This window comes from Klebsiella sp. BIGb0407, assembly GCF_024807845.1.
Taxonomy (GTDB): domain Bacteria; phylum Pseudomonadota; class Gammaproteobacteria; order Enterobacterales; family Enterobacteriaceae; genus JGM124.
Genome location: NZ_JANUEQ010000012.1, coordinates 57,672 through 109,447 on the forward strand (window position 1 = coordinate 57,672; position 51,776 = coordinate 109,447).

Annotated in this window: 39 protein-coding genes and 10 pseudogenes; 27 read left to right on the forward strand and 22 right to left on the reverse strand. The window is 44.1% G+C overall.

The window, feature by feature from the left end:
- The first annotated feature begins 41 nt into the window (after positions 1-41).
- From M2387_RS24170 to M2387_RS25980, 5 genes are all read left to right on the forward strand, one after another.
- Complete coding sequence (locus tag M2387_RS24170; RefSeq protein ID WP_259053171.1) at positions 42-371, forward strand: DUF1294 domain-containing protein; 330 nt, start codon at positions 42-44, stop codon at positions 369-371.
- A gap of 508 nt (positions 372-879) precedes the next feature.
- Entirely contained in the window at positions 880-1,197 is a 318-nt protein-coding gene (locus tag M2387_RS24175; RefSeq protein ID WP_409040398.1) for a transferrin-binding protein-like solute binding protein, read from the forward strand.
- A gap of 54 nt (positions 1,198-1,251) precedes the next feature.
- Positions 1,252-1,962 (forward strand): tetratricopeptide repeat protein, encoded by a 711-nt coding sequence (locus M2387_RS24180; protein ID WP_259053173.1) that lies wholly within the window; start codon positions 1,252-1,254, stop codon positions 1,960-1,962.
- Positions 1,959-2,666: a surface lipoprotein assembly modifier gene (locus tag M2387_RS24185; protein ID WP_259053174.1), complete on the forward strand. Its 708-nt coding sequence runs from the start codon at positions 1,959-1,961 to the stop codon at positions 2,664-2,666. The genes M2387_RS24180 and M2387_RS24185 overlap by 4 nt, the downstream gene beginning before the upstream one ends.
- Positions 2,667-2,905: 239 nt before the next feature.
- Complete coding sequence (locus M2387_RS25980; RefSeq protein ID WP_409040382.1) at positions 2,906-3,118, forward strand: hypothetical protein; 213 nt, start codon at positions 2,906-2,908, stop codon at positions 3,116-3,118.
- A gap of 403 nt (positions 3,119-3,521) precedes the next feature.
- Here the strand turns inward: M2387_RS25980 and M2387_RS24195 are convergent, their stop codons facing one another.
- The 5 genes from M2387_RS24195 to M2387_RS24215 form a co-directional block, all read right to left on the reverse strand.
- Positions 3,522-6,191 (reverse strand): autotransporter outer membrane beta-barrel domain-containing protein, encoded by a 2,670-nt coding sequence (locus tag M2387_RS24195; RefSeq protein WP_259053175.1) that lies wholly within the window; start codon positions 6,189-6,191, stop codon positions 3,522-3,524.
- Positions 6,192-6,820: 629 nt separating this feature from the next.
- Positions 6,821-7,132, reverse strand: coding sequence for a PTS lactose/cellobiose transporter subunit IIA (locus M2387_RS24200; RefSeq protein WP_259053176.1), 312 nt, complete (start codon positions 7,130-7,132; stop codon positions 6,821-6,823).
- Positions 7,133-7,142: 10 nt separating this feature from the next.
- A complete protein-coding gene (locus M2387_RS24205) occupies positions 7,143-8,522 on the reverse strand; it encodes a glycoside hydrolase family 1 protein (RefSeq protein WP_310572799.1) in 1,380 nt (459 codons plus the stop codon).
- A 30-nt stretch (positions 8,523-8,552) separates the two neighbouring features.
- Positions 8,553-9,881: a PTS sugar transporter subunit IIC gene (locus tag M2387_RS24210; RefSeq protein ID WP_259053177.1), complete on the reverse strand. Its 1,329-nt coding sequence runs from the start codon at positions 9,879-9,881 to the stop codon at positions 8,553-8,555.
- 18 nt (positions 9,882-9,899) lie between these two features.
- Positions 9,900-10,205: a PTS sugar transporter subunit IIB gene (locus M2387_RS24215; protein WP_259053178.1), complete on the reverse strand. Its 306-nt coding sequence runs from the start codon at positions 10,203-10,205 to the stop codon at positions 9,900-9,902.
- A 1,139-nt stretch (positions 10,206-11,344) separates the two neighbouring features.
- On the opposite strand from M2387_RS24215, the gene M2387_RS24220 reads away from it, so the two are divergent.
- The 5 genes and pseudogenes from M2387_RS24220 (at position 11,345) to M2387_RS24240 (ending at position 17,525) form a co-directional block, all read left to right on the forward strand.
- On the forward strand, positions 11,345-12,640 hold the full coding sequence (locus M2387_RS24220) for a carbohydrate porin (RefSeq protein WP_259053180.1): 1,296 nt from the start codon (positions 11,345-11,347) through the stop codon (positions 12,638-12,640).
- A gap of 118 nt (positions 12,641-12,758) precedes the next feature.
- Positions 12,759-13,643, forward strand: a complete 885-nt coding sequence (locus M2387_RS24225; protein ID WP_259053181.1) for a MalM family protein — start codon at positions 12,759-12,761, stop codon at positions 13,641-13,643.
- Between the two features lie 74 nt (positions 13,644-13,717).
- Positions 13,718-14,782, forward strand: coding sequence for a LacI family DNA-binding transcriptional regulator (locus M2387_RS24230; protein WP_259053182.1), 1,065 nt, complete (start codon positions 13,718-13,720; stop codon positions 14,780-14,782).
- Between the two features lie 442 nt (positions 14,783-15,224).
- A pseudogene (locus M2387_RS24235) lies at positions 15,225-15,963 on the forward strand (transposase); the annotation flags it as partial.
- Between the two features lie 164 nt (positions 15,964-16,127).
- Positions 16,128-17,525, forward strand: a pseudogene (locus M2387_RS24240) (IS1182 family transposase).
- Positions 17,526-17,776: 251 nt separating this feature from the next.
- On the opposite strand, the gene M2387_RS24245 reads toward M2387_RS24240, so the two are convergent.
- A complete protein-coding gene (locus tag M2387_RS24245) occupies positions 17,777-20,116 on the reverse strand; it encodes a glycoside hydrolase family 9 protein (RefSeq protein ID WP_259053183.1) in 2,340 nt (779 codons plus the stop codon).
- A gap of 447 nt (positions 20,117-20,563) precedes the next feature.
- On the opposite strand from M2387_RS24245, the gene M2387_RS24250 reads away from it, so the two are divergent.
- A complete protein-coding gene (locus tag M2387_RS24250; protein WP_259053184.1) occupies positions 20,564-23,284 on the forward strand; it encodes a glycoside hydrolase family 3 protein in 2,721 nt (906 codons plus the stop codon).
- A 254-nt stretch (positions 23,285-23,538) separates the two neighbouring features.
- Here M2387_RS24250 and M2387_RS24255 read toward each other — a convergent pair.
- Positions 23,539-24,639, reverse strand: a pseudogene (locus tag M2387_RS24255) (IS3 family transposase).
- Positions 24,640-24,756: 117 nt separating this feature from the next.
- Positions 24,757-25,326: pseudogene (locus tag M2387_RS25985) on the reverse strand (MDR/zinc-dependent alcohol dehydrogenase-like family protein); the annotation flags it as partial.
- 116 nt (positions 25,327-25,442) lie between these two features.
- On the opposite strand from M2387_RS25985, the gene M2387_RS24265 reads away from it, so the two are divergent.
- Positions 25,443-26,563 (forward strand): IS3 family transposase gene (locus tag M2387_RS24265; RefSeq protein ID WP_259053186.1). Its coding sequence is split into 2 segments (ribosomal slippage): positions 25,443-25,701 and positions 25,701-26,563, totalling 1,122 coding nucleotides; the frame shifts between segments, so codons are not numbered across the junction.
- A 512-nt stretch (positions 26,564-27,075) separates the two neighbouring features.
- Here M2387_RS24265 and M2387_RS24270 read toward each other — a convergent pair.
- Positions 27,076-28,209 (reverse strand): RepB family plasmid replication initiator protein, encoded by a 1,134-nt coding sequence (locus tag M2387_RS24270; protein ID WP_259053187.1) that lies wholly within the window; start codon positions 28,207-28,209, stop codon positions 27,076-27,078.
- A 1,014-nt stretch (positions 28,210-29,223) separates the two neighbouring features.
- Here M2387_RS24270 and M2387_RS24275 point away from each other — a divergent pair.
- Entirely contained in the window at positions 29,224-30,429 is a 1,206-nt protein-coding gene (locus M2387_RS24275; protein ID WP_259053219.1) for an AAA family ATPase, read from the forward strand.
- Entirely contained in the window at positions 30,426-31,391 is a 966-nt protein-coding gene (locus M2387_RS24280; RefSeq protein WP_259053188.1) for a ParB family protein, read from the forward strand. The genes M2387_RS24275 and M2387_RS24280 overlap by 4 nt, the downstream gene beginning before the upstream one ends.
- 382 nt (positions 31,392-31,773) lie before the next feature.
- Here M2387_RS24280 and M2387_RS24285 read toward each other — a convergent pair.
- Positions 31,774-33,066, reverse strand: a pseudogene (locus M2387_RS24285) (6-phospho-alpha-glucosidase).
- Positions 33,063-34,683 (reverse strand): annotated as a pseudogene (locus M2387_RS24290) (alpha-glucoside-specific PTS transporter subunit IIBC). Before M2387_RS24290 ends, M2387_RS24285 begins: the two co-directional pseudogenes overlap by 4 nt.
- Before the next feature lie 265 nt (positions 34,684-34,948).
- Here M2387_RS24290 and M2387_RS24295 point away from each other — a divergent pair.
- Positions 34,949-35,673 (forward strand): annotated as a pseudogene (locus tag M2387_RS24295) (GntR family transcriptional regulator).
- Between the two features lie 145 nt (positions 35,674-35,818).
- On the opposite strand, the gene M2387_RS24300 reads toward M2387_RS24295, so the two are convergent.
- From M2387_RS24300 to tnpA, 3 genes and pseudogenes are all read right to left on the reverse strand, one after another.
- Entirely contained in the window at positions 35,819-36,145 is a 327-nt protein-coding gene (locus M2387_RS24300; RefSeq protein WP_259053189.1) for a type II toxin-antitoxin system RelE/ParE family toxin, read from the reverse strand.
- The gene (locus M2387_RS24305) at positions 36,145-36,372 is read right to left on the reverse strand and encodes a type II toxin-antitoxin system Phd/YefM family antitoxin (RefSeq protein ID WP_259053190.1); all 228 of its coding nucleotides are present in this window, start codon (positions 36,370-36,372) and stop codon (positions 36,145-36,147) included. The genes M2387_RS24300 and M2387_RS24305 overlap by 1 nt, the downstream gene beginning before the upstream one ends.
- Positions 36,373-36,920: 548 nt before the next feature.
- Positions 36,921-37,226 (reverse strand): annotated as a pseudogene (gene tnpA, locus M2387_RS24310) (IS200/IS605 family transposase); the annotation flags it as partial.
- A gap of 66 nt (positions 37,227-37,292) precedes the next feature.
- Here tnpA and M2387_RS24315 point away from each other — a divergent pair.
- The 3 genes and pseudogenes from M2387_RS24315 to M2387_RS24325 form a co-directional block, all read left to right on the forward strand.
- Positions 37,293-37,445 carry a hypothetical protein gene (locus tag M2387_RS24315; RefSeq protein ID WP_259053192.1) on the forward strand — a complete coding sequence of 51 codons (153 nt, stop codon included), beginning with the start codon at positions 37,293-37,295 and terminating at the stop codon, positions 37,443-37,445.
- 48 nt (positions 37,446-37,493) lie between these two features.
- Positions 37,494-37,667: a hypothetical protein gene (locus M2387_RS24320; RefSeq protein ID WP_259053193.1), complete on the forward strand. Its 174-nt coding sequence runs from the start codon at positions 37,494-37,496 to the stop codon at positions 37,665-37,667.
- Between the two features lie 386 nt (positions 37,668-38,053).
- Positions 38,054-38,370: pseudogene (locus tag M2387_RS24325) on the forward strand (DNA cytosine methyltransferase); the annotation flags it as partial.
- A 39-nt stretch (positions 38,371-38,409) separates the two neighbouring features.
- Here M2387_RS24325 and M2387_RS24330 read toward each other — a convergent pair.
- The 6 genes and pseudogenes from M2387_RS24330 to M2387_RS24355 all read right to left on the reverse strand — a co-directional run.
- Positions 38,410-38,581 (reverse strand): annotated as a pseudogene (locus tag M2387_RS24330) (IS4 family transposase); the annotation flags it as partial.
- An 87-nt stretch (positions 38,582-38,668) separates the two neighbouring features.
- On the reverse strand, positions 38,669-39,142 hold the full coding sequence (locus M2387_RS24335) for a DUF1097 domain-containing protein (protein WP_259053195.1): 474 nt from the start codon (positions 39,140-39,142) through the stop codon (positions 38,669-38,671).
- Positions 39,139-40,410 carry a NupC/NupG family nucleoside CNT transporter gene (locus M2387_RS24340; protein ID WP_259053196.1) on the reverse strand — a complete coding sequence of 424 codons (1,272 nt, stop codon included), beginning with the start codon at positions 40,408-40,410 and terminating at the stop codon, positions 39,139-39,141. Before M2387_RS24340 ends, M2387_RS24335 begins: the two co-directional genes overlap by 4 nt.
- 130 nt (positions 40,411-40,540) lie before the next feature.
- Positions 40,541-41,479: a pseudouridine-5'-phosphate glycosidase gene (locus M2387_RS24345; protein ID WP_259053197.1), complete on the reverse strand. Its 939-nt coding sequence runs from the start codon at positions 41,477-41,479 to the stop codon at positions 40,541-40,543.
- A complete protein-coding gene (locus tag M2387_RS24350; protein ID WP_259053198.1) occupies positions 41,476-42,567 on the reverse strand; it encodes a PfkB family carbohydrate kinase in 1,092 nt (363 codons plus the stop codon). The genes M2387_RS24345 and M2387_RS24350 overlap by 4 nt, the downstream gene beginning before the upstream one ends.
- A 911-nt stretch (positions 42,568-43,478) precedes the next feature.
- Entirely contained in the window at positions 43,479-43,868 is a 390-nt protein-coding gene (locus M2387_RS24355; RefSeq protein ID WP_259053199.1) for a hypothetical protein, read from the reverse strand.
- Positions 43,869-44,003: 135 nt separating this feature from the next.
- Here M2387_RS24355 and M2387_RS24360 point away from each other — a divergent pair, with 135 nt between their 5' ends.
- Positions 44,004-44,510: an antirestriction protein ArdA gene (locus tag M2387_RS24360; protein ID WP_259053200.1), complete on the forward strand. Its 507-nt coding sequence runs from the start codon at positions 44,004-44,006 to the stop codon at positions 44,508-44,510.
- 43 nt (positions 44,511-44,553) lie between these two features.
- Positions 44,554-44,745, forward strand: coding sequence for a hypothetical protein (locus M2387_RS24365; RefSeq protein ID WP_259053201.1), 192 nt, complete (start codon positions 44,554-44,556; stop codon positions 44,743-44,745).
- A 142-nt stretch (positions 44,746-44,887) separates the two neighbouring features.
- Here M2387_RS24365 and M2387_RS24370 read toward each other — a convergent pair whose 3' ends face one another.
- Entirely contained in the window at positions 44,888-45,301 is a 414-nt protein-coding gene (locus M2387_RS24370) for a hypothetical protein (RefSeq protein ID WP_259053202.1), read from the reverse strand.
- Positions 45,302-45,644: 343 nt separating this feature from the next.
- On the opposite strand from M2387_RS24370, the gene M2387_RS24375 reads away from it, so the two are divergent.
- A complete protein-coding gene (locus M2387_RS24375; protein WP_259053204.1) occupies positions 45,645-46,025 on the forward strand; it encodes an META domain-containing protein in 381 nt (126 codons plus the stop codon).
- A gap of 417 nt (positions 46,026-46,442) precedes the next feature.
- Here the strand turns inward: M2387_RS24375 and M2387_RS24380 are convergent, their stop codons facing one another.
- Complete coding sequence (locus M2387_RS24380; protein WP_259053206.1) at positions 46,443-46,655, reverse strand: hypothetical protein; 213 nt, start codon at positions 46,653-46,655, stop codon at positions 46,443-46,445.
- 420 nt (positions 46,656-47,075) lie between these two features.
- Between M2387_RS24380 and M2387_RS24385 the strand changes: the two genes are divergently transcribed.
- The 6 genes from M2387_RS24385 (at position 47,076) to M2387_RS24410 (ending at position 51,459) form a co-directional block, all read left to right on the forward strand.
- The gene (locus M2387_RS24385) at positions 47,076-49,064 is read left to right on the forward strand and encodes a ParB/RepB/Spo0J family partition protein (protein ID WP_259053207.1); all 1,989 of its coding nucleotides are present in this window, start codon (positions 47,076-47,078) and stop codon (positions 49,062-49,064) included.
- Positions 49,065-49,109: 45 nt separating this feature from the next.
- Positions 49,110-49,541, forward strand: coding sequence for a conjugation system SOS inhibitor PsiB (psiB, locus tag M2387_RS24390; protein ID WP_259053209.1), 432 nt, complete (start codon positions 49,110-49,112; stop codon positions 49,539-49,541).
- Positions 49,538-50,266, forward strand: a complete 729-nt coding sequence (locus M2387_RS24395; protein WP_259053210.1) for a plasmid SOS inhibition protein A — start codon at positions 49,538-49,540, stop codon at positions 50,264-50,266. The genes psiB and M2387_RS24395 overlap by 4 nt, the downstream gene beginning before the upstream one ends.
- A 58-nt stretch (positions 50,267-50,324) precedes the next feature.
- Positions 50,325-50,711, forward strand: a complete 387-nt coding sequence (locus tag M2387_RS24400) for a hypothetical protein (RefSeq protein WP_259053211.1) — start codon at positions 50,325-50,327, stop codon at positions 50,709-50,711.
- A 77-nt stretch (positions 50,712-50,788) separates the two neighbouring features.
- The gene (locus tag M2387_RS24405) at positions 50,789-51,043 is read left to right on the forward strand and encodes a hypothetical protein (protein ID WP_259053212.1); all 255 of its coding nucleotides are present in this window, start codon (positions 50,789-50,791) and stop codon (positions 51,041-51,043) included.
- 44 nt (positions 51,044-51,087) lie between these two features.
- Positions 51,088-51,459 (forward strand): hypothetical protein, encoded by a 372-nt coding sequence (locus M2387_RS24410; protein ID WP_259053213.1) that lies wholly within the window; start codon positions 51,088-51,090, stop codon positions 51,457-51,459.
- The last annotated feature ends 317 nt before the right edge of the window (positions 51,460-51,776 follow it).

Here is a 51,776-nt window from a genome sequence, read left to right on the forward strand (position 1 = left end):
ATAAGGGTAAGTGTGTATACTGGTATGAATATTACTTTTTCATGTCGCATTTTTTTGCACTGGCTGTTGTAGGTAGTCTCTCGCAGCACTACTCACTAATAACTTGGTTGCTTTTAGTTAATATATTAACCTTCCTCGTTTACGGCATGGACAAATACGCAGCTAAAAATAATTTTCGTAGGGTCTCTGAGTCTACTCTGTTGTTTTTCGGCTTTGCTGGAGGCTGGCCTGCTGCGCTATGTGGACAGGAGATATTTAGACATAAAACGAAAAAACAACCATTTAGAGAGTACTTTGTTATTAGTATAACATTAAATATTGGTGTTCTTGGTATAGTCGGTGCGTTATATTGGCGATATATATATGGTTAGTTATAATTATATCCTTGCATAAGGACCGAGATAGAATTGAACTGTCATCAGATACTTTCAAAGTAAAGACTCTGGCAAAAGCACCAGAATATTCAAGTAGGAGTGATTATTCCTTTGCTTCCACGCGATGAAAATATCAAAGTGTATAGTAGTACCCTGACAGGATATAACCATGCCGCCATGAATTACTATATCCCAATGTTAGTAATCTACATGAGGCAATCCCAATGTAGAAGGGGTGCCTGGCTATAACCATTGTCTTCTCGATTTCTGATATTAAAGTCTCGCATATTCTCGATCGCATTGATCTGTTTGGAAACTATCAGGAGATTTATAATAAACGACTAAGGGTCAGAATTTACCTGTAGAGAACTTAATCAGTGAGCCGATGAAATGTCGTGAAGCTGTGGCTTATTTACGTATTCATGAGATAGCTCGATGTTATAAAAACAGTTGGTGATTATAATTAATCCTTAAAGTTATCACGCCAGGTTTTAGGGATGCCACTCTGGCGGCAAATGTACCGACGCAGGGAACAGCCACCTATATCGGTAGCAGTATGCGCGAAAGCACCCGGAGTGATGCCACCTTCAACGTTGATTTTGGGGCGAAAACCATTATTGGAAACATCTCCGCAAGAGATGATTACGGCAGTGCAGTTGCGATGCAAGGCAAGATCAGTAATGGCGGTTTTAGCGGTGATGCACAGTCTGGTGGCCAGAACGGCACTTTCATCGGCCATTTCAATGGTCCGGCAGCCGAAGAGTTGGGCGGAATTGCCCAGTTTAACGATCCAACTAAAAATACGTCGTTTGGTGCAGTCTGACAATAATCTTTACGGCCAGCTAGTCTGGCCTGTTTTTCTTTGATGGTATCACTTATGAAATTTCGGGTTTTAGCTATACTGGGACTACTGTGCCCGGTCAGAGCAATTTTTGCTGCACCATCTGAAACCAATTACCTCCCGGCAGCGAGTCAGTTAGACCGATTAGCACCTACAAACTTCGCCAACGACAGTCATTCTGCAAACCGGATTAATAATGCCGATCTCTTGTCGCAACCTGAATTAGCTAAGGTGATGCTGGATCAGGCCGTTCGGGAGGGTCAATGGCCTGTCGTTCGCGCAATTTTGCCGGTTTACTCCGTTTCTTTACAACCCGATATGATGCTGATTCACTTTGCGCGAGGAGGCTTGGCACGCAGCGAAGGCCACTATGATCAGGCTATTAAGCACTATCGTGCCATCTTAAGCGCACATCCTGATTTTAATGCTGTGCGCCTGGAAATGGCACGTGCAATGTATGAAAATCGTCAGACTGATGCTGCGGAGTATCAGTTCCGCAGGGTATTAAGCAGCAATCCACCAGAGAATATTCAGCAGAGCATTACGAAATATCTGGAGCTTATTCAACAGGGTAGTCCACTTAGGGGAATGTTTAGCATTAGCTATCTCAACGATAGTAATGTAAATAATGCTTCTTCAGATGATACTGTACACGTATTGGCGATCATTTATTTATCCGTAATAAAGACAGTCTTCCGCAACGCGGCGAGGGTGCACAGTTCAGTGGCGCGTTGCAAAAAGATATGACGCTGTATAATCATCACGGCTTGCGTTTTATTGGCACGATTTATAGCAAAAGCTACTGGAATAATCATCGCTTTGATGACATAACCGGGCGTGTTTACGTCGGCTATCATTGGCGTGATTTTCGTACATTATTTTCCGTTTTACCATTTTATGAGCAGCGCTGGTATGGCACCGAAAGCTATTCATCCGGACCCGGTATACGTGCAGAATACAGTTATCTCCTTTCTCCCCGCTGGCAGATAAGCCAGGCGCCGGAATATCAGAAACTCGGTTACGACAACAGCGATTATGTTTTTTTGCGCGGTCATAATAGGCTTTCATCTACCACGCTTTCCCACACCTTTAATTCGCGAGTGTCTCTGTTGGGCGGAGTAGATTTACTGGAGCAGCAGACGCTAACCCAAGGTGAAAGTAACCATCGAATCGGCTTACGTACCGGACTGCAGGTTGATCTCCCGTTGAAAATATCGTTCTCGGGGATGGGAGTATTTTCCCGCCGTTTTTACGAAGGTAATAACGATATTTTCTTATCGCGCCGCCGTGATAATGAGCAGTATTACAGCTTAGCCGTCTGGCACCGTGATTTCGATATGCTTGGTCTCATGCCCAAGTTAAATTTTACCTATAAACGGGTAAACAGTAACATCGACTTTTACGACTATCATCAGAGAAATATCAGCCTTTCACTGGATAAGAACTTCTGATTTCACGGTGTCATTTACGGTTAGTGGCTAATTTGGAATGTGGGATGTCCTCATGTGGTTTATGAAAACATTACTAACATCGGAGTGTGTTAATCAACGGGAGCACATCAGCTCACGGATATGCAATGACCTGATTCGCCGTATTTAAAAATTTCCATGAATTTCCATGCTGGCTCGCTTCACTTCATATGACTGTAGCTAACAACCATGTACCCATATATAAGGGTAGAGGGGGATTGGTGAAATCTGTCAAAATGGAGCTAGCTCTATACATCTATTATGGACTACGGGAAATTGCTGAAAATACGGAGCAGCGCATTCATGTTTTTCTGCGCCGTGAAGGCTTGTTGGTTAGCAGTAAGAAAATATATCGTATTTACTGCCTCGAAGGGCTCAACCCATGTGACCGCCAGACACCTGAAAGGCTGGCTTTCGCCCGTATTCATCACTAAATAGCCAGACTCCGGCAGAATTTGTCCGAAGTAACCAAAAAGGTCCGAATTTCGGATTTAGCCTGGTACGGATACTGAGAGGAGATCAAGATTGGCAAATTATTTATAGTGTTTACTTTTAAACATCGGATATGTTTCTCGACCGGAAAAAATTTACATAATTCAGGGCATTTGATTAGCTATCTAAAAGATCTGTCTTATGTGTCCTTATCTACTTTTACAGCACAGTAATGTGCTTCTTGTTCTAAGGTGCAGTAAATGCGAGTTCTTCGTTTCGTAGCAACGGCTTCTTTTTTAAGGGTACATTCATTGTCTCGACCCGTTGAACTCACATTTGCCTGTTAGAACTTTTAATGCGATAGAGCTTGTTCAGGAACCTTCCCGTTATTCAGCCACAATCCAATCAAAAACTGTACTTTCCACCCAGCATCACTGATGTATCGCTATAGCCCTTATCACCTAACTGCAGAGCTACATTACCCCAAACACCAAACAGCTTACTAAACTGACCTTCTGTACCCACTTTCAATTCAGTAGTGTTCGCTGTACCAGCCTGTTTCACCACTACGCCATCCATAACGCTAGCAAAGTCACGCGTGTTATGTATCCAGTTTACTTCCGCGAACGGTCGGAAGTTATCATTCTGACCATCATTAGTTTTACTATTATCACCAATGTAAGTTTTCGCACCCAGACGGGTCTGGATATTACCATTCCCTTTTCCGGAAATTTCGGTACCGTTTAATTCTGTATGTTTATCGGCCTTCACACCCATCCAGGTAAATGTAGCTTTAGGCTGGATGAAGTACGACTTCAGTCCGTCTTCAGTCTGGTCCAAACGAAAGGTATAACCGCTTTCCAGAGATGCAGTTATACCCTGCGAGTTATAGGACTCACTGCTCATCTCTTCACCACTTACCCGGTTTTTAAACCAGTTGTACTGAGCCAGAGTACCTACATATGCTCCAATCTTATCCATATTACTGGCATACCAAGTACCGTATACCCCCGTGCTGTAGCCAATGACGGAGCCATTGGCATGGTAGCCGTTGACACTCGATGTTGTTTTATTTTTGCTATTTGCATAGCCGACCATAACACCGAGATGGTAGCGGTCATCAGTGCTTGAGCTCCATTGAGTAATATCCCCCCCAATTTGCATGACATAGCGATTAGCGAGTGTTTTCAGTTGACCACTGCTATCCCGTGAACGGGTATGACCCCCTTCATTACGTAACCACATGCTAGTGACTTTCTTCTCACCTGTCAGAGCATCGGTATACTGAGTTTCCCCGATTAAGTCATGAAGATGCATGGTGAATACATTGTTAGCCACCGCTAAATTTGCAGCATAGGTGCTAGATTCTGGACGCATTACTTGAGCAGCACTATCCTGTTCTTGCCAACTATTCAGATACCAGTTGCTGGAGTTACTTCCCTGCCCACGAACCAATGAGTAATCATAGGCTCCGGCTACAATACGACTATCCTGAATAAAGACTCCGTCGGATTGACCATTAACGGAAATAATCTCAATACCATTCAATGTTTTAGATCCTACTCCGCCAATGTTATTAAAAAGGACAGAAGATGTGCCGAAGGTATTACCGTTAATGATCAATTTATCTGTTACAGAGTTATCGCCACCCAAGACGGTATCAAAGATCAACGTGCCACCATTACCAATGTAGTTGCCGTTAATAACTGTAGTATCGCCGGCACGTTCGTTCGCCATCGTCAGGCGACCTGAGTGAGTGAAAGTTCCTACATGGTTAAGCGTGGTCGTCTGCACATTGTCAGTGGAAGATCCGTTGGCAGTAATCAGGGTACCCGTGTTAACAAGGGTATTTTCACCTGTACCGAATTCACTGATGCCGTCTGACATATCCCATGTAGCGCCATTAGCATTGGTGAAGATATTTCCTTCGTTTCCTAACTGAATTTTACCAATAATACGGTCAGCATTCGTGATGGCGCTGGCTCTTCCCTGAGTAATAATGGCGTAACCATAGGAAGGGCCTTGAATCCTGGCAGTGTTGATGATTGAGGTCTCCCCGCCGCCATTGTTCTCGGCATAAATTCCGTTACCCCAGCTCGAGATATCACCACTGACGTTAATCGCCAGATCCGTAGCGCTACTGCCATTAACGGCATTAATTCCGTTTGCTCCGGATAGGGTGCCTGATGAGGTGATGTAGGTCATCCCAGAACCATTATTCGTAGTATTAATGCCGTTCTCCCCGACACCAATATTAGCACTGCTGTTAATCGTCATATCAGTGGAATTGGAATCATTACTGGCATAAATCCCGTGTTTGCCACTACCTATATTGCCTGATGCGCTAATAGCTGTAGCTCCAGTTCCCTTGTTAATGGTATGAATCCCATCATCTCCGACATTGATGTCACCACTGCCGTTAATTGTGATATCCGTGGCAGTAGCCGCATTATTGGCATAAATCCCGTATCTACCACCATTGATAATGCCTGTTGTTGTGATAGAACTAGCCCCGGAGCCATTGTTCGTGGTATTAATCCCATCCTGTCCAACGCCTAGCTCTGCGCCAGAGGAAATCGTTAATCCTTTGGTATTGTTACCATTAACGACATTAATACCCACACTTCCGCCACTGATAGTGCCTGTTGTTGTAATAGTAGTCGTCCCAGAGCCATTATTTTGGGCAGAAACAGCATCGCCCCCCCCCTTCACATGGCCACTGGTGCTCATGACCATACTCGCGGCATTATCATCATTAATGGCGGTAATCCCAACATCGCTACCGACGATCTTTGACTGATTATCATCCTTAAATACTAGGTCACCACCACTGTTAGTCAGTTCGATAGCACTCTTATCCGTGGTATCTATATCGAATCCGGGAGCTGTAGAAACCGACAGCGATGACCCGGTGAGCCCTATACCATTTGTTTCACTCCCAGAGCAAACATAGGTCGTCGAGTCGGCTGAGTTACAGGAGCCAGCCGCCTGAGCGGAGGAAATAAATACGGTTATAATGACCGGTGTGGAGAGAACGGCAAGTCTTACAGAATTAGCTAATACATCACGCTTCATAGGATCATCCACTCTTATATGATTGTTATGGTCTACATTGCTGTAAATGCTGACTTAGTTATTGTTGCGTCATGACAGATTCAAAAACTGTTTTTTACTTCAGGGCTAACAAAAAATATAAATAATATAAATATTTATATTCATTAATTCATGGCTGATTTTCTGGAATAGTTCAGCCAATAGCAGTGTTTTTTTGATATATACTCTACAGATAATTTTGTACACTTGACTCGCTCTGACAGAGCGCTGCTAGTAGGTATATGTATTTCATTAGACTATTACCTAGGCATCGCTCTTTGCATTATCATTCGCTTAAGATGTATTCTCATCTTTTAAATTAACAACTTCTTTCATTATGAAATGAAAGAGGTTGTTAGCTATGATTCTACCGCTGGCACGCGCACATTTCAGCCATCCCAATAAAAATATAGAAAAATTTCTTACAGAATATCGCAACTATATAAATACAACACACTCTATAGATAACAAATATCTAGTGGTCGAATACCGATGGAAACATGACTTGATGAAAAGGACTACCAGGTTGAAATATATTTAAGCCAGATATAATCTGACAGACACTTGGATAAATACCCGAGAGCTGTCAGATTAAGCCAAAGAGAATACAATTAATCAGTGTTACTCTGATAGAGCTCTATCAGTTCGGTAATTATTTCTCGGCAAAGAATGGATGTCATCAAATGATCTTGAGCATGAACCATCACAAGTGTCATAGGTGTTTTACCCATGCCCTCATCCTCTTCAATCAATTTGGTTTGTATAATATGAGCTTCTTTTCCTGCCACAACGGCCATCTTAAGCAATGAATTCGCCTTTTCGAAATCACCCGCTTTGGCGCACTGTAATGCTTCGTAGCATAAACTTCTTGAGTGACCAGCATTGACAATAATGCCCATTACAGCTTCTTCAGCATCTAACATATAATCCTCGTTAAAATCCGTTGTTTGTCGAAACGTCTGCGAACCATTCACCACTTTTTTTAATTGTACGAACTTGTGAATTTATATCTAAACTAATAAAACCATAGCGATTCTTATAAGCATTCATCCACGACCAGTTATCAATGAAAGTCCATAGATGGTAGCCATGACACTGTGATCCTTCACCGATTGCTCGATGTATCCATTTTAAGTGTTCTCTAATAAAATCAATTCGATAATGGTCATCGATTTGTCCACTATCAGAAATAAATCTTTCTTCATTTTCTACCCCCATACCATTCTCTGATATATAACAAGGGATATTTCCGTAGTTATCACGTAGATTTATCAATATATCGTAGATTCCTTTTTCATAAATCTCCCATCCACGATATATATTCATTTTACGACCAGGCATTTCATAATTTTCAAAAAACCAATCGGGCATGAATGGTGATTCTGGATTAATAGCCGTCGACCGAGCTTTTACTCTTCGCGGTTGATAATAATTAATCCCGAGAAAATCAACCTTTCCTTCCCTTAAGGAATCTAAATCACCAGGTTCACAAATAGGCAACTGATCATGCTCTTTTAATATATCAATTAATTCTTGAGGATACTGTCCATGTATTGCCGGATCCAAAAATGAACGATTAAAAAATAAATCAGCAAAAAAAGATGCCTTCAAATCTTGTTCATTATCAGAGCGTGGATAGGAAGGTGTTAAGTTTAGAACAATACCAATTCTCCCACTTTGTGCCATACCTTTATATGCTTTTACCGCAAAACTGTGTGCCAGCATCATATGAAATGCAACCTGAGCGGCACTTTTAAAATTAACTTTGTTTGGGTAATGAAAATCATATAGATATCCACCTTCAACGACAACAACAGGCTCATTAAATGTCATCCAGTTTTTAACCCTGTCACCAAAAAGGGCAAAACAAGCTCTAGCGTATTTTTCATAGCCAATAACAGTATGTCTACTTTCCCATCCACCCTGATTTTGCCAATACAGTGGCATGTCAAAATGGAAAAGACCGAAGACTGGCTCAATATCACTCTCAATTAATTCATTAATAACATCATTATAAAATTTAACTGCCTCATCATTGATATTTTCACCATCAGGCATCAATCGAGACCAAGAGATAGATGTACGAAAACTGTTATGGCCAATTCTCTTCATTAAAAGAATATCGTCACGATAATTCTTATAGAAAGTTGATGTTTCACTTGGTCCAATTTGACCATGGAATCGATTAGGTTCTAAACTAAACCAATGATCCCATATATTTTGTTTTTTCCCACCATCATTAGTAGAACCTTCAGACTGTGTAGCTGATGACGCGCTTCCCCACCAAAAACCTTTCGGGAATTCAAATTCCATAGATAACCTCATAACGACTAAAAATGACAATTATGCTTTTTCAACTTTCAATTCAAATTCTGTTTTACTATCTTTCTGAGTTGCATCGGCATTGAGTAATGTTTTTTCATATGCTCTCAGGAAAGGGTAATAAATTAGAGCTGCAACTGTCATACAAATAAAACAGAGTATTACTGGTGCAATTGCCCAATTAGTTGACCAAGATGCACCAATTGGAGCTGGTGTAGTCCAAGCTGTTAACATTACGACTTTCTCAACTAGTCCTAAATCAATGGCATACCATGCCAGGATAGCGTTAATAACTGGAACAAATACGAATGGGATAAATAATATCGGATTCATAATAATTGGTGTACCGAATAAAATCGGTTCATTGATATTGAAGAGGCCGGGAACGAATCCCATTTTCCCTATCGTGCGAAGATGTGCTGCCTTGCTTCTAATCAGTAAAATTGCTAAAGGTAAAGTTGAGCCTACACCACCTATAAATAAAAAATGATCCCAGAATCCTTGTAAAAAAGTATGTGGAATAGCTTGCCCTGCAGCTAAAGCAACTTGATTAGATGCAAGATTAGCCATCCAAAAGGGATTCATGATCCCAGTAACAATCATTGTTCCATGGATCCCTGCAAACCATAAAATTTGACACAGGAGTACAGCAATTATTACAGCAACAAGGCTATCAGATGCAGCGACTAAAGGTTGAAGCATAGCCATAATTGCTTCAGGCATGATCATCCCAGTCAGATAATGAATGAATAGATTCAATGGATGTAGGGTGAGCATTATAACAATGACTGGAATCAGTACTTCAAACGACCTTGCAACTCCGGATGGAACCTGCTCCGGTAATTTAATCGTAATATTATTTTTCTTTAACCAGTGATATACTTCTGTTGCATATATTGAACACAACAATGCAGTGAATATTCCCTGACCGGAAAGGTATTGCATTGATAAGGCGCCATTTTTCATATCTGCTGCGACTAATAAAAATGACATCAGTGATAATAAACCGGAAACAATTGGATCTAAAGAATAATATTTTCCAAGACTTGCCCCTATACCAACTGAAATGAATATGGTCATTAACCCCATACTCATATTATATGGCAGCATTAATTGATCACGATATGTTTCAGAGAACTTTAGCCAAGCTTTTGCGAATTGAAATTCAGTATTACTTGAAATCGGTGGAAATATAAACACAAGCATGAAACTACCAACAATCATAAAAGGCAATGCAGCAATAAACCCATCACGTATTGCTAGAACATAGCGTTGCTGTGCAATAACCCCTGCTATAGGCGCAATTCTTTTTTCAATTATGTTAACAAGAATATTATAAAGTGAGCTCATGAATCATTTCGCCTAATTTTATTTAGCAAGTTCTAATGCAACAGTGAGGACTTTATCTCCCCGTAGCATCCCATAATCCATCATGTCGATTGATTGAACTTTGATACCGTACACATCGGCTTTCGCGGATAAATCATTTAACATATATTTGATTTGTGGACCGAGTAACACAACATCATAATTTGGAACTTGTTCACTAAATTCAGCTACACCAAATGCCTTTATTTCAACAGAGATACCTTTTTCCACAGCTACTTCTTGCATTTTTTTCACCAGTAAACTCGTTGACATACCAGCCGAGCAACACAACATGATTTTTTTCATTTGTACATTACCTTCATGAGTAAAATTTTAAATAATATAAAACGATAACGACAAAAAAAGAAATCGGTTTCATAAATAATGTTTCTAATCGTGACTTCGATCACCAAATAAAAAATAATTTCATTAAAAAACAACACATTAGCTTTTGTTATTTTTATGCGTCAAAAAAATAATGAATCAAGATACCGATATCACCCAGCTATCATAAACACGTTACGATAACCACTAGAACCAATAAAGTTATTTATTTTTACGATTACATCAGTTTTTTAAATTTCTTAATCAATCGTGCAAAAAATGTTATTTAAATGTTTATTTTCAATTACTTATATATGTTTTGGTAACCGATTTTTAATATAACGATATTCATATGCAACCCTTCTGAAATTATATCTATATAACTGATATTAAAGGATTAAATTAACATATTATTAATCTATAACCATATGGGGATAAATCCTTCACGCTCTAAATCTTCTCCAACATTTTTATAAAAAATAAGAATTTTTCAGAAAGGAGAGCAGTCGTCAGTAAGTAGAAATATTTTAAAGACAAAAATACAGCATAAGTAATTGATAATAAATTAATTAAACAATATTAAAAGTGTGATGGGTCGCACAAATCACAACAAAAGTAAAAAACCCCCTTGATCATGAAACCGATTTCTTGGAAATTAAATGCAACTAATCCATGTTCACATTTCGAAATGTATTTAATTATTTTGAATGAATAGTATCGAAATCATCAGTTCTGTATGCGTATTGACATTGATTCCAGAGCCAATAGTTATCTAGGAAAATTCAACTATGAAGGTTCAGTTGCGATATGAAAACGAGTTACAAAAATTTCTAGGATTGGATGCATTACATCACTATAACAAAGCGAAGATGATGTGACTTTAGAAAAAAATCTCATAATAAAATGTTAACTCATGATGTAAAAAATCACTAAGACTAATGATTTATCTCACAAGAAAAATATAATATCACTTAGTTTAAAATGATGAAACAAAGACTCTATAAATTGAAGTATTTAAATTCATTAAATACTCTACAGATTATCAACATAGGTGATCTGAATATTAATTGACAATGTTTTTATATTGTTTCACATATTAATCAATCAATGAATCTGGAAAAATGATGATGGAAAAAAAATTTCTCACACGTTCTATGCTGCTCTGTTTCAGCGTTTTATTTTCGGCTAACACTATAGCAAGTGAATCCTTTGGATTTCATGGATATATTCGTGCTGGTTCATTGTTTGATGCTAAGGATAATTACAAAAAAGCTGGCTATGCATATGAAATGGAAAAAGTTATGGGTCGGCTTGGGACTGAAGTGGATAACAGTTGGGAAGGACGACTTAATAAATTGTGGGAGTTAAACAATGGAAAATCCGTCAATATTCATTTCAATATTGAGTCCAAGGGCGATGGATTGCAGACTCGCGCGGCGCCACGCGAAACAGGAGTATCAGAAACATATGTTGAACTTGGCGGAATAACGCCAACGGGAAAACTATGGGGCGGCCTCAGATATAATGGCCGCGATAATTATGTTTTCACCACAGATTATTTTTATACTGATTACTCCGGAACTGGTATGGGGGTTCAAGATCTTCAAATCGGTGATGGAAAGTGGGATTTTGCTTATATCGTTAGTAATGATACCAGCCATTCTGATCGCAGAAATGGCGATGAAGCAATTATGCATACTGTACACATTGGTGCGAAATATAGTTCATGGGACTTTGAATTTGCTGCAAAACAAATGCCTGAAAATAAATTTACAGGTGATGATACCAAGTATGCAACAAAAGGTATTGAAGGAACGATAATATACTCCCGTGATGATTTCTTTACTATTCCAGGTGGCTTCTCAAAAGTCATCGCACAGGCAGGACGTGGTCTTGGCGCTGGGGATTTGTTAGGTGCAACCTTAACTAATACTTCCATGTATCGTAAAAGTTCTTTGTATCAGAAAACACTGCAAGATGTTAATGATGGTTACAAACCTTATCAAACTAAAGTACAGGAAGGTGATCAGTCATATCGTATGTTTGTATGGGGTGGATGGTATGGCGCTAAATTACATCTCTTACCTACTCTGGCCTATCAATATAACGATCATGAACAAGGATTTCGTGATTCCTGGTATGGAGCATCATTACGTTCAGTGGTTCCATTCACTGAATTTTTCTCTATTCAAACTGAAGTCGGTTATGTTAACAATGACATCAAAGTTAACACTATGGATCTCAGCAGCCATTCCAATAAAATCAGCTTTGTTCCAACATTTACAGTGAATACCGGCTCTGGTCCATCTCCTGAAATCAGACTACTCGCGACCTACGTCAATCGCCAATATGAAGCACCATGGATGAATAGTGGAGAAGATTTTCTTGTCGGAGTACAAGCAGATATGTGGTGGTAAAAATCGAAGTAACATCAAAGCGGCCCTAAGGACCGCTTTGCTTTATCATAAGCGTATCAAAAAAATTTTCAGAATCATCTCTTTAGATTATTATTTGTTATAAAGGTATATGTTAGTTATGAAAATTAAAAAACAGTTTGTAAATTTATCACTATTATTAATGAGTATAATTATTTCTGGCTGTCAGCCATCGAAGATATCAAATAGCCAGGAGAAAGAATACGCCGGACAGATATTACAACAAATTGAATCTGCTAAAAAAAACCTAGACTCAAAGCAAGCCATCCACAAATTTAGCGATATTAAATATGAATCTCTTGGGAAAAATGGCACATCAGTAAAAATCGATGAGAAGAGTCAAGTCTATTCATTTGAATCAGGTAAAAGTTATATTTCCGCATATGTTTTAGATAATAATAATATTAATGAAATCAACTTAACCTCTCCATTGGATTTTAGTATTTTCATTCCTTCAGTGATTATTCTTGATGAAAAATATAATATTATTAATTATATTAAAAGTAGCAATTTTCCATACACCAAGACCACATTCGGCAACAGCCTTTATAGTGGTTCATTTTCATTACCGGATGGTTATGAAAAACTGTATATAATAGTATATACAACATCAGAAGACAGTAATAAAAACACTCTGATTGATAGTGATTTATTGCAGAACAGCATGCGCTATGACCGAGTTTCTGATGTTGGCAAATATTTAAGGCAGACGCTACCACATTCTCCCATCGGGCATATAAATCTAAATATCATAAAAAATGAAAGCGACAGCCCCCCCCCACAAAAAACACCTATTTGCCAACTGAACCAGCCCGGCTATTCATCTGATTTGAGCGAACAAGAATATTATAAAAACATTAGAGAATCTCTATCTATCAATGACTATAAAAAAGCGATAAAATATGTTCGCCTGGCTGAGTGTAACGGCTATAAAAAATCTAGAGATGTATTTTTTTCTATAATCTCAGAGAAAGAAAAAATATAGTGGAATAGATATCTTAAATATCATACTCTTACGTGAAAATATCAATGGCTTTGTTAAATTAATTAAGGTGTAACGTGAAAAAACCCAAGATGAAAACAGCAACAGTTTATGATATTGCTCGCATTGCAGGTGTTTCAGTCAGCACCGTATCCAGAATATTGACAGGATCGGCTAAAGTCTCAAAAGATAAGCGTTCTGCTGTTGAACGAGCAATAGAGGAGTTAGATTTTCGACCTAATCTGATGGCTCAATCATTAAAAAGCGGCCAATCAATGACATTAGGTGTACTCACACAGCATCTGGATAGCCCCTTCACTAATGAAATGTTGCGTGGTGTAGAAAAAAATCTTGAAGGAACTGGCTATGTTCCAATTATTGTCAGTGGCCACTGGAATCCTCTGCAAGAACTTGAACGCATACAATTATTAATTGACCGTCGTGTAGACGGTATCATTATTTTAACAGGGCATGTCAGCCAACAACATCTCATAGAGCTATCTCTTCAGGTACCTATAGCTGTCGCAGGGCATGATATCAATACAGAAAGTATTCGCTCATTTAATGTTAACAATCGTCTTGGAGGTTATTTGGCGACTCAGCATTTATTAGAGTTAGGACATCGTAAAATTGCTCATATTGTTGGTGAAGCCAATCAAAACGATGCGATTGAACGCCTACTTGGCTATCGCCACGCGCTAAATGCATCAGGTATAGAGTACGACAATAATCTTGTTATCCAAGGTGATTTCACCGAAAAAGGAGGCCGTCAGGCGATTAAACAACTGCTAGATAATAATACTGATTTTACAGCTGTCTTTTGTGCTAATGACCAAACTGCATATGGTGCAATTTTGGGAATTAAAGATGCTAACCTTGAAATACCTGATGATATTTCAGTGATCGGTTTTGACGACCTTCCTTTCTCAACATACAGTAATCCGCCATTGACAACGATCAAACAGCCCATCTATGAGACCGGTGTTAAACTGGCTGAATCATTACTTAATTTAATTAATCGCCGTATAAACAAATCTGCCTGTGAAAAAGAATCATCACTCCCTGACTTATATATCATTAGCCGACAAACAACTAAAACAATGGAGATAGATATTCAAAATGCTGAGCATACTTTAGATTAACCCTTTCCAAGAGATATCAACCCATCTATGCAACTATGAATCAAGCAAATACAATATGTTCAAAATATTTTTGAACATTTCAATTTTTTGTCATCTCCCGGCATCCATATCTGGTTAAATCAGAGAGCTCGGCATTCTTGATGACTTCGGACACATTCTTCCGGAGTCTGGTTATTCAACTATTAATGCAGGTTCAAATGATAGTATTCCTGTCACCAGTGTTCAATTTTCTCCTGAGAATCTCCCACGGCACGTATTCATGCATTCATCTCGCAGGCAGTTATTGAATGGCTCGATAAAGGCATTATCCTTATGCTTTACGGAGCAAATTCATCGCTAATCCCCAAAAAAATCGGTGTGTTCATAAGTAGTGACCAGCCCATCATTGATTGATACACCATTATGTTAGTCATGTCTTCATTAGCAACGTGAGGACATCTCCATGGAAAAGTATTTTTCTGACGAACAGATCATCAGTATTCTCCGCGAGGCCGAAGCCGGGTTTAAGCCCGTGAACTCTGCCGTAAGCACGTCATCTACGACACTACCTTCTACACAGGACGTAAAAAGTTTGGCAGTATGGAAGTGCCGGAAGTTAAGCGTCTGAAGACTCTTGAAGAAGAGAACTCCCGTCTGAAGAAGCTGCTTGCTGAAACAATGCTGGACAAGGAGACTCTTCAGGTGGCCCAGGGCCGAAAGTACTGACGACAGGCCAGAAGCGAGAAACGGCCGTTGTGATGTGCGACGCGGGGGTCTGTCGCAACGTTGTACCTGCAGACTGACTGGTTTGTCGCTGTCAACATGCCGTTATGAGACGCAGCGCCAGGCAGTTGATGCACATTTATCCGGACGTATCACTGAACTGCTCTTGAACGCAGGCGTTTTGGCTGCCGGCGTATATGGTCTCTTCTGCGACGTGAAGGTGTTCACGTTAATCACAAGAGGATATACCGACTTTATTGTCTTATCTGCAAGGCCTCGGTGTAAGTGTAGACGACGCCGTAAAGGCCTGGCAAGAGAGCGTCTGCCGTTGCAGTGTCCGGCGGTACCTAATCTGATCTAGTCAATTGACTTTGTCATGGATGCCCTTTCCAGCGGTCGCCGGATCAAGAGTCTGACCGGTGTGGATGATTTCACCAAGGATTGCCTGATGCTCAGCGTTGCTTTCGGGATTTTAGATCTTCAATTACTGGCAGAGCCCAAAAAGCCGATAACCACGGCCATCGGACGTGGTTTCAGACTGATGACAAAGTCCTGGCCAGGACCTCTTTCTAATAAGGTCAGTGCAATTAACGGACTGACTGCCATGCTTAAAGAACCCTCTTCCCAGCAATATCAGATTTAAATGGTTACCCTCGAAGAGCTGGTACCTAAAGACCATTTGGTTAGTAAAATTGATGCCGCTATCGATTTTGAATTTATCCGTGAGGCTGTCGCTCATCTGTACTGTCCTGATAACGGCAGACCCGCCGTCGACCCTCTCCGTCTGATTAAAATTGTGCTGCTGGGCTATCTCTTCGGTATCCTCTCCGAACGTCGCCTGATGAAAGAAATCCAGGTCAATGTGGCCTACCGCTGGTTCCTGAGAATGGGCCTGACAGAGAAAGTTCCTGATGACTCCACACTAAGTCAGAACCGTATACGCCGCTTCAATGGAGTTGATATCTTCCAACATATTTTTGACCGCATCATGGAGCAGGCGCTGGGGCAGCGAATGGCAAACGGCCGAGTCCTCTATACCGATAGCATCCATCTGAAAGCCGATGCTAATCCTCGCAGGCTGTCAACGAACTGCTCCAAGTGGGGGTTAGCGAGTACCTGAATGAGATGAACGCTGCCATGGAGGCCGACAGGAAGACACACGGAAAAAAGCCGCTGGTCGTCGCTAAGACCGACCCGAAAATACCGGGGCATTGAAGAATACCAAAGTGAGTACTACCGACCCGGAAAGTGGTTTTATGCACCGGGACAATAAACCGAAAGGCTTCTTCTGGCTTGACCATCGAACCGTGGACGGAAAGCACGACATCATCACCGACACCTTCGTTACGCCGGGCAACGTGCATGACAGCCAGCCCTTTATCGGGCGTCTTAAGCGGCAGATGGAACACTTCGGGCTGGATACCGTGGCGGTGGGCGTGGATGCAGGCTACTTCACCTAGGCGGTATGCCATCTGACACAGGAGATCGACGTTGCCCTGGTGCCGGGCTACAGGCGTCCGAGCAAAGGCCAGAATACCTTCCAGAAAAAGCACTTCCGTTATGACTCCTACGCGACCTTTACCTCTTCCCGGCAAACAGCGAACTGAACTCCAGCACCACAGACCGCAACCGTTATCGTCACTATCGTTCAGACAGAACAGTGTGCGGGATATGCCCGGAGCGTGAAAAATGTACGCAAAACCGTCAGATGCAGAAAACGATAACACGGCATGTCTGGGAGGAAGCGAAGGAGAAAGCAAATGCCTTGCGGCTGACGAAATGGGGCAAAAAAGTGTACGCACGGCGTAAAGAAACGGTAGAACGGAGCTTCGCAGATGCGAAACAACACCATGGTAACCGGTATACGCGGTTCCGTGGTCAGATGAGGGTACAAATGCAGTGTCTGCTGGCTACCACGGCGCAAAATATGAAGAAGATGGCGCTGCTGGTGCTTCTTTGCCTACTTTTTATGTTGCAGGGTTCACTTATGATGCGAGAGATGATGAAAAGTGGTGTTCGGAGAACGGTGATAGAGGGTTAAGGTAAAAATATCGCGATCGCGACCTTCAGTCGCTCTAAAAGAAGACTCCTACCAAAAAAGTAGGGTTAGTCAGCAGTCTGTAACCACGTCCATAGGAAGTGGTTTTCAGTTAGAAATAAAATACCGCAACATTATCTGTTGCGGTATGATGATAAAACGTATTTAATTTCGTTATAACCGTATGTATGGATCAATCTCAAATGCGCTATTCGAAATGAATACAGTTCATATTTAGTTATTTTTCACGAAAATTACTTATTTAAATACCCTTCATCTAAATAGCTAACAGTCCAAAAGAAAGGTGCATTCCAGTTTGTAGTCACTTCATTCAATGTCCAGGCACCAATTTCATCTTTCCAGCATGTTTGTCCAGTACACTGTCCTTTAAGCCCTGCAGCAATAGGATCACTAAAACTCATTGAATTTGGCCCACCAGAAAGCACCCCTGGCGGAACAAGCGGTGATGATGGGTCAATTTGATGTGCCCAGAATCTATGATGTGGATTTTTAAGCTGTCTAAATCCATAGCCTGAAACATATGACTGATCTAATGGGTTACGTCCAAGAATATAATCCATGGCATCAGACATCGCTTGTACATATTGACGATCACCAGTGAAATCATGTGCAAGCCCAAGGAAAATACTACGGTTCATCAAATTAGAGTTAGAACCCCAAGGATACTCTGCTGCCGTGTAGGGGATCAGGTAACCTTCATTTTCAATGCTTGCAGTATATGCATTAGCAGTATTAATGATATTTTTTCTGGCTTTTGCAACATCTTCAGAACGCAATTTATTTGGAACTAAGGCTAGCGTTATTGTACCTGCACTCGAGAGATCCTGCCAAAAAAGATCACCAGTTGCATTGATATCACCTTTTGGAGTTTGTAAGTAATAAGGGGAGCTTTTCACAGCCTCAAGATATTCTGCTTTCCCTGTAGTCACAAAGAGTTCAGCAGCAGCCCAGTAGAATTCATCATCCAGCTTTGTATCATCATATGGTCCTGAACCAACAAAGTTGTCATAAGCATAAATATCTGGATGTTTCTTAGCTGATTTCCAAGCTTTTTCTGCCGCAGTTAAACATTTTTTAGAATAAGCTGAATCAGTATCTTTCCAAATACGGGCGCATTGTGCTGATGTTGCTGCAAGATTCAAAGTCGCTGCGGTGCTTGGATGACTCAAATAACGAGGCTGAGGATCTTTATGCGGAGGTAATGGCATACCAGTCCATGCTTCGTCTGCTACTTTATGGAATACGAGTCCTGTAGCATCGATCTCAGTGAGTTTGAGAGATTCAAGATTAGCAGATTGATCACCGACCGGAACCCAAGCTTTCTTACCGTCAGGTACTTGCATTGCTAACATAAAATCCATCATCCAACGAGCTTCATCCAGAAGATCATTCTGTTTATTACTGTTTTCTGGAATTTTCACTTTACCATCAAAAAAAGCACTTGCTTTGTTATTGCGCGCATACTTCTCATGTTCATGAAAATTCATTAATGTCCAAGCTGATATGCCACCATTAACTACATATTTACCATGGTCACCTGCATCATACCATCCACCTGTAACATTCAGCTTATAATCGCAACCAGGCCACTTATTACCTTTAGCATCTGTTTTATTAAAACAAGTTACAGTTTCGTTTGGATGTCCTGCCGGACGAGCAAGATCAGCACGCTGGACATATTTTTCTTCAATAGGAATACCGCTGCGTTGTTGGTAAAAGAAAGAAAGTGCATCATATTTCATAGGTTCATAAAGCTGAGAACTGATATTAAATGGATGACTCTTTTTTCCATCAACAAGTAGAGTTAGTCCGTTTTTTTCCTCAGTAAATTCACTGAAATCAATAATATGTACTTTCTCATTTGAAGCACGGTTTAGTCCAAATGGTTTTGTTTTTCCCTCAGCGACTTGTGTTCCTTGATTATTGAGCAAAGACCAAGTCAAAGGTACTTCAGACTCACTCACCATCGTTGCTCGTTTCATAGCATGTGGAGCGTAACCGACTTGGTTCACTCTGATGCTGGCAAAATCAGTCACTTTTTTTAATCTTGGGCCTTTTAAAGAGACATTGCTGATACAAACAGTGGTTGGCGTTAAAGCACCCAACTGCAGCTGAAACTGTGCTTTTTCATCTGCTGATTTAGGTATGAATTTGAAATTGAAGTCTTTTCGTGTTTCGTTTAGCTCAACATCCTGGACTAAGTAATTAGTGTAGGGTTGACCATCTTGCTGTACTAACACTTTAACATTAATAGGTTTTTTAGCAAACGCGCTAAAATTCAGGGTGTAAGATTGATCCTGAGCTAAGGGAATACCTGACTGCGCAAAGATAACATCCCAAGGATTTTCCCCGCTATCAGTAAAGGTTAAGCATCCCATATTATCTTCGAGAACCAACTGTCCCCCGGATGCCCACCACCCATCAGTATTCTTAATAAAACTGCCATTATTCACTAATTCTTCAGCTGGCCCGCTGCTCGCATCTGTAGAACGCTCATTGCTATTCACACACCCATGCAAAGCCAAAAGGCTTGAGAGTATTAATGATAGCTTACTGACTCTACCCATTATCATTTCACATTCCCCGAATTGATGGTTCTTAAACCTAATAGTTCGAAACAATGAAACATATAGAAATCAACTCCTATTTCATCGATTGGTAGCGCAACTGGAACAACTTTCTAGTAAGTACAATAATTGGCGGGATTATCTTGTCGTTTGTATTGAGTAGAAAATTCATACAAGTAGTGAATTCAAAAACAACTCTCCTCCAACTCTGCGTCATAGGTTGCTCCCTTTAGATAAGTCTCAATCTCATCATATCTACATCTGCCATCTCTTTGAAATCGGTTTCTAAAAAGTGGTTCTATATTTGTGATACCCCTCTCTATTTGTATAGATTCATCAATAAAACCCCATCACAACATAGATCGCGACGATACTTCATGCTTTTATACCCCAACATGACATTCACACGTCAATATGAAATCGATTTCTTAAATATGTCTATGAGGTTTATGAATGAAAACAATACTGGTGGCAAACTGTATTTTTTTTACCCTAATTACCCAAAATATCGCTTGGGGCTCAACGGAAATAGCCCCTGCGCCTTACTTTCCTGAATGGCCCGTAGTTCAAAGTGAAATAGCAAAAGATAAGGACGTTGAAGAACAAGTGAAAACACTTCTGGAAAATATGACCCTAGAAGAAAAAATTGGTCAAATGCTACAACCTGATTTCCGAGAAATAACACCGGAAGAAGTAACTAAGTATAAAATTGGCTCCGTCCTGAATGGTGGAGGTGGCTGGCCTGAAAATAATAAGCATGCCTCCGCTTCAAGCTGGGTAATTGAATCCGACAAGTATTGGAATGCGGGTAAAAAAGCGTATGAAGGGCGTGGTTTCAGTATTCCTTTCATGTGGGCAACAGATGCAGTACATGGCCATAATAATGTCTTTCAGGCTACTCTTTTCCCACATAACATTGGTTTAGGCGCTGCACATGATCCTTCTTTAATTTACAGAATAGGAAGAGCTACAGCACTGGAAATTGCAGCGACAGGCCTGGATTGGACATTTGCACCTACCGTTGCGGTTCCTCGAGATGACCGCTGGGGGAGAACGTATGAAGGATATTCTGAAGATCCTTCCATAGTTTATGCATATGCACGAGAAATGGTCAGGGGTCTACAGGGCTCCGCGGCTGATTTAAAAGGACAGTACCATGTAGTGTCTACCGTTAAACATTTTGTCGGTGATGGTGGCACTCTGCACGGTGTTGATCGTGGTGATACTTATTATTCAGAAGATGACCTGCGCAATATACACGCTATAGGATATTTTTCCGGTTTAGATGCAGGCGCACAAGTAGTAATGGCTTCATTTAATAGTTGGAAGAATGATAAAAATTCAGCCAAAGGTATACAACCAGATATTTTATATAACGACAAGTTACATGGTAGTTATTATATGCTGACAGAAGTCCTAAAAAATAAAATGGGCTTTGATGGAGTTGTGATATCAGACTGGAATGGCCATAGTGAAATAGCAGGTTGCAGTATGGGTAAATGTGAAGCAGCGGTATTGGCCGGAGTTGATATTTTTATGGTGACTGCTCGTCAGGACTGGATACCATTTCGTGACAGTATACTCGATGGTGTTAAGAATAAATCTATCCCTATGTCAAGAATTGATGATGCTGTTAGCCGTATTCTTAGAATGAAAATTCGAGCTGGAATGTGGGAAAAACCAATGCCATCTCAACGTGCAGTGGCTGGAAATCAAAACATTCTAGGCAATCCAGATCATCGTGCTTTAGCCAGGGAAGCAGTACGTAAATCATTAGTGTTACTGAAAAATAGTAATCATATTTTACCTCTTAATCGTGAACAAAATGTTTTGGTTGCAGGCAGTGCTGCAAATGATGTTAGCAAACAAATTGGCGGCTGGAGCCTCACATGGCAAGGAACAGAAAATACATTATCCGATTTCCCTGGTGCAATGACTATTGCTGATGCTGTTGAGAAGACCGTCGGGGAAAAAAATATCATCACCTTGGAGTCTAATGAATTCGACCTTAAAAGAAAGCCAGATGTAGCAATTGTGGCTATTGGTGAGGATCCTTATGCTGAATGGTTAGGTGATATTTCTGATAAAAAAACGCTATCATATTCTGAAATGAAAGACAGTTATGCATCGGACCTTAAATTATTAAAACAACTTAATGAGGCGAAGATACCTACAGTAGTTATCTTCTTGTCTGGTCGTCCACTTTATGTGAATCCAGAGATCAATCTTGCCGATGCTTTTGTTGCTGCATGGCTGCCAGGAACAGAATCAGAAGGGATTACGGATGTTATTTTTCGTGATATAAATAATAATATTAACTATGATTTTCAAGGGAAACTATCATTTTCTTGGCCCGCTAAAAAATGTGCAACAACTATCAATTATGCCCCAACTAATATTCCTAACTGGCATCGACCTAAATTTGAACAGGAGCCAAGTCAAGAAAATACTCTTTTTGAGTTCGGTTATGGTATGACCTATCAATCTATTTTAACTCCATCTGAAAGTAGCTTAGATAACCTACCACTTGACCTTCGCCAACTTGGTTGTCTGGAATCTGAGCAAGAGAAGTTACAGATTGCAACTACTGCCCTCGATTTATTCGGTGGAAAACAAAATACAGAGCATCGCTTAAGAATTGGAGATGAAAGTAATTGGACAGGGACCGAAGTTTCAGTCAATGGCGAGTCGGTTATGAAATATATTCGTGTTCGTCCAATCGATTATAAAAGACAACAAGATGCCCGAGAAGTGACATTTATGGGAACGAGTAAAGATACAGGCGCATCAATTCAGATCCAAACAATAAATGTTAAAGGTATTGATCGTGGGAACTATCTAAGAGCAGATAGTAACTTGATGATCACCCTACGTATCCATAAACAGCCAGACCGAAAAATGGAAATAGGTGTTCAATGCGGTTGGCCATGTGCGTCTTCTGTAGCGATCAATGATACCCTGAACGCTTTACCAATGAATGAATGGAGGACAATAAGTATACCGTTAAGTTGTTTTAAAGAAAAAATGGATTTCTCCAAAACAAATACGCCATTCATTTTAACGACTACAGCAAATGCAAAAATTGATTTAGGTTCTGTAAGCTGGGTGCCACGCAATTTAGTTCTAGAACTAAAAGATATCTATCAAGTTAATTGTGATGAAACAGTTAGATAAACTTCATCATATTTTCATTCATTAATGGGAGTCTGATAGTTACCAAATTTTTACGCAGGTTACTATCAGATTTTATACTTCCTAGATTACTCTTAAATAATACTGATATCTTACTTTCAATTCTCCGTCATCTGATTTATTCCGGACTATAGTCTTATTAACAGAACCTTGTGAGTATCCCAGCTTTAGTTCCACACACTTTTTGAGATATTCGATTTTCTGTGACCCTAGCCCAAAATCAGTGCAGTGCTAAATCAGAGATCTTCGTCTTTCTGGAGACTTCGGATAAATTCAGCCGGAGTCATGCCATTTAATGATGAATGCGTTCTCTCATGATTGTATTCTCTACGCCAGTTGTCGAGTTTCTCCTGCACATCTTCCAGCGATAAAAACCAGTGAATGTTCAGACATTCGTCCCGCAAACTGCCGTTAAATGACTCAATAAACGGGTTATCTGTTGGTTTTCCAGGGCGGGAGAAGTCCATAGTAACACCGTGCTCCATACGCCCATTTATCCAGACTTTTCGAAATAAACTCACTGCCGTTATCCGTCTGAATACGCACCGGCAGGGGGTTATCCAGCAACCGAATCGCTTCCATTACTCTGACCACATCGTCATCTTTCAGCGATTTTCCGGCATGGATCGCCAGGCATTCCCGACTAAAATTATCCACTACAGTCAGCGCCCGAAAACGCCGTCCGTTAAACAGATTATCCGACACAAAATCCATACTCCAGCACTGATCGACATGCGTCAGAACCGGGCGCTGCTGACGATGTACTGCGCTGACATGCCTGCGAGAACGTTTCCGACGAAGATGAAGGCCTTCCAGACAATAAATCCGGTGCGTTTTCTTATGGTTACCCCGCCAGCCTTCCCGCCGTAGCTGGACATGAATACGTGGACAACCGTAACGTATACGGGTTTCTGCTATCTCCCGGATACGCATCGTAATCGCACGATCGTCACGCCGACTCTGCCAGTGGTAAACGGTTCTGCTCTGCATCAGCAGACTACATCCCCGCCGGACGCTGATACGATAAGCTTCCCGCAGAAAATGTACCGCCTGGCGCTTATGAACCGGCCTCAGAACTTTTGTTTAAGCACTTCCTGTAGCATTTCTTTATCCAGACTCAGATCGGCAACCAGCCTCTTCAGCCGCTGGTTTTCATCCTCCAGCTGGCGCATTCGCCATAATTCCGTCACGCCCAGACCGGAAAATTTCTTCTTCCAGTTATAAAAAGTGGCTTCAGAAATGCCCATCTTTCTGCAGACTTCCCCAGCGCGGGTGCCGGTTTCGGCCTGTTTCAACGCAAACGCAATCTGTTCTTCGGTATAACGGGTCTTTTTCATGGCAATGTACCTCCCGCTGAGATGGAAGAAAGACCGGATACTTCAGTTTAGACTGGCATTGTTTTCAGGGGGAAGATCAGTTGCACGAGCCATTTCTACAGGATTCAGTGTGATTTAAAACAACTCATATCCGCGTAAGGCCAGATGCTTACCAAGAATATCAAATCGGCTGTCGAGCACGCCATACTGGAAGAACATGCCTTGAGGCCATAACCTAGGTCAGCTTTGCCCGTCCGTGTCGCCGCAGGATCAAAACAATATGGGCGCCCGCACCATCTGTTGTACTATTGATTTCAGCAACCATATCCTGCTCCACAGTAGCAATGACGGTGGCGACATCTGCTTTGAAGAGCATTTCGATTTTTTCAAAGGTGTGCGTCAGCGCAATAGTTTTTGCATCCAGCATGTTACCCATCTGTATGGCAGCCAGGCTCACGCATCTCAATGCCGCGTGGATTACGGCTTGAAGGTTGCCATATTCAACCAGCGCACCATAGGCGGTCACATACATCATCCAACTTACGGCAGTTTCCTCGAATGAAAGATTTTCAGGATGCTTACGACAGCATTCACCGATGCATTGACCAGTTCGCCGTACATGCCGTATTCATTAAACATGAATGAATGTATGACGCTCAAAAGATCTCCACTAGCAAATTCGTCAATATTCTCACCAACTGCCTGCACGGTAAGACCAACCACATGTACGCTAATCTTTACTTCACCTGGTGCTGACCTGCTCCCCATTGATTAATACACCGCGATGTTAGTCATGTCTTCATTAGCAACGTGAGGACATTTCTATGAAAAAACGTTTTTCTGACGAACAGATCATCAATATTCTCCGCGAGGCCGAAGCCGGGGTTTCCGCCCGTGAACTCTGCCGTAAGCACGCCATCTCTGACGCCACCTTCTACAAATGGCGTAAAAAGTTTGGCGGTATGGAAGTGCCGGAAGTTAAGCGTCTGAAGACTCTCGAAGAAGAGAACGCCCGTCTGAAGAAGCTGCTTGCTGAAACAATGCTGGACAAGGAGGCGCTTCAGGTGGCCCTGGGCCGAAAGTACTGACGACAGACCAGAAACGGGAAGCGGTAGTTGCGATGTGTGATGCGACGGGTCTGTCGCAACGTCGTGCCTGCAGACTGGCTAGTTTGTCGCTGTCAACATGCCGTTATGAGGCTCAGCGCCCGGCAATTGATGCACGTTTATCTGGACGTATCACTGAGCTGGCTCTTGAACGCAGACGTTTTGGCTACCGGCGCATATGGCAGCTTCTGCGACGTGAAGGTGTTCACGTTAATCACAAGCGGATATACCGGCTTTATCGTCTGCAAGGCCTGGGTGTAAAGCGTAGACGACGCCGTAAAGGCCTGGCGACAGAGCGTCTGCCGTTGCAGCGTCCGGCTGCACCCAATCTGACTTGGTCAATGGACTTTGTCATGGATGCCCTCTCCAACGGTCGCCGGATTAAGTGTCTGACCTGTGTGGATGATTTCACCAAGGAATGCCTGACGCTCAGCGTCGCCTTCGGGATTTCAGGTCTTCAGGTGACACGTATTCTGGACAGTATTGCATTGTTTCGTGGTTATCCTGCGACGATAAGAACCGATCAGGGCCCTGAGTTTACCTGCCGGGCGCTGGATCAGTGGGCATTTGAACATGATGTGGAATTGCGGCTTATTCAGCCGGGTAAGCCGACACAGAACGGATTTATTGAGAGCTTTAAAGGGCGCTTTCGTGATGAATGTCTTAATGAGCACTGGTTCAGCGATATCATTCACGCCAGATCAATCATTAATGACTGGCGGCAGGACTATAACGAATACAGGCCCCATTCAGCACTGAGTTATCAAACGCCATCAGAATTTGCAGCAGGCTGGCGAAACGGGAAATTTGAAGGTAAACAAACCGATGTTACTAACTGAGGGTTGTATCTAATATTGGGGGCAGGTCAGTGCGGATACCACTACATCAATAATTCCCAGTTCTTCTGGACCACCAGTACGGTTAGAAGTAACAACTTTAGACATATTCAGCTCTCGTTAGTTAGCGGTATATCTTCATAAGAATGCTGAAGAGGTGCCCGAATCGTTTGAGAATAATCTGTCCACTCCCGGTTACCAGAGACAGTCACGATTAGATTTTTATAACTGTTTTCGGTATGCCACAGGAGGAAGATGTCTAAGTGATTATAATTGCCGTTGATAGCATATCTAACAATTAGTGCCGTTAGTAGCATACGTAATGCCGCTAACAGCATGTCTATGTACCGTTCGTAACATACTTAACTGAATAATTACCGCTGACAGCATACGTAAAGAATCTCAAATAGGTTTGATAACCTGTATCCGTCTTCAATATAGCTGAGATTACCGCTGGTAGCATATGTTTTGCCGCTGGCAGCATATAGAGACAAGTATTTACCGCTGGCAGCCTATCAAACAATCTTCAGGCTATTGTTGAGGATCTCAATGAGTTTGATGTTCTCTGGTGTAAGATTTTGGGATAATTCAGCTATCTTATTGATTAAATTCTGTTTCATATCAAAAACATTATCCTTTTCTGACTCTTTCTCAGTAGGGGCTTCAAGCTTACTTTCGATAACCTTAAGCTTTGGGTTCCTGTTATGGATTTGAATATAAACTGATCTGCCGCGTTTAACTTCACTGTAATCTAAATAGCCGAGTTCCTGCAGTGACTTTAATCCATTGCGGATAGTCTGATTTTGGGAGCTAACATTGTTTGTACTCAGGTTAAGCCTTGTCCTAAGTCGGGCTAGCGATATTGGTGCAGGTTTCGTGGGAAGACTTTCAATAAAAGTATATAGCGCTTGGGCAGTCTCTTTTCTTGGTAGTTGATTGATGACCTTAAGCTGTAACAGTACTTTATGGTCGAATCGGTAGAGCTCGGAAAGCTTGGGCTCTGCGTGGAAAATGATAGTATTTTTCTGCTCGTTATAGTCGACGCTATTGATAAGGTGGACCATCAGCAATGAGATTTTATTTGAACCATCAACGTTTTTATCTTCATAGACTCTCTGAAATGAGAGCGTTGTTCTCATTATCTTCAGGAGGCTCTTTGTAAGCCGGTCTCGCAAGGTTTTACGTATCTGAGAGGAGGGATAGCCGCAGAACTTGGCAAACTTCGTTATGCTCATCTCAACGCGCCCACTCGGCTCGCCATGCTCAGCCAAAGAACGAACAACCCCTACCCACGTTTTAAAGTCATGATCCATATCCAGTCGTGGGCCTGTTATCTTGATATTAGAATAGCCTTCAGAGCGTGCGACCTCCAGCTGAACCAGTTCTTTAGAGGCATCTATTTCATTGGTATTATTTCGTTTACTATTCTTTGTGCCTTTCAGTGTAGGGACAAAGAGGCCTAATCTCATCAGGGCAATTGGCTGAACAGTGTTATTACTATTAGGGATCAGGTCACCGGTATAAAAGCTGGAATGCTCTTCGCTAAGGTCATCATCTTCTGTGGATGAATGAAGTGCTTCTTTTTCCAAAGCTTTAGATTTTGTATCTAGATCACTGTTTTCAGGGTTATTTTTCTTTTTGGCTGGCATGTGGATACCTTTCTAAAAATACCGCTGACAGCATACATGGAATTCCGCTGACAACATATGGTTGACTGCTGACAGCATACCTTAAACCGCCAGTAGCATACAGTATACCGCTGGTAGCATACGACAGTACCCTCTGAGAGCAGGCGTGGCGCGGCTCTCAGCGATCGGGGATCTTGTTTGGATCTATTATGAACTATATAGGATCTTAATAACTAGGATCTATCCGGTTGATATGTGGATAAGTTTTGATGTTTACGTCATAGCCACGTTATCAGGAAGACAGCAATAGTCCCCTAATGATCGCACGGAAAGACGTTTAACCTGATAAATCTAAATGGATAAGAGAGGATGTCTTTGCCGCTTAATTCTGATGACACTAAAAACGCACTGAACATTCCATAGAAGCAACGATATACTTTTTTCTAGTCTCTCCCAGTAATACGATTTAAAGAGCTCTACGTTGATTCTGGCTCATCTGCATCGCTATGCTCTTCTTTACACTCAATATAAGGTAAGAAAAGATAATAATAAGCAAATTGGGTCACTATAAGACGATCATTTACTCTCATGCCAGTATTAATTAACTGGGTTATAGAAAGATTGTCGTCCAAAAAATGATCATTCTTTTATCCAGAATCTGGAACACATCATCATGGACAGTAATTCTATGAACATTATTGCAATCTAGCTGATACCAAAACCACCAGTACAGCAGTGCCATAGAGTATTTAATCGAACTAACAAAACATTCTGTTGAACCATTTGTACCTGAGTCTTTTCCATATACAGAATAAAATTTACTCATATCTTACTTGTTTATTCCATTAATCTATTGATTATTAGGTATTTATTTTTTTTCGATCATTTTTCTTGGTTTTTTAATAGTACGCTTGTTTGAAATGTACAATTATTCATTGCCTTTTCTTTTTTTATTGTACGTTTCATTTATTTATGTACAATCGATTCAAGATTACATACCAATGAAGGTACAGAGTCTCTACTCGAGGAAGAATGATGAAACGAGATTACGGTGGTGTCGGTACAATAGCGTTGAGAGCCAGTGCGTTGCTGCAGGCTATGAGTCGGGATATTGAGGAACAGAGAAAAGAATTCAACCTGACTGAATATCATCAAACTTACACTCGTAATGCTGTGGCAAAGTTACCGAAGTTGAGCCGCCGTATCGTTGAGCAGTCGATGAAGGAAATGGAAGAACAGGGCTATAATTTCAATAAAAAACAGATAGGCAATGTTGAACAGTACGCTTTAACAATACAGAACGTCATTGATATCTATTCCCATCGAAAAATTCCAAAATACAGAGACTTGCATAAAGAGCCCTACGTTATCTTTGTTGTCAATCTTAAAGGTGGCGTATCAAAGACAGTCAGTACGGTAACACTGGCGCATGGACTGCGGGTGCACCAAGATTTACTTCGCCATGACTTGCGTATCCTTGTCATTGATCTCGACCCTCAGGCATCAAGCACCATGTTCCTTGACCATACTCATAGTATCGGCTCGGTACTTGAAACTGCGGCACAGGCGATGTTGAACGACCTTGATGCTGAGACTCTGCGTAAAATGGTAATTCGCCCGACGATTATCCCTGGTGTAGATGTTATTCCTGCCTCAATTGATGATGGGTTTGTTGCCAGCCAATGGGATGCATTGGTTGATGAACATCTCCCCGGGATGAATCCTTCTGAAGTTCTCCGGAAAAAAATTATTGAGCGCGTTGCTGATGATTACGACTTTATTTTTATCGATACCGGCCCTCACCTTGATCCCTTCTTGCTGAATGGGCTGGCGGCCAGCGATCTGCTGTTAACCCCTACTCCTCCCGCACAGGTCGATTTCCATTCGACGTTGAAATATTTGACTCGCTTGCCTGAAATGCTTGAGCGTCTGGAGGAAGAAGGGATTGAACCCCGGCTTAGCGCAAATATTGGATTTATGTCGAAGATGACAGGTAAGCGTGACCATGAAACCTCACACAGTCTGGCGCGCGAAGTCTATGCCAGCAGTATTCTTGACTCATCCTTACCCCGACTGGATGGGTTTGAACGCTGTGGTGAATCATTCGATACGATTATCAGCGCTAACCCGATGTCTTATCCTGGCAGTGCAGAAGCATTGAAGAAAGCCCGAACCGAAGCTGAACGTTTTACAAAAGCTGTTTTTGACCGTATTGAATTTATCAGAGGATCTGTCGAATGAAAAAGGTGTTAGCCCGTGGACGGGTACTTGGAAATAAAAGTTCTGAGTTTGCTCGGATGCTGGAAGGCGAAGGGAATGGCAGAGTCTTCACTTTAAAATCCGGCAAGCAAGCAACTTTTGTTCATACGGTGGTGTTGTCCGGAGATATCGAGTCAAAAACATTTGTGGACTCAAAAGTGAATGGGCGTGATCAGTCGATGCTGACGCCAGAATCTTTTAGCGATATCTCCCGCACGATTAAACTACAACAATTTTTCCCGGCTATCGGTCGTGAAGTGAATGGGCGCATTGAAATACTGGACGGAACTCGTCGTCGTGCTGCGTGTATTTTTAATCAGACAAAGTTTGATGTCCTGGTCACGAAAGATGAAATCAGTCTTTCAGATGCCCGTCAGCTGGCAGCGGATATTCAGACCGCGCGTGAACACAGTTTACGTGAACTGGGTAAACGTTTTGAAGTGATGTATGACAACGGTATGTCAAAGGATGATATCGCTCAGGCAGAAAACATGTCGCCTTCCAAAGTGACGCGTGCATTTCAGGCGGCAGCCGTTCCTGATGAGATGGTGGCTGTCTTCCCTGCTATTCATGATATTTCTCTGGCTGATTATCAGCTACTGCTTCAGGTTGATGACGATGCCAAGGCTAAAGGTGTATCTGTATCTGAGCTGATGGAAACTGTCAAAAAGCGGATAGCAGAGACTGAAGATGCTAGTACCGATAAGAAGAAAATACTGGCCATCATCAGAGCTGAGAGTAAGGGACTGAAGCCAGTAAAAGTTAAATCATTTGAAACTGAGAAGTTGTGTGAGTTCTCAGATCGCCACCAGTATGCTCGAAAGAAAATCGATCAGAAAAAACGCTTAGTCGTGTATGAATTTTCGCGTATTTCATCGGCTGTGCAGTCTGAAATTGATGAAGCCATCAAAAAGATCATGAGCAAAATTACTGTTGCCGAGTAGTCAATTTATACCTTGGGAGTGTGTTAATAAGCACACTCCCCTCATTTATTTCCCCATAGCAATTCCATGTTTAAATAATTGAATTTTATGTATTTTTATTGTTTCTTTCATAGTGAAAGTTCCACTTATTTTCGTATTCTATTCAAACCTATTTGATAATGTCTTTATTAGGTTACAGTTCGCTATTCAGGTAAATGATGCAAGCCAAAATAAAGTCGTTTTAACTCGCTCTTCATCCGCCTTGCACCCAACTTCCACTGTGAACACAGCTCCAGAATCTGAGTAACTTCTCCGGAGCCAGTCACGAGAAATGCCGCTGGGACGGCATACGAATTTCTCATAATTGTGCAGGCTGGTATCTACAGAATACCTGCCTGTAAGGCTAGTGTAGCTCCGGCCAGTAATCTTTATTGGCCGCGATCAAGTCGTTAAGAATGGCTTTGGCAACAGATGCGCTTGGTACTGTTCTCGACAGCGTAATAGCCTGCCACAGCTTGTGATAAGAACGATATTCCCAGGCATCCACCACCAATTTCTCTACCGCTACTTGTTGACTCATCATCCCTTTCTGGAAGTTAGGAATATCGTCAACTGTCAACGGCTCTGGTCCATTGTGGCGACTAGACACGGAATTTCCACCATCGCATCTGCATCGAAGTTATGAATTGCACCATTGTTTGGCACAGTCAGAAGCATGCGTTCCTGGGTATTAAAGGCAATAGCCGCCGCCAGGTCGACGATATAAGAAGCATGTTCATCGATTTCCAGATCGCCAGCAGCAGAGTTACCAGCCTCGATTATTGCCCGGAAAGCGTTGAAGACGTTTGTCTCTCTGTGATCCATCACTTCGTTCGCGCGGGTGCGTTCCGGGTTGGAATGCGCTACAACATAGTCAGGGAAAAGATAATATTTGAGGTAAGTATTAGGCATCGTATCCGGATCCAGTGCCTGTACATCTTTCGCTTTTGCGAAAATGTCGTTCCAGCTAGCTTCCGTATGTGGATCGTTTATGGCGGAACGTAGCTGTATTTTGCTACATATTAGCGTAGTTTCGGCATCAAATCGTTACTCTGTAGATATTCAATTGAAGTCCACCAGCCGAAATGGTTCAGACCGTAGTAGCGCACACGCATCTGCTTACGGTCTTTCAGGCCAACAATTTGCGCCATCCGGTCTTCGATACCGATCGGCATATCGCAAATGTTGAGGATTTTTGTATTCGGTCGCAGACGATTAGTCGCTTCCGCGGCAATTTCTGCTGGGTTAGAGTAGTTCAGCATCCAGGCATTCGGTGAGTATTTTTCCATATAGTCGACCTGCTCAAGTACGCCGCCAATAGATCGCATACCATAAGCAATACCGCCTTGGCCGCAGGTTTCCTGACCTAGAACGCCGTAGCGCATCGGGTATTTGCCTACGCGGATGTGTGCCATCACGAAATCTACGTCGGTAAAGGCCACCTGTGGATCGGTGGTATAGCTGAATTCTATCTCCGGCGCTTGCTCTTTAGGATTACTTTGCATGCCTCAGTAATGGTCTCCTGACGCGAGCTGTCGTTGTCGTAAAATTTCAGCCTCCGCAGCGGAAAGCGATCCTGGTTCGCAAACAACATCAGAACAATGCCTGGGGTGAATGTACTGCCTCCGCCTGCGATAACAACTGAGAATTTTTTCATGATACTGCCTCCGTCATGATGGTTTGTTCATTCTGTAGAGAATCTTTCATCAGGGTTTCTAACCGGTCACGGACTTGGGGAACATGCAGGCCAACGATGACCAGAATACCATTGCCACGGCGCACAACTCCGTGCGCACCCAGGGCTTTAAACACGTCATCGCTTTCCGTTTTCGTCATGTCAACCAGCGCGATAGGCAGCCGGGTGGCGCAGTTATTAATACTCTCGATATTGCTTGCACCACCTAGCGCCTGCAGGATACCTGCGGTTTGGCTTTGTTTGGTATCTACCGTCCCTGCCTGGCTAGTTTTGCCACGAGCTGCCTGATAATCGGCTTTGCTGTAAAGCTTAATTTCATTCTCTTCACGACTAGGCGTTTTCAATTTTAGACGAAGAATCAGCGCACGGAAAATGACGAAGTAGAGTCCAGTGAAGCATGCGCCAATGCCTATCTGAATAAACATCATGGCCTTGAGGTTGTGGAACATCGGGATCCAGTTTTGCGGCAGGAATTGGTCAAGCAGGCCGCCGCCAAAGTTGCCCACGACGCCAAAGACATACATCATCGTTGCCATGGTGGCTGCCAGCACCGCATGAACGGCAAACAAGAGTGGAGATATAAACAGGAACGAGAATTCCAGAGGTTCAGTTATCCCTACCAGAACGGCAGTTAAGGTAGCGGGGATCAGGAGCCGGCTACCTTGACACGGTTTTCCGATGTAGCGGTAAAGTAGAGGGCTAGCGCAATGCCAACCGAACCAAAAACTTTTGAGTTGCCGTGCAGCGCAAACCCGCCTTTCGGGAACAACGTTTCAGCGCTTCACTACTCTGACTGAACTCCTGTAAATGCTGTGCCCAATAGACCTGAATACCACTCTCCATAACCGCCGGGCTGAAGATAAACGGGCCGTAGATAAAGTGGTGTAAACCGGTAGGGAGCAGAATACGTTCGAGGAAGATATATACCCATGCGCCTAGCGCTCCAGCCGAGCGTAAAAAGACCTGTAGCGATTCAATACCCATCTGCACCTTTGGCCAGCTAAATAGGGTTAGCCAGGCACAGGGGATCATCGCAAAAAATGCGATAATCACCACAAACGAAGAACCCTGGAAAATACTCAAAAATACCGGCAGCTGTTTATCGAAATAGCGGTTATGCAGGGCGGCCATCAGTCCGGAAATAACTATTGCGCCGATAATGCTGGTATCAAGAGTTTTAATCCCAGCCATCATCGTCAGACTACTGCCTGCGGTCGGTTCAACAGAAAAGTCGACGCCGAAATAATGACCCTAGGTCATCCCTATAGCGTTGATTCAATAACTCTAAGTGAGGAAGTTAACCAGTACCGCCAGACGGACCCTACCTTGAGACTGTTTAGCCAAGCCTATTGGCAGACCTACAGGGAAAATCAGCGGCATATTACGAAAAACAGTCCAGCCGTCATCCTCGATAATATGAACAATCTGAGCAAATAAACTATCTGGTGAAGCAAGCGCTTCGCCGACGAACATCGGATTGCGCAGCATGATGGCAATACCCACTACTATCCCGGCGAAAGGAAAGAGTAAAACCGGCGTAAACATGGCGCCGCCAACGCGTTGTATTTGAATGAGCATTTGAAATCCTCATGTAACAACTTGTAGGGGAAGAGGCCTTATTTGTATTTGGCATACTTCACGTGCCACACTTAATTATGCTGGGTAAGCCTTTGTGCTGGCCTGATAGGAGAATAGACGTCTGCCCTTACGGCAACATGGCTCACTGTTACGATACATGATCGCTTTCATGGTTTTAATTGCGTCTATGGTGTCTAATTTTTTATAGAAAATTAGACACGCTGAATACGATATCTATTTCAGCACAATGAATAGAGGTCTAATGGTGATCTACAAATCTATCGCTGACAAGTTGCGCCTTCGGCTCTATTCCTCCAATTTTGATATCGGTAGCCCGCTTCCGGGAAAAAACTTGCGGAAGAGTTCGGTGTCGTCCGTATGACAATCCATAAAGCAATCGATCTGCTGGTCACCTGAGGGCTAGTCGTGCGTCGTCAAGGTTCCGGTACTTATGTCACCCGCAACGATTTGTATCACGAAACCACTAATCTGACCGGGCTAGCAGAGGTATTACGCAAGCAGGGTAAGGAAGTCGTCAGTCATGTATTGCTTTTTGAAATGATGCCAAGACCACCGGCCATTGCCAGTCTGCTACGGATAAAAATTGATGAACGGATCTATTTCTCGCGCCGGGTGCGATTTGTCGATGGCAAGCCGCTAATGCTGGAAGACAGCTATATGCTTGTGAAGCTATTTCGTAATCTGTCGCTGATACATCTGGAGGGATCAAAGTCCGATTATATTGAAAATGAGTGCGGGGTAACCATCAGCGGTAACTATGAGACGCTGACGCCTGTGCTGGCGGACAAGCAGCTGGCGCAGTCGATGAACGTATCTGAACAGATGCCGCTACTACGTATTACATCCCTCTCCTACAGTGATAGCGGGGATTTTCTTAACTATTCCGTGATGTTCCGTAATGCCAGTGAGTATCAGGTGGACTACCATTTGCGGCGCATCCAAACGGAGAATCCGGTATATGCTCAATAAAAATATTACCAGGCTGACGCGTCAGAGACTTGTCCAACTCCTCCTCAGTTCGAAAAAAAGTTTAGAAATGAGGAGAAGTTTATTGTTCGATGATTTTTTAATATTTAAGAAACATTGAGGCTTGTCAGAATTATCTGGATCAGGTTTAAAGGCTTATAAGGCGTTTGAATAATAGATTCTGAACATCTTGTTTGTGAGAAAGTATCGCGTGTGTTGTTACTATGTCATCTTCTATCGAATACAAAACTTTGTAGCCGTCCGGAGTATTGCACTCCCGATATTTTGCGCAGCCAATCTTCAATAATTCCGGACAGATTTGACATCCGAGCGGAAACTCATTAATCCGGCTTTCGAAGTGTTCAATGATGCCACTGATCACTTCTTTTGGTTCCACCTCTATACGCCGTAAATGATTAACGATATCTTCGAGACAGATTTTTACCGTTCGGGTGTACTGAATCACAATCACCATTAAAGCCCTGCCAGTAACTGTTCTTTAGTAAGCAGATGGCCATCAGTTTTATCTTTCTCTGAAATGGTAAGCAGCTTTAATAGCGCAATAGCGTTTTGACGCTCCTGCTGGGCAACATATGACTCAATCACATACGCCGGAATACCGTTCTGAGTCACCAGAATCGGCTCTTCAAGGTCAAGCGATGCGGCGTTCTTCTTTACGTAACTAATAGTCTCAACTTTCATAGCAACCTCTTGATGCGGAGGTTCAAATATGGTCTGTATTTAGTCTTATTGCAATAAGTTACAGTGAAAAACTAAACTTGTTTTCAGTTATCGAGGGAATTAAAACCTGATGAGAAGTATCTTCTCTGAAATGGTGAACGAATTCTTATTCGGTAGCGAGGCGTTGAACAAGCGAAGTGCCTCAGAAAAGGGCACGTAAAGGATTTGGGATGTCAGGGTGTCCTGAACATACGACTAAAAACCCTATTTATTCGCTGTTTTTCATCCTTAATCCCCCACGATGAATTAATATCTAACAATTTGATTTATATTGATTAAATGATTTAATTTCAGATTGAAATTCCCAGTTTTTAAAGTAATCATCGACACCATTCAAAGTGTAAGCTATAACTACTTTTTCTGTTTTTTATACGGAACAAAACTTCAGCTAGAAGCGCGCGATTGGCCTTGTCACCAAGGCTTTTCGCGGGAAGTCCCTTTCTTTCAGGTGGAGGAGGAAGAGAAAAGCCCGCGCAAGCAGGCTAGTGAGGCCGGTTCTGTTGCTCAATTTATTTCTTAATGACTTCAAGTGGTGCACCGCCCACGCTACCAGCGAAGTATGACGGTGACCAAAGCGCGTCTGACTTTTCCGTGGGATTATGCAAATCGAGATGATGCAATTTCATCTTGCGACTGCTAACCCCTTTCAGACTGTTAACCAGCTTGATGATCGCCATATTCGGCGGGAAGTTAAGCAGCATATGAACGTGATCCGACTCCCCGTTAAACTCCATCAGCTCGCAGTCAAATAGCTCGCATACGTTGCAACAAATGCTCTCCAACGTTTCCAGATGTGTGGCGCTGAATACCGCCCCGCCCGATAAGTCATGCCCATAGACCAACCTTGAAAATGCATTCTGACGTTATTACTATAGAAATATATGAGCACTCAGACCAAAACATTATCAGTCAGAGTAAAAGACAAACACGCCGCCGTATTGCGGCAGATGGCCTTTGTGGTCAATCAGGTCGTTAATCTGGCAAACGAGATAACCTGCGCGGCATACAGCAACGCTGGTGCTTTTGGTGCATAGGCTCCCAATTGGCTGTCGGCGTTTGATGTTAAAAAAAGGACGGCAGGCATGCAGAAAGAGCACGGCTATACCATCGGCAGCGCTACCGTACAGGAAGTTATCGCCGACCACGGCAATGCACGGAAACAGTTTAAACGTTCCCGGTTGCTCTGGTGCGTCAGTGATGGCGTTCGCCGTTCGCTTGGATGGATCCCGTTTCAACCAGGAGGCTGTTCTGCCTGAAAAAAGACGTCAAAACTATCCACCGATTCGGTGCATAACCCTGTGGGTGAGTGACATAAGGATGTCCGTATCTTTGGGCCGATGTGCCGTGCTCGCACGTTCCCGACATTCACGGTGCGTTCAGCTCTCTCATGTCGCGCTACGGTCTCCGCACCGCCCTGATGCCCGTCTACTGTGAGGGTTCGGCACAGAAGGGTGCCGGATGCTGAGGATGTCGACGTATGTTTAACTGACCTGTATTACCCTGGAAAACGGTGTGTGAGCCCTGTATATCAACGGGCAGTATCTGGGCGCTGATGATTGCAGTGATGAACGGTTTTTACTGGGGGATCTCCTGGAGCATTTATTCCGGCAGCCAAGGGTGTCCGTTGAAACAGTGACCCATCCGGTACCACAAAGATGGATCTGAAATTTTAATTGACTGTGGTGGGATATGACTATTGGCTAACAGGAATTTAATGATCCCGAAAATATGGCTTACCGTCCACGTAGGTTGACCCCTAGAAAATGTGCGCGATTAATGAGCTTTGAGCAACCTGGAAAAGTAACTTTTCGGATCCCCGTATCTGATACCCAAGCGTACCGACAGTTTGGAAATTCAGTCATTGTGCCCGTTTTTGGCGCAGTGGCTCGTTTACTTGATTCAAAAATTGCCTGCGCTGTTGAAATACGAAAATCAAAGGCACTAAGAAACATAGATTGATTTCAAAAGAATCGCCGCACGGCGTTTTTATACATTGAATACGCGTTTTATTTCACTTTTGACCTGACCAGTACAGGGTAAGTAACGTCCGATGCTGGTCGGCGTCAAAGATGCGTCATCTATGGAGGCTATGGTGGCATCAAGCAAAGTATTTTTGTCGATATTTGTGAAACGGAGCTAAAGCATCACGGAAAAAATTCTGACATGCCTGTCTTTTTCACCCACCCATTACTGTGATTCCTCAGTAATGGGTGGGCTCACTAAAGCAGGTTAAATGATGTTGGTGAGTCCCCATAAGTTAGCGGCTGATGAAGTCCCATTGGCGAGCTACCCAAGTTCCACTGTACTGCATAAGAAAACCAAATAACCCACCCAGGGCCAGAGTTGATGCCACCGGCATCCAGCTTCCCTGTGAACCAAATAAGGCGCAGGCACCGATAAAACTCCCTGGAACAAAGAAGAGAGCGCGTAGTTGAGATTGGGCACACATCACAAAAGAGATAATACCCGTCAAAGCAGCGGTATAACTCAGGCTTGCTGACGTGGAGAGTGCCATCACAATAGCCGCCCAACTGACACCACTGATATTTGCGGCGATACCGCGACACAGACCAGTCAGCCCTTTAATCGGAATGGCAAAGTAAGTGGTACAGCCTAAAAAGCCAATCCAGCTCATCAGCAGTAATTGTTCAGCCAAGCACGCCCAGACGGCAGATAAAATACCGATGCTAAATGCGAGGCAAAGCATAAGTCGAGTTTCACTTTTCATCATGAGACTATCGTTAATGCGCCCAGTCCGATAAATAATCCCGCAATGGTTGCGCTCATTAGATTCGATAGAGTCGCTGCCAGTAAAGCGCGTAAACCTAATCGGGCAATATCTGAAGCGCGATCCGGTGCGACGGCACTGAACGCTCCCACCACCACGGCGATGGAACCAAAATTAGCAAAGCCACAGAGAGCAAAAGAGATAACGGCGATGGTTTTTGGATCCAAGGCATGGACTGTATCTTTAAGATAAGGGGCGAAATTTACGTAAGCAACAAACTCATTGATAGCCAGTTTTTGTCCAATCAAGCCACCTGCCAGTGCTGCGTTATCCCAGCTCACGCCCATGATGTAGGCCATAGGGGAGAAAACGTAACCCAGTAAGCTTTCAAGGCTGATACTTGGCCAGCCAAATAAGCCTCCAATACCGCCAATAATACCGTTTATCAAGGCAATTAAGGCGACAAATGCCATTACCACGGTGGCAACGCCGACCGCAATTTTTAGCCCCAGCATGGCACCATTGGCCGCCGCTTCGATAACACTTGCCGGGCGTTTATCGCTGAATGAGATCTGGTTAAACTCAACCTCAGAAGGTTCTGTCGCTGGACTCAGCATACGGGCAAACAGGATCCCGCCAGGAATAGCCATTAATGAAGCGGCCAGTAAATACTCAATCGGAACACCTAATCCGGCATAACCAACCAGCATCGAGCCAGCGATAGATGCCATGCCGCTACAAATCACCGTAAACAGCTCGTTGCGGTTCATTTTATTGATAAAAGGTTTGAGCACTGCAGGGAGTTCATTTTGGCCAAGAAAAATAGTGGTGACAGCGGCGAATGCTTCCACTTTGCTGACGCGCATCATCTTCTGGAACAGGTAACCCAGTATATTAATAAACCATCCCATGACACCAATGTAGTAGAGAATAGAGATAAGTGATGTAATGAATATAATCGCTGGTAATACATGAAATGCAAAAACAAAGCCAGCACCATCAAATAGCTCATTCATTTTGGGGCCAACAAGCCCGCCAAATATAAAAGAGCTCCCAGCGTCACTGTATGAAATGACTTTATTTACGCCACTGGCTATAGAGTTAATTAACCATTTCCCTGCAGGGACATACAGCATTACCGCCCCGAGTATAATTTGTAAAATTAAAGCGGCACCTACTGTTCTTAAACTTATTTTTCTCCGGTTATTAGAAAAGATAAAGGCAATCAGAAGCAATATAGCAATACCTAACAAGCTACGTAATAGATCCATAAAGCCGTTCCTTTAATATATACGCCGATACCTGAAAGGGGATGAGAGCATACAGAGGCTCCTCCACCTTTCAGGCTGGAATTTTATTTAGCTATTTTTATCAGGATAAAACTTAAGGAGTAACGCTGTTTTAAGCTGCCGTTTTTTGGTAACAACATGCAATCTGAGCGGCCAGTTTTGCGTTATTGAATACCAGTTGAATATTTGAGTGAAGACTGTCTCCCCCGGTCAGTTCTGCTACTCGCGCCAGCAGGAATGGAGTACTGTCTTTACCGTGTATACCTTGTTCTACTGACTCTGCCACTGCTTGCTCAATGGCGGCATTAATTTTTGACTCCGGCATCGCAAATTGTTCAGGGATAGGGTTAGCAATGACCATTCCGCCTTCCAGGCCTGACTGCCACTTAGTGCTCATGGCTTTAGCAATTTGCTCTGGCTCATCCAGCTGAATGCTGACGGAGAATGGGCTGGTACGACAGAAGAATGCTGGTAATACGTGGGTCTGATAGCCAATCAACGGTACACCGTGAGTTTCCAAGTATTCGGTGGTTAAACCTAAATCCAGAATCGATTTGGCCCCTGCACAAATAACCGCGACATTAGTTTTCGCCAGTTCCTGTAAGTCGGCTGATATATCAAAGGTTTGCTCAGCTCCACGGTGAACGCCACCAATTCCTCCGGTAGCAAAGACATGGATCCCGGCCATCTCAGCAATAATCATGGTTGATGCCACAGTAGTGGCCCCATTTTTACCTGCGGCAATAATAAATGGCAGGTCTCGACGACTTACTTTCGCCACGTTGTGGCCCTCTTTGCCCAGTAATTCAATCTCTTCGCGTGTTAGGCCCGCTTTCATTCGGCCGTTAATAATAGCGATAGTGGCCGGTACCGCGCCGTTATCACGAATTTGTTGTTCTACGGCTAAGGCTGTTTCTGCATTTTGTGGATAAGGCATTCCATGAGAAATAATGGTCGACTCTAAAGCAACAATAGGACGATTATTGGCTAATGCTTCAGAAACTTCGGGTGAGATATCCAGATATTCATGGGTGATAACATTGTTTTTCATGATTGTAATTCCAATAGTTTTTGAACACTGCCATTCGACAGATTAGGGTTATTAGTCAATTCAGACGAAAGAGTCAGGGCAGAACACCCTTGGGCAAAACGAATACTTTCAGCGAGCGTCATATCTTCAAGCCAGCAGCTGGCTAGCCCAGCCATCATGGCATCACCTGCACCCGTCACATTAACGATGTTGACCGACAGAGGGGCAGACCAGCCGTTTTCTCCGCCAATCTCACTGTAATAAACGCCGGCAGCCCCCATACTGAGTGCAATGCGTTGTACTCCTTGTTCATGGAACCAGTTCGCAGCAGCCGGAGCATCTTGCGGGCTACTGATAATCATACCGCTGAGAATTTCAGCTTCCAGACGATTAGGTTTCAGCGTATGGATATGTGACAGCCAGTTTCTAATTTTCGGAGCTTTAAATGCCGATACAGTATCGACAAATACAGGAACATTTCCTGAGTGGCTAAATAACCATGCCAGGGCATCTTCAGTAAGATTACAGTCAACAATCAATACGCCAGCATGTTGAATAAGGATTTTTGACGTCGCTAATAAAGCCGGGGTCAGTTTATCCAGGATTTGCATGTCATTAATAGCAACCAGCATTTCACCTGTTTCATCTAATAATGAAACATAAGTAGAGGTACTTTCACCGTGCAGTTTATGGAAATTATCAATATGCACACCGGCCAGCTTAGCCTGTTCTAACAGCGTTTCACCGTAGAAATCATCACCGACTACAGAAATTAAATGACACTCTTGACCTAATAAAGCGATGTTTTGTGCAATATTTCGGCCTACTCCACCTGGAGTGCATTTTATTTTTCCTGGATTGGAGTCCTCGTAAACTAATTTAGTATTAGAGTATCCACAAACATCCATATTAGTGGAGCCAACCGTCACCACATAACTATGTTCAGATAAAATATATCCCTTTCCTTTTATATATCCCTTATTCATTAAATTCATAATATGTCCTGCTACACCAGAGCGGCTAATACCTAAAACATCGGCTATTTCCTGCTGTGGGATCAAAGGGTCACGTCTTAGAAGTTGCAATATTTGCTTTTCTCGGCTAGTCATATTGGACACTTGTTTGTTTTTAAACATTCGTTTGTTTTAAGCCTCCATTGAAAAATAGTAAAGGGGGAAGAGATGTTTTAAGAGCGAATTGGGAAGGCGATCGTAGTAAATATGAATGCGCATGTATTACCTATTTTTGTGAACTGCCTCAAGCTATTAATCTGACTATTTGTGTCTGTAATGGACTAAAAAATATCATTAAATGTCATTTAATATTTTATGCTGGTAAAAATACTTAAAAAACAATCGGATGAAAATTCTTCAGATATAAACAAACTTTTGTTTGTTTTCCGATTAAATATCGATTTTGCATGATGTCTCATTTTGTATTGCGAGTGAGAAAATGCGATGGGATTCACACTGACAACAGGGGACTGGAGACCTTAAATAGAAGAGGAAGGGGATAAAATACCCAAAGATTAAACGGGCGAGTCAATCACCCACCATCACCTCAAGTGGATTGCTCAGACAAAACAGAGTTTCAGGCTAAAGCCGGAGAGCGATTACGACGCTTTCTATCTCTGCTCATTCTGAGGTGTAATGTGATTCGTGGTGTGAGAGGGGGTTCGTTGACCACAAAATACTCTACAAGAGATGCCATGCATGCAGTACGTTATCACTGAGCAGGACGGTATTTCTCTATCAGCTCGATATCCTACGCGACGAACTGCTGATTCAGGCATTGATGGAGGCGTCTGACTGATTGTCATTTTTATCAATCTGCAAAAGTATGGCTCTTATCTTAGAATCTACAAGTAACAAGATACAGACAGGTGCAGGGATGATGTAGCCAGTGACGTTTTTGACAGTGTTCATCGGCCAGAAGAATGACCGTTGCGGCGTTCAGATAACGTCTGGCGGATGTGTTGTGCTACTTCTGGCTGGCTGAGGATCTGCTTGAACTGGATGGGTCACTCGATGAAGACAAGAACGATGTCGCGATGGAGCGTGCAGAAGACCGCCACGACACGAATATCGGGTTTAACTTGGAGTACTTGCAGTTTGTTATCGAGGCTATGGAAGAAGAAGAACTTAACGGTAGCCGGGTAGAGGTGCCCGGCATTTTCAATCAGGATGTCGCGCGGCACGCTCCGCTTCTCATGCGCAGCCTCCACCCTGTTCCGGCTTAGCGACAGGTAAAGCTTCGTGTGCGCGGCGGCAAACGCCGTGCCTCTACTATAGCCGGGTCGCTGCTGATGCAAGGGGAGAGTAAACGCCGTTACCTTCACCCGGTCACAATCTATTTTAAAGGTATTATTCGCTGTCTTCCCGTTGTTTTCCGTCTCAGTTTTCGCCGTCAAACCGTTCAGCCTGCTCCTGCTTTTTATTGCGCTGCGGCTTCGGTAACGCCCTTGCATCCTCCGCTTTTCGCCCGGCTGTCGTGTCGGCACGGCGTAAGCCGGTTCACAGACAACACTGACTTCGGAGGATTTTTTATGCGCAATACGACGACCACACCTGCTGTCTATGTGGGGACTTATCACAAATACAACGACGGCAGTATTTTCGGGGAATGGCTTGATTTGACTGTGTTTGACGGCAGGAATGATTTTTATAAGGCTTGCCAGGTGTTGCACTCAGATGAATTGGATGCCGAATTCATGTTCCAGGACTGGGAAGGCATCCCGTCACAGTTCGTCTCTGAAAGTGCTGTGAACTGGGATTTTATCGACGCGTACAAACGTGCTGAAGAGGAACACTCGGAAGCCGCCTTTATCGCCTGGGCGGAGTATACCGGTCGCTGTGATTATGACGAATTTGAGGATGCGTATCGCGGCGAGGCGAAAAACGAGGAAGAGTATGTCCTGGGGATGATTGACGATAGCGGCATGCTGGATGATGTACCGGAGTCACTGCGCATGTACTTCGATTATGGAGCCTATGCGCGTGATCTGTTCTGCGGCAGTTATGTTTTTCATGACGGCTATGTTTTCAGCAACTGAATACCATCCGGCGGGTTTACCCGCCTTTCAGAGAGAATAAAAAATGAAACTCGCTCCAGAAACCCGCGATATTCTGTGGCAGTACAAAGCACTCATTAATGCCCGGCGCCGTGATTCAGGCCAGCGTGAACTGACGATGGCGCAGGTTATGGATGAGATATGCTCCTATATGACTTGCCAGTGTGCGGTTTTCATTGGCGGTCACTTCATACTACAGGGCGGTAAAGAGCGTTAAGCAATAAGTATGGCGGCAGGCGGTGGAAATCGCCTGTCAGCGCGCGGGAAAACCCTTGCAGGCTGGCGCCTGCGGAGAAGGGGACGAATGCTGCGCTCCGCGCCGCTTTCCGTCCTCTCTCGCAAATGAATCACGGAGGGGGTTAACGCTTGTCCCTGACAAAATAGTATGTGGTCACGGCACCCAGAAAGGAACTGGTGATTGTCGTGAGAAAAAAGAACAGCTGCTCGCCCTGACCAGTAGACGCCAGAATTACCCCAGATACTATTGAAAGTGCAAGCAAGACAAAAGGTAAAATACTGGCCAAGGCTGCGGGCATCCTCTTGTTCATTCTTGAGGTCAGTGTGTCTGTCTTTCCTAATCCGCCACAGCAGCTGCAAACCAGTCCGGAGAATGAGCTGTAGTATTCCTCCTTGTTAAACGGCCATAGACGTGCCGGTATTTCATTATTATTCGCCAGCCTCGTAGCACAGACGAGGCAGGATTTTCCCTCAATACCATTTTTACAGGTTCCTTCACCCTGGCAGTGACAGCAGTCGAGCAGAACATTTTCCAACGCTATTTCTCCCTTATTGATTATCACATCTGTGTTGGTATCAGACGGTATCTCTCGTCTTTATAAGAGGCAGACCCGACTCGAAATATATCACCTGAATGAACGTGATGAGTATCGATAAAACAATACACAACTTATGCGCGGCGCGGGGAATTCAGAGCGGAATACATAAAGTTCAGCATTTAAATATGTAATTTAAAATAGGGTGATATTAAATTATTGTTGTAATTAATGTGTATTGTTTGTTTTGCAATATACATTTTCGTGTTCTTTTTGACCGGGTTATTATCTTTGTTTTTCATTGTGATAGGATATTTCCAGTTGTAATAAAAGGAAAAATACAATGAAAAAGCTGGTTATAGCTGTAATTATGGGATTGGCATTAACAGGGTGTGTATCTTCTGGAAATGATTCATTAAAAAAAGAAACCGAGGTAAGTGTAAAGTCTAAAATTACCGAAGGTGTGACAACACGATCAGAGATTAAAACGATATTTGGGTCGCCTGCAAAAACGTCATTTACGGATGGTGGCAAGGAAATCTGGACTTACGAGCTGGCAGACGTCTCTTCTGATGCCGTTAATTACATTCCTATTGTTAATTTATTCGGAAGTTCTGCATCCGGAACTAAAAAAGAACTGGTTGTGATGTTTGATGGCGATAAAGTACAGAAATATTCGATGTCTGAATCCGTTATTTCCACCAAAACGGGTCTGTATAAATAAACTTAATGATTCAGGGTAACTGAGACAAAGCTCATTACGGTGGGCTTTTGTTGTGCCGGCAGCGTATGCGAGGGAAAGAGATGACCAGATTTGTGGTTTTCCTTAAAGACGACGAGACGAGAGCCGTCGTGGAAAAAAATGTAACGCGCGAAATGTCCAGGGATTTAAAAAGGAAAGGGGTTCGCCCGATATCCTTATGTCATCGAGGCCATTGACGGACATGAGGCAATAGATCATTTAAATAAACAAGGAAAGGAGCATTTAGACGAATTGTCTCAATTCTCAGGCAGTATCTTTTTCTATTGTGCAATTGTTGTCATCGCTTTCGTTGTTGCCTGGATTTTTTACTGATTTACACGGCTGTTAATCTGATTGTCCTGGCCATGTGCCGGGCGAATCCCCTTCGGGGCCAGGCTGTCATGCTGCGCACTGAGCCAGTGCCTGTCTCATCCCGGACCCTTCGGGTTTCCATCCTTTTCGCTTTCCGCTTGCAGCATTCTTCCGAATACGCCGCTTTGTCGCGCCGTGGCCTGCGCTCATCGCATCCCGCCGAAAATAACGTCGTCGGGATGTAAGGGGCAACGCCGTTTCGCCTGCCGCGTTACGTCGTTGCAGCTGAACCCTGCTCATTCCTCCTCGTATACCTATTTTTCCGTTTAAGTCCCTTCGCCTGGGCTGAGACAAGCACAATCCGTCTGGCTGTCCAGGGACGGCAAGCCTTTCGCCATAAATTTGTTTCCGGCCATTCCGCAGGCTCCATTAGACCGAAAAAAATTTCCGCTCACGCCCGGACAGCTGCACCGGCTCGCGTTGGTTTACGCCCTTGCGGCGAGGGTTCTCAAACGGGTGAAGGATATAACACCGGGAACAGACCAGCAGGTTCCCGCAAACATCAAAACCGCGGCTCCTGAAACTCAACGGGTGAGGGTTTTTAAAAACAGGGAAGGATGTGAAAAACGTTTGAAGGGGCATCAGTCGTAAGAAAAAAATGCCCTGTCGGAGCACCATCCACAGGGCGATACGGTCACTCTCAACAATGAGGTATCAAATATGTCAGTAAAAGAGTCTAAAGCAAAAACAGCCAAAAAGGCTACCCGGAAGGACGATATTCCGGCGGTTTCCGTAGAGCTGGAATCCGTTCTGGACGCAGCAGAAGTCCGTATGACCTCGTTTTCCCGCCTGTTTATCGGGGAGCTGAACAGTCGTCTGATCCCTCATACGCCGGAAGAAATTCAGGGGTATGCCGACAGTATTCAGGCGGTGGGATTGTTGCAGAACCTGGTCGTAGTTGAGCGTGAGGACGGGCGTCTGGAAGTGGTCTGCGGGGGAGGGCGAACCAAAGCGATCGGCTTGCTCGTCGAGGCCGGACAGGTTGACCCGGACAAAGAGTGGATTGTGTACAAAGCGGTTCCCCTTCATCTGGCGCGCGCGGCGTCCATGACCGAGAACGGCAAGCGCAAAAGTATGCATCCGGCAGAACAAATCATCGGTTTTCGCAGCATGTCCGTTGATGGCAATACCCCGGCAGAGATTGGTGGCTTGCTCGGGTACAGTGCCCGTCACGTCCAGAGAATGCTGAAGCTGGCCAACCTTGCACCCGAACTGCTGACGTTACTGGCCGAAAACAAACTGGATGTGGAGCAGTGCCAGGCGCTGAGTCTTGAACCCGATCAGGCGCGTCAGGTGGAGGTCTATACCCGGGCGAGAGAGTCCTATAACCACATCCCAGCTCATCTGTTGAAACGCATGATCACAGAGACTGAAATATCCGTCACAGCCCCCCGTTTTGTGTTTGTAGGACGCGAGGCCTATGAGGCCGCAGGAGGCGCGGTGCGTGAAGACCTGTTCAGCGCCGAGGAGGGCGACGGAACGGCTGACAGCGTGTTAACCGACCGTCTGGTGCAGGAAAAACTGGTATCGGTCGCTCAGACACTGGAGCAGGAAGGCTGGTCATGGTCATTGGTGCGGGATGTATCGATAAAAAACTACGGGGAGGATCGGGCTAACTACCTGCTGTTACCGGAGCCTGAAGCACAGTACTCCGCTGACGAGCAGCTGCGCCTGGATGAACTTTACGCCACCCAGGAAGCCGCTGAAACGGTTGACGATGAGGCCGCGCTTCAGGTGTTCATCGACGAGATTGAACAGGCCGCTTTGATACGCGCCTGGATGCCAGAGACAAAGGCTTCCTGCGGCGTGGTGGTCTGCTGGGAGCACAACGAACTGTGTATCCAGCGGGGCGTACAGAAGAAAGTGCAGGACGCGTCTGCTGAGGGTCAGGACAATTCCGAGCTTCATATCATCACCCGCAGTACACCGGATGTGGCGGAAGGCATCAGTCTGCCTCTGCTCAAAAAGATGTCATCAGAGCGTACCCTGGCAGTCCAGGCGGCACTGATTCAGCAGCCGCAGAAAGCGGTAGCCCTGATGGTCTGGCGGTTGTGCAGCTGCGTGTTTGACTACAGTACCTCAGCCTCCCACCCGTTTGAGCTTCGCCTGGAGGTACATCACGGAGAGCTGACCAGTGAGGCACCGACCGGAAAGGAAGGGCAGGCCTGGCAGTTGCTGATGGAGGAAAAATCCCGTCTGGAAGCCCTGCTGCCGGAAGGGTGGAAGCGAGACTTTACCACGTTCTTTTCTCTCGACGGACAGACGCTGCTGTCGCTGATGACCTTTTGTACGGCGTGTTCTGTTAACGGCGTACAGAGCCGGGAGTGTGGTCATACCCGCCAAAGCAAACTGGACGGGGTGGAGGCCGCGCTGGGGTTCCATCTTCGGGACTGGTGGCAGCCGACAGCGGAGAACTTTCTCGGTCTGCTGAGTAAAAAGCAGATTGCGGAAGCGCTGAGTGATGCCGGGCTGACAGGGGCGGCATCCGATGCAGAAAAAATGAAGCGAGGGGATGCCGCCAGTCATGCAGAACAGTGGCTGTCCGGTACGCGCTGGGTGCCGGGATGGATGCACTCCCCGAAAACTGAAAAACCGGAGGTCGGGAACACCACGACTGACTCTGACCATTCTGCCCCACACGCTGCCTGATAAACATCACGCCGCCCTGCGGGGCGGCGATAAGGAGACTGTCCAATGAAAAATATCATCACCACTGCTGTCCTCAAAACCCTGCGTTCCGATGAACTGGAAGACTACCGTGCCGGAGGGGAAGACTTGCGGCGTGTGCTGACCCATGCCGTGATGCGTGACCTGAATACCCCGCTGGCCTGGGCGATGAACGGCGAATACCGCAGCGAGTTTGGCGGTTTCTTCCCGGTACAGGTACGGTTCACGCCCGGACATCAAAAATTTCAGGTGGCGGTATGCAGTCCGGGAGAGGTTAACCCGGCCTGGATGGTGGTGCTGATGACGGCAGCCGGTCGTCCGTTCTCGGTTATCAGTACGCTGGCGGAATTCGATCCTGAACGCATCAATCACACGCTCAACCTGGTGGCCTGTCTCGAGGCTGAAGGGTATTCCATCGAGAGCATCATTAACGTTATGGCGATGGAGGGGGCGGTATGATCCCGACAAATATGTCCCTGGTACCCCTGAATCATGAGCGCCGTTGTGTCATGCAGGCGATTGCGGAGACAGAGAAGAAAATAGAACGGGGAAGCCCGGTGGCTGAATTTCCCTATGCCCGTGCGTTCTTCCGGATTTTCAGTGGCAGTAAACACATTACGGTCAGGGAAATCGGTTTTTTCTCGCCAGGAATGACAACCCAGACGCTGCGGGGGAAAAAACGGGACTGGATAGCGACGATTGACCGTCTGATTGAGAGCCGGGGAACGTGTTGCTGGCTGCCTCTCTCCCTGTCCGAGGGCTGGCGCTTGTTCCCGGAGACGCGCTTTCAGGAAACGGAGCGCAGGCGCAGAAAGTCCGAGCTGAATGCGGAAAAATATACCCGGCAGCATCGAAAAGAAAGCGGTCAGCGGGAGCGTGCGTATCAGGCCGTCAGAGGACAGGCGGAGATTGAGCTGGCATTCTGCACGCCGGAAACGGTAAGCAGCTGGTACTCGCATTGGTCGAGGTCAGATATCCGCGCGTATGATATTGAAAGAATGTTCTTTAGCTGGGCTGAACGTTTTCCCTCGCTTGAGTCTCTTGAGCGCGGGATGATGACGGGGGAGCCGTTCTGGCGCGTGATGATAGAATCGGGCGCACTGGCAAAAGAGAGTCCGGTGTGGGTCAGGAAAATGGAAAACTGGATGATACCCAATAAGCTGACAGGCCAGAGCAGAGCATGATGCGGCAATAATTGGTTCTCTGGGGAGAGAAGGGCGTACTGAAAAAGGAAAATATAAAATGAGATACTGGATATTGGTTGTGCTGTTAAATGGATTGTTCGCACTCGTCATGCATTTTGCTGCACCTGACATGGTTGGAAGTAACGGATATTATGCCGCACAGGTTGTTTGTACCCTGATTGCTCTGGTGATCACCTGGAGAGATGAGCCTGGAATACTGGATAACATACTCATTTTTCTCGTGCAGTGGGGAGTAATGATTGCTGCCATAGCCTTTTCTGTCTGGGGAGTGGGGTGCAAGCTGGGTTTATGGGAGAACGATGGCCCGGACGTACTGTTCAGCAGTGCGTTCCACACCCTCTTGCCAGACCTGGCGATACTGACGGGAATGGGTATTCTGGGCATCGTTTACATACGCTATTTGCATCAGGAACGCTTTGGTTAACCTTTCAGTGTGTTGTGGCTTTCATGACTTCAGACATGGGAGCCTCTCTTTGATGGCAGAAATAGGAGCGAAAAACTATGTGGGAGTTTCTGAGACGTAAAGTCGCAAATTTTCCGCCCGTGAAAAAGATGTCTCCGGCTCAAAAAAAACGGGTCGGAGGCCGGATCATCATCACCGGAACCCTGCTGTTATTCATTCCGCTGACAGGGCTGTTTTTCGACTTCGGCAGCCTGTGGATGCATGTGCTTTTCCAGGTCATCTGGGGTGGTTCGATGATAGTCGGCTCTCTGATTGCTTTTGAATCAGACGGGAAACGCCCCGGTTTGCGGTGACTTTTCCCCAGGGCGTAATCAATGAGTTTTTCATAAAGGAATGAATGATGGCTGTAGCGACTCGAAAAAACGGAGACGGTGGTCAGTTTGCCTCAACGCTAAAACGTATCCTGTATTCCTGTCTGGGGATCGGATTGCTGTTCGTACTGTTGTTGGTCGTAGAGCGTCTGGTCTGGGTGAATGCCGACCGTTATCCTGTTTTTTTGACTGAGGAAATAGACGTTCCATTAATCATAAATGCTGAAAATTTCTCAAAGATAAAAGCCCAGTTTGATGCGGTTTGTGGCGAAAAGAGAGGATCGATGGCAGTCGTTGCCAAGGAAAACGGGACTTTTTTGCGTTGCGATAATGGGATTGTTCTCGATGCCTGGCTCAAAGGTACTTACAAAATTAATGGGCCAGAAAAGGCTGGGTAGTCTCTCTCTTCCTGGCGTCTTCTTTCATCTCTTCTGAAACCGGCCTGTTTATACGGCGAGTCTGCCAAAACAGACTCGCCGTTAATACTCAGCATTCCGGCAGAAAAATGCTGTCTGACAGCGTGTGATACTCAAATGAGTTTTTCTTGCAGGACATAAATGGTCTGTCGGGCATGTCTCTGCAATGTTGTCTTACTGTCTGACTTACTCTGTTCTCTCTACGGTCAAAAGATAAAAGGCAGAACCCGGTGACACCTTCGGCTTCCCGTCCGTTCCGGCCGGGTCGTCAGCCACACTCCGCCAGACGACGAAAATAC

Excerpts from the sequence above, each read along its gene's own strand:
- M2387_RS24170 (WP_259053171.1), top strand. The coding sequence starts at position 42 with ATGTCGCATTTTTTTGCACTGGCTGTTGTAGGTAGTCTCTCGCAGCAC.
- M2387_RS24180 (WP_259053173.1), top strand. The coding sequence starts at position 1,252 with ATGAAATTTCGGGTTTTAGCTATACTGGGACTACTGTGCCCGGTCAGA.
- M2387_RS24185 (WP_259053174.1), top strand. The coding sequence starts at position 1,959 with ATGACGCTGTATAATCATCACGGCTTGCGTTTTATTGGCACGATTTAT.
- M2387_RS24195 (WP_259053175.1), bottom strand. The coding sequence starts at position 6,191 with ATGAAGCGTGATGTATTAGCTAATTCTGTAAGACTTGCCGTTCTCTCC.
- M2387_RS24200 (WP_259053176.1), bottom strand. The coding sequence starts at position 7,132 with ATGTTAGATGCTGAAGAAGCTGTAATGGGCATTATTGTCAATGCTGGT.
- M2387_RS24205 (WP_310572799.1), bottom strand. The coding sequence starts at position 8,522 with ATGGAATTTGAATTCCCGAAAGGTTTTTGGTGGGGAAGCGCGTCATCA.
- M2387_RS24210 (WP_259053177.1), bottom strand. The coding sequence starts at position 9,881 with ATGAGCTCACTTTATAATATTCTTGTTAACATAATTGAAAAAAGAATT.
- M2387_RS24215 (WP_259053178.1), bottom strand. The coding sequence starts at position 10,205 with ATGAAAAAAATCATGTTGTGTTGCTCGGCTGGTATGTCAACGAGTTTA.
- M2387_RS24220 (WP_259053180.1), top strand. The coding sequence starts at position 11,345 with ATGATGATGGAAAAAAAATTTCTCACACGTTCTATGCTGCTCTGTTTC.
- M2387_RS24225 (WP_259053181.1), top strand. The coding sequence starts at position 12,759 with ATGAAAATTAAAAAACAGTTTGTAAATTTATCACTATTATTAATGAGT.
- M2387_RS24245 (WP_259053183.1), bottom strand. The coding sequence starts at position 20,116 with ATGATAATGGGTAGAGTCAGTAAGCTATCATTAATACTCTCAAGCCTT.
- M2387_RS24250 (WP_259053184.1), top strand. The coding sequence starts at position 20,564 with ATGAAAACAATACTGGTGGCAAACTGTATTTTTTTTACCCTAATTACC.
- M2387_RS24270 (WP_259053187.1), bottom strand. The coding sequence starts at position 28,209 with ATGCCAGCCAAAAAGAAAAATAACCCTGAAAACAGTGATCTAGATACA.
- M2387_RS24275 (WP_259053219.1), top strand. The coding sequence starts at position 29,224 with ATGAAACGAGATTACGGTGGTGTCGGTACAATAGCGTTGAGAGCCAGT.
- M2387_RS24280 (WP_259053188.1), top strand. The coding sequence starts at position 30,426 with ATGAAAAAGGTGTTAGCCCGTGGACGGGTACTTGGAAATAAAAGTTCT.
- M2387_RS24300 (WP_259053189.1), bottom strand. The coding sequence starts at position 36,145 with ATGGTGATTGTGATTCAGTACACCCGAACGGTAAAAATCTGTCTCGAA.
- M2387_RS24305 (WP_259053190.1), bottom strand. The coding sequence starts at position 36,372 with ATGAAAGTTGAGACTATTAGTTACGTAAAGAAGAACGCCGCATCGCTT.
- M2387_RS24315 (WP_259053192.1), top strand. The coding sequence starts at position 37,293 with ATGAGCACTCAGACCAAAACATTATCAGTCAGAGTAAAAGACAAACAC.
- M2387_RS24320 (WP_259053193.1), top strand. The coding sequence starts at position 37,494 with ATGCAGAAAGAGCACGGCTATACCATCGGCAGCGCTACCGTACAGGAA.
- M2387_RS24335 (WP_259053195.1), bottom strand. The coding sequence starts at position 39,142 with ATGATGAAAAGTGAAACTCGACTTATGCTTTGCCTCGCATTTAGCATC.
- M2387_RS24340 (WP_259053196.1), bottom strand. The coding sequence starts at position 40,410 with ATGGATCTATTACGTAGCTTGTTAGGTATTGCTATATTGCTTCTGATT.
- M2387_RS24345 (WP_259053197.1), bottom strand. The coding sequence starts at position 41,479 with ATGAAAAACAATGTTATCACCCATGAATATCTGGATATCTCACCCGAA.
- M2387_RS24350 (WP_259053198.1), bottom strand. The coding sequence starts at position 42,567 with ATGACTAGCCGAGAAAAGCAAATATTGCAACTTCTAAGACGTGACCCT.
- M2387_RS24360 (WP_259053200.1), top strand. The coding sequence starts at position 44,004 with ATGCGCAATACGACGACCACACCTGCTGTCTATGTGGGGACTTATCAC.
- M2387_RS24365 (WP_259053201.1), top strand. The coding sequence starts at position 44,554 with ATGAAACTCGCTCCAGAAACCCGCGATATTCTGTGGCAGTACAAAGCA.
- M2387_RS24375 (WP_259053204.1), top strand. The coding sequence starts at position 45,645 with ATGAAAAAGCTGGTTATAGCTGTAATTATGGGATTGGCATTAACAGGG.
- M2387_RS24380 (WP_259053206.1), bottom strand. The coding sequence starts at position 46,655 with ATGAGCAGGGTTCAGCTGCAACGACGTAACGCGGCAGGCGAAACGGCG.
- M2387_RS24385 (WP_259053207.1), top strand. The coding sequence starts at position 47,076 with ATGTCAGTAAAAGAGTCTAAAGCAAAAACAGCCAAAAAGGCTACCCGG.
- psiB (WP_259053209.1), top strand. The coding sequence starts at position 49,110 with ATGAAAAATATCATCACCACTGCTGTCCTCAAAACCCTGCGTTCCGAT.
- M2387_RS24395 (WP_259053210.1), top strand. The coding sequence starts at position 49,538 with ATGATCCCGACAAATATGTCCCTGGTACCCCTGAATCATGAGCGCCGT.
- M2387_RS24400 (WP_259053211.1), top strand. The coding sequence starts at position 50,325 with ATGAGATACTGGATATTGGTTGTGCTGTTAAATGGATTGTTCGCACTC.
- M2387_RS24405 (WP_259053212.1), top strand. The coding sequence starts at position 50,789 with ATGTGGGAGTTTCTGAGACGTAAAGTCGCAAATTTTCCGCCCGTGAAA.
- M2387_RS24410 (WP_259053213.1), top strand. The coding sequence starts at position 51,088 with ATGATGGCTGTAGCGACTCGAAAAAACGGAGACGGTGGTCAGTTTGCC.